Raw genomic sequence first — 53,625 nt, 5'->3', positions numbered from 1 at the left:
CCTTGCATCATCTCGGCTTTTGCTGCGTCAACTCTGCGATAATCAAATTGCTTTCGAGTAGATTAATTCGTGATTGATTGCAGATCTAATAATTAAATTCGCTTGAGCGGCTTCCTATACAGCGTCTAAGCGATCATTCCCGTTTTGAACATGCGTTTATCGAAACTCGTTGTTGTCTTGGTGCTGCTGACCACGGTTGGCTCAGCCGGCGCCGAATCGCCGTTTGTCTTCGGCGCCGAGGAGGTCGTGCCCAAGAGCATCAAGCCAGGCGCCAAGTGGCAGGAAGGCCCCGTGAACCTCCCAACCTGGCCCCAAGAGAGCAACCTGATCCAAATCCCGTTGGATCGTCCCGATGAACACTTCACCTATTTTCTCGATCGAGCCAGTCTGGCGACAGAGAGCGATGGCGTCGTGCGTTACACCCTCATCGCCGAATCGCGCACCGGTGCGCGTAACCTGACCTTCGAGGGCATTCGCTGTACCCCAAACGGCGTCTTTCGGATCTATGCCTTCGGCCAGAACCGGGACTTCAAGGCCGCGCATACCGGCGATGACTGGCAAGGGATCGGCAAAGCAGGAACCCACCCTGTTCGCCATGAACTCTGGCGTCATTATCTATGCGTACCCCGACTCTTCAAGCCGCGTCCAAAAAATGATCAGATTCGGATGTTGCGCAGCGGCCGGGTGCCCGATATTGAGAATAGCGGCTTTCTTTCCAACTGAGCGAGAGTGCGCCAACGCTTGATCTGAGCGTCTTTCTTTCCGGCTTCCTTGACTTGCGCCTAGGGTTCGATGTCCTCGATGAGTTCGAGCGATGACAGCTCAGCAACCCGCTCTGGCGGATAGCCGAGGGCGGCATAGTCGATGATTCCATTCGGCTCGTGGCAGGCCTTGCAACTGTGGCCCTCACGTTGGATACCGTGATTGACCATCAGGGTGCCCATCTGCCGCATCCAGTGCGGTTCCACCTGCGGGCCGAGCTGGCCGTCTTCGGTCAGCGGGTAGAGGGTCTTCCAGCCGCCCTCAACGCCAAAGTAGGCCATGAACTCATCCATCATGTAGAGCTTGAAGGGCTCTTGGTACATGCGTTGGACGATCGGGTCTTGGATCGCTTTAGCAACCGCCGCACGCGAATCGCCGGTCTCGTAGTAGGTGGCGTAGTCGAACGGTAGGATCATCGCCCCGAACGGCCCCTGGTTGTTCATGTCCTCGTACATCATCGCGTTGAAGGGCTTGAAAGGATAGATGCGGCTCTCGCCTTCGTCCATCGCCGCGCGCAGATTCTCGCTGACCATCTGACGGCGCTTCTCGAGCATCTCGGGCGAGAGCTGCGAGAGCGGATCGGTGGCCCGCTCGACGTAGCGTTCGACATCGATGTCTGGGTACTGCGTTTTGAGTTCTTGAGCCTGGGCGCGCACCGCCGCGATCACCTCGGGGTCGTCGATATGGGCGATCTGCTGCATCAGCGGGTTATAGCTGCCATCGCCCTCCGGATTGCTGCCCAAGGCGTTGGCCAGGAAGGTGCCGTTGCCATTGAACCAGAGGTACATCATGCCCTTGCCGGGCTCGCCGGAGCGATAGATGTCGGTCGGCGTCCAGATGCCCTCCTCGGCGTCCCAGGTTGGATGCACCCAGTCGCGCAGCACCACGTTGTTGTCTTGCAGCTGCGTGATGTGGCAAGTCTCGCAGGCAAGCCGCGCGACATGGCCGTTGAGCAGCGCACGGTGGTCGGAGAGGTTATGTGGGGCGCGGGAGTGACAGCTTTCGCAAGTTACATCCTTTTCTGGCAGGTCGGTCGCAACCAGGTCGACGCCCTTACCCCCGCGTGGGATCTTGTGGCCCTCGGGCTCATGGCAATCGGTGCACTTGATGCCCGCGGCCGCGTGGACGTCATCCTGCGGACTGAACGGATTGCCACGCTTGGCGCCGGTGTGCAACAGCCGCTGATGCTGCTTGCCCAAGTGCTTGGCCGCAACGTTATGGATGTAGGCATCACCACCCATGTTGTGCTGATGGCAGTTGAGGCAGTTCTGATTGGTGGCGCGGCCAACGGTCATGGCCGAGCGCATGCTGCGATCCTGGTTCCAACGCAGGCCGGTCTCGTCCAGAATCACATAACGTTGATCCATGTCGTACTCAGCGGCATGACAGATCAGGCAATCGATCCCTTCCTTGGTCTCATCCGGCACGTCCCCGACCGGCATCATTTTCTCGGTGGCCGGATGGTAGTTGCCGCCGATATGACACTGCCCGCAGCCCTCGCTGCGTAGCACGACCTCATCGCTGGTGGGATGACCCTCGCTGCCGCCATCATTCACCGCAAGCGTCGGCCCGGCGCTCGACTCAACACTCGAGGCAGTCTCAGCACCGCCGTCGATCGGCGAGGACTGGGCCTCAGCGGCGAGCTCATGCTCGGGCCGACTCTCGATTAGTGCCGCCCAACCGGTCCAGGAGAAGCTGCCGGGGATACCGCAGGCGCGGTTGATCTTGCCCACCGGGATCTTGCGCGCCCCCTCGGCATTGACCTGACGACCATCATAGCCGTAAGTGGAGAAGGCACCGCCTGCGGCACTCTGAAACTTGAAGTGCACCGTGTTGACGATGTTCTCCAAGGTATCCACTGTCTCAACGGTTCCATCCTCATGGGTGATGTCCATGGTCTCGTGGCAGTCGAGACAGGTCTCGGGACCTTTGTACTCGCGGATGCCCGCCTCGCGGAAATACTCAATGTGCTGATAGTCAGCCTCTTCGAAGAACGAGGGGGTATTCATCAGGATGTCGATCTTGACCTCGCGCGCGAAGCTGTCCTGATCCTGACGCACGGTTGCCGCAGCCCGCTCGCGGCGGGTTTGCTTGGTCAGCTCCAACGCCAACTGCTCAAACTCCGCATCGCTCAGCTTGCGCGTGTCATAGGTGAGCCGCGCATTCTCCACCCCCGTGTAGGCTTCGAAGAACAGCGGATAGACCACCTTGTAGAGCACCGCTGGCACCAGGATGACGGCGAGCACGAGCGCGATGCGGCGGCGCGTCTTGGTTGCGAAGAGGGAGCGGATGTTCATGATCTTGAATCTCGGAGAGTGCAATGCGCTGAGCCCTGGCGGCCAGCGGACCAACGTGGGAGGCGGTACGGCGATAACGTCGGCAACATCAGCCGCTCGAGCGCTCCTTGTGCCAACCGGTGATCATCGCCTTCAGATTAGTCGTTGGTGTCTCGCCGGTGGTGATGATGTAGACATGCACGATCAGGAACAGTGCCAGCATCCAACTGGTGGCCAAATGCACCATTGCGATGATCCAGACGGTACCAACCCCAAACAGCGTCTCAGGCAACGCGGTTGAGAACAGGAACGACCAGCCGCTGAGGATCAGAATTGGCATTAGCCCAAACATCACGCCAATGTAGCTCAGCGACTGCAACGCATTGAGCTTATGCTCGGCGCTGACATGGAACGGATGCGGCGCGGCGACGAAGATGCCGTGGAGGTAATAACGCGTCTGGGCGATCAGCGCCTGGGGCAGCGTGCGGATATTGATCAGGTAATGCTTACCGTTACCGCCCCAGATGTTACCAGCGACGAACGCCAACCAGGAGAAGGTCAGCAGCACACCACAGGTGTTGTGCACCGGCACTGCGGTGTCGAATGATACCAGCCAATGCAGGCTGTAGTGCATGCTCACGCCGGTGACGATCAGGGTCAGGAACAGCAGTGCGTTGACCCAATGCCAGAGCCGCAGCCAGATCGGATACAGATAGAGCGCGGTCATTGCGAGACCTCCCGTTTGCGATAGGCGCGGTAGCGAGCGTAACCATGAGCGGCCACCCCGAGCAGGGTCAAGAAGATCACGATCAGGCTGATCCAATCCAACAGACTGTTGCGCGACATGCCGACGATGTAGGACTCGTTATAGAGCGCCCGCGAGAAAAACCCCTTTTGCTCGCGCTCCTGCTCGGCTCGGTAGTTGTAGAGCTGGCTCAGGAGTTCCGAGCCCTTGGTATGGCATTCCACACAGAGCTGATTGCTCTCGGCGGCGGCCAGCACATTGTGCGAGGGTCGCTCCGGCACCCGCCCTTCCACCGGCGTGTGACAGTCCAGACAGCGCACCGCGTTCCAGTGTGCTTGCGGCCTCGGCAGCCATTCATGTCCCTTTGGCACCGGCGTCAGCAGATCTTCGTGACAGCTCAGGCAGACCCCATTGGTCCGCTCGACCACCTCGGCGATCGGCTCGCGCCCACCGGCCGGTTTGAAGGTATGGGCGTTATGGCAGGAGAAACAGGAGAAATCCTCGACATCTTCGGTCACGTGGACGCTCTTCTCGTACTCGTGCTCGAGTCCGATCAGATTTGGCGCGCCCTCGTCTTGGTGTTGCTCATGGCAGCTCACGCACTGCAAATCCTCATCCGCGCTACTACTGCGATGTGGATAATGCGCATAGCCGCGCGCATGACAGTCGCTGCAGGCCAGCTCGAAATGCACCGAATGGCTGTAAGCCTCGGTGTCGATCGACAGGTTGACGATCTTGCGGGTCTCTCGATCGCGGTAAGCCATGGTCTCCATCCAGTGGCAGCGCATGCAGTCTTGGCTGTCGTCCTTGAACAGGCCCTGCTGGCTAGCAGCCTTCACCGAACCATCACTGGCAACAGCACTGACAGCGCTCGGCAACATCGCCAACACCAAGACACAGAGCAGGCCCACGACAAACACTGTCGTGCCGTTTGTGAGCACGCGCGCAAGTCTCGGGCTAGTATCGGATAATAGAGGGAGAGACATCAGTGTTGCTTCTCGATGAAGAGACCGTCGGCTAGAGACGAAGATCCACGATAAGCGGGCGCGACGTCAACAAGAGAATGAGACGACCAACAAAGCAGCCCCCACCGAGGAGGCCCGCAGCATTGAATCCTGGTGTAGTCTTCAACGCTGACGCCCAAAACGCAACCGCTGACCGCGAACCTGGTCGTAAACACAGCCTCCCGACGGCCCGGCCTCGAAGGCGACCTCACCATTGACCAGCGTGGTGAGGACGCGCGAGCGCAGCCGACGCCCCTCGAAGGGTGACCAGCCGCATTTGGCCAGCACCTGCGCGCGCTCGACCTGATAGGGCGCCTGCAGATCGATGAGGGTCAAGTCGGCCCAGTAGCCCTCGCGCAGGTAGCCGCGCTCCTGGATTCGGTAACACTCGGCCACCGCATGGCTGGTCTTGGCCACCGCCTGCTCCAGGGTCAGCCAACCGTTATGCACATGCTCCAGCAGCGTGGGCAGCGCATCCTGCACCAGCGGCAGCCCGGCTGGCGCCTTGAAATAGCGCTGGCCCTTTTCCTCGAGGGTATGCGGGGCGTGATCGGTCGCGACCACGTCGATGCGATCCTCAGCCAATGCGTTGAGTAGCGCCTCGCGGTCCTTCGGGCGTTTGATGGCCGGGTTGCACTTGATCAAGTTGCCTTTCTCAGCGTAATCACGCTCGTCGAAATAGAGGTGGTGGACGCAGGCCTCGGCGGTGAGGCGCTTACCGGAGACAGGTCCAGGGCTGAACTGCGCAAGTTCCTTGGCGGTGGTCAGATGCAACACATGCAGTCGCGCATCGTGGCGCTGGGCAAGCTCGATCGCCAACGACGACGACTTGAAGCAGGCCGCTTCCGAGCGGATCAGCGGATGCGCGGCGATCGGCACCTCCTCGCCGTAGCGGGCACGATACTCGGCCTCGTTGGCGAGGATCATCGGCGTATCCTCGCAATGGGTCGCGATCAGCAGCGGGCTATCGCGGAAGATAGCGTCGAGCGTGGCCTCGTCGTCGACCAGCATGTTGCCGGTCGAGGCGCCCATGAACACCTTGACGCCGCATCCCTGCCCCACCTGCACCGAGCGAATCACCTCGAGGTTGTCGTTGCTAGCGCCGAGATAGAAGCTGTAATTGGCGCGCGAGACCTCGGCGGCGCGGGTATGCTTGGCCTCCAGCGCCTCAAGGCTCAGCGTCGGCGGCCGCGAGTTCGGCATCTCCATGAAGCTGGTAATGCCGCCGGCCACCGCCGCGCGCGACTCACTGGCGAAGTCGGCCTTGTGCGTCAGCCCAGGCTCGCGAAAATGCACCTGATCGTCGATCATGCCAGGAATCAGCAATTTGCCCTTGGCATCGATCACCCGATCGGCCACGTACGACTGCAGATCGGCGCCAATCGCCTCGATGCGGCCAGCGCGGATCAGCACGTCGGCCTCGAAGCGGCGGCCTTCGTTGACGCAATCGGCATTGGTCATCAGCACACTGGACATTATGAGCTCGTCACCTCTGAAACTGATAGGCTCTCAGCCAAGTCTAAACCGAGTGAGCAACACGGGCATGAGCACTGACCCTATCATCAGCCACAACGAGCGCGCGCCGCTCGGCGCCAGCCTGCCCTGGACGCAGGTGCTGGACAGCTTGAAGCTCAGCGCCGAGGGGCTGATTCCGGCCATCGCTCAGCAGCACGACAGCGGCGAGGTCTTGATGATGGCCTGGATGAACCGCGAGGCGCTCGAGGAAACCCTGCGCACCGGCCGCGTCTGCTATTGGTCGCGCTCGCGCGGAACGCTCTGGCGCAAAGGCGAGTCCTCGGGCCAGGTGCAGCAGCTCAAGGAGGCGCGACTCGATTGTGATGGCGACACCCTATTGTTGTTGGTCGACCAGAGCGGACCAGCTTGTCACACCGGTCGCAAAAGCTGCTTCTACAATGCCATTCGTGGCGACCGAGTTGAAGTGGTCTCGGAAACGCTGGTTCATCCGGTCAAACTTTACGGTCGTTGAGCCAACCGCTTTCAGATTCAGCCCCCAGCAAGTCGAACCCAGCAGACCTCAATAAAGCAACATCTAATCACCGTCAAACGGCATACTCAACCCAAACGGTTGACGCGAGGAGACACACGATGAACAGAGCGCATTCCCCCTTAGCCCTCTTGATGGCAGCGTTGGCGATGGTCACGCTGCTCAGCGGCTGCCCGGCGAGCATGTCTTCCTCCGCCTACACGCGCGATCAGGCGCGCAGTACGCAGAATGTCGAATTCGGCATCGTGCAATCCGTGCGCGAGGTCCGCATCGAAGGCACCAAGAGCGGTATCGGCACCCTCGCCGGTGGGGCCATCGGCGGTGTGCTGGGCAACCAAATCGGCGCTGGCGCGGGGCGCACGCTCGCCACCATCGGTGTCGGTCTCGCCGGGGCCGCCGCCGGCTCGGCGGTCGAGGAAGGCACCACGCGCCAGCGCGGCTTGGAGGTCATCGTCAGACTCGACAATGGCCGCACGGTGGCCATCACCCAAGCCGCCGACGTCTCGCTCGTGCCCGGTGATCGCGTGCGCGTGTTGACCGATCGCTACGGCACGGCACGCATCGTGCGCTGACCCCGGCGCTCACTCTGGTTGACATTGCTCAATGTCAACCAGGGCCACTTTTGCGACAGTTCCACGCTTTCCGTGATCGAATCGATGATGACGAGCCAGCAGCGGGCATGACCTTAGCAGATCGAGTCAACACCTTCGGCGTCGATCTGGTCCGCCGCTATGGTCGCCGGGTACACAAGCTGGCCATTCACGCCGGCTTCACCTGCCCGAACCGCGACGGCACGAAAGGGCGTGGCGGCTGCAGCTTCTGCAACAACGTCTCCTTCAGCCCCAACGCCGACAGCCCGAGCGCCGACAAGAGCGCGGGCGCAAGCCGTTTCGCCCCCGAGCGCAGTGTTGCCGAGCAGATCGCGTGCGGACGTCAAGTGGTGCGACGGCGCACCGGTGCCGAGCGCTATTTTGCCTATTTCCAGGCCTACACCAACACCTACGACGACATCGCGCGCCTCGGTGCCCTCTACGAGCAAGCACTCGACGAGCCCGATGTCATTGGCCTCTCGGTCGGCACCCGTCCCGACTGCGTGCCGGATGCGGTGCTCGACCTGCTCGCCGGCTATCGCGCCGCAGGCCACGAGATCTGGCTCGAGCTTGGGCTGCAATCGGCCTTCGACAGCACCCTGGCGCGGGTGAATCGCGGCCACAGCTTCGCCGACTACCGACGCACGGTGCGTGCGGCGCGGCTGCGCGGCATCCCGGTCTGCACGCATCTGATCATCGGCCTGCCCGGCGAAGGCCGCGATGCCGCGCTGGAAACGCTCGCGCGCGTCATCGCGCTCGGCACCGACGGGCTGAAACTGCATCCGCTGCATGTGGTCCGACAGACCGTGCTGGCGCATCAATGGCGCCGCGGTGGCTATCAGCCGCTGACACTGGAGGATTACATCGAGATCGCGGCCGATCTGATCGAGCGCACCCCCGAAGAGGTGCTCTACCACCGCGTCACCGGCACCGCGCAGCGCGAGATCCTGCTTGCTCCCGAGTGGTGCTCGAAGAAGTGGATCGTGCTCAACGGCATCGAGAACGCGCTGCGGCGTCGTGGCACGCGCCAGGGTTGCCTGGCCTTGGAGCAATCGCTCTACTCATGTTCATCCGCCATCGAGCGAGTCGCCTGAGGCCGCGCCGTTAAAGCTCATCACGCATCGCGGCCCGGAAGACGAGGCACTTGTTTCACGCCAACAACGAGTAACCCAGACGATGGAATTGGTTTGTCCGGCCGGCAATCTGCCGGCATTGAAGGCGGCCGTCGACAACGGCGCGAACGCGGTCTATATCGGCTTTCGCGACGACACCAACGCGCGCCATTTCGCCGGTCTCAACTTCGCTCCGAACAAGATGACCGAGGGCATCCGCTATGCGCGCGGCAAGGGCGTGCGAGTGTTCATCGCGCTCAACACCTATCCGCGCCCGGATGGCTTCCAACGCTTCGAGCAGGCGGTCGATCGCGCCGCCGAGTTGGGTGTCGATGCGCTGATCGCCGCCGACATCGGTGTGCTCGATTACGCCAGCCGCACCCATCCGACGCTCAATCTCCATCTCTCGGTGCAGGGCTCGGCGACCAACTACGAGGCGCTGCGCTTCTATCAGGAGCACTTCGGCATTCGCCGCGCGGTGTTGCCGCGCGTGCTCTCGATCAGCCAGGTCAAGCACGTCATCGACCAGAGCCCGGTCGAGATCGAGGTCTTCGCCTTCGGCAGTCTGTGCGTGATGGTCGAGGGTCGCTGTATCCTCTCCTCCTACGCCACTGGCCGCTCGCCGAACACCTATGGCGCCTGCTCGCCGGCCAGCCATGTCGAGTGGATCGAGACCGACAGCGGGCTCGACACGCGCCTCGGCGGGGTGCTGATCCAGCGCCATCCCAAGGGCGAGAACGTCGGCTATCCGACCCTCTGCAAGGGCACCTTCAACACCGATGGCCGGATCGACCATGCGATCGAGGATGCGGTGAGCCTGAATGCGATGGAACTGCTGCCGGAGATGGTCGCCGCCGGCGTCAAGGCGGTGAAGATCGAGGGCCGCCAGCGCAGCCCGGTCTATGTCGCGCAGGTGACCAAGATCTGGCGCGAGGCGCTCGATAGCTTCGCGCGCAACCCGAGCGGCTTCGCGCCCAAGCCTGAGTGGACCGCCGCCCTTGGCAAGGTCTCCGAGGGCGCCCAGACCACCCTCGGCCCCTATCACCGGCCCTGGCAATAGGGGAACAAAACGATGAGCGAGCCACAGACCCCAACCGCCGCTGCACAGAGCAACCATCGCCCGCGCCTCTCGCTCGGGCCGATCACTTATTATTGGCCGAAGGCGCAGGTCGACGCCTTCTACGCGATGGTGGCCGAAGCGCCGGTCGATATCGTCTATCTCGGCGAAACCATCTGTTCGAAGCGCAATCAGGTCCGCCACGAGGACTGGCTGGCGATCGCCGAGCGCCTCGCCGAGCATGGCAAGGACGTGGTGCTCTCGACCCTGACCTTGCTCGAAGCGGAGTCCGAACTCAAGCGCCTGCGCGCGATTTGCGAGCAGACGCGGTTCATGGTCGAGGCCAATGACATGGGTGCGGTGCATCTGCTCGCCGGGCGCCCGTTCGCGATCGGCCCCAGCGTCAATTGCTACAACGATCGCACCCTCGGCGTACTCGCCAAACAGGGGCTCAAGCGCTGGGCGCTGCCGGTCGAGCTGACCCGCGAGGCCCTTGAGCAGATGCAGCGCGCCAAGCCCGCTGGCGTCGAAACCGAGGTCATGGCCTATGGCCGACTCCCGCTGGCCTACTCGGCGCGCTGTTTCACCGCCCGCCACAAGGATCTGCCCAAGGACGACTGCCGCGACGCTTGCATCGACTATCCAGACGGCCTGGTGGTCAACACCCAGGACGATCAGCCGTTCCTGGTGCTCAATGGCATCCAGACCCAATCCGCGCACACGGTCAATCTGCTCGCCGAGCTGCCGGCAATGCGTGCGCTCGGTGTCGACATCCTGCGCATCAGTCCGCAATCACAGCAGATGGAGCAGGTGATCGCGCTGTTCGATCAGGCCCTGCGCGATGCCCTCGACCCCGCCGAGGCGGCAGCCCAGCTCAATGCGCTCATGCCCGTCGGCCCCTGCGATGGCTACTGGCATGGTGAGGCCGGGATGGCCGAGGCGGCCAAGGTAGCCCGGGCTGCTCGCTGAGCGCGCGCTGATGCTCGCCCGAGGAACATAAAACAGCTGATGATGAATGACCTGAAAGCACTCTACGAGCAAGATTACAGCGCTTGGGCGGGCGCGAACGCCGACCTGCTCAGAGCCGGTCGCTTTGAGGATCTGGATGTCGAGCACCTACTGGAGGAACTGAGCGACATGGGCAAGAGCGAGCAACGCGGTCTCGAAAGCCGTTTGCGCGTATTGCTTGCCCATCTACTCAAATGGCAATTTCAATATGCGCAACTCGCCGAGCGTTGGCGTGAATTCGATGGGCGCAGTTGGCGCAACACCATCGTTCATCAGCGCGCCGAGCTGAGGATCCTATTGCGCAAATATCCCGGCATGCAACGCATGTGGCCCGCGGCCGTTCACGCGGCCTACGTCGATGCGCGCGAACTCGCGGCAGCGGAGACCGGCCTGCCGATCGACACCTTCCCCCGCGAATGTCCCTACGCCGATGCCCTGTTGCTCGACGAGCATTATTTGCCGCCCACTGAATGCGACAACTGACCCGCGTCCGCTACCCGCTACCCGCGACCGAAACGCCCAAGCAGATCGGTGGCGCCGTTCATCACCTTCAGCAGCGGACCGAGGCGCTCTTCCAGCTCGACGCTATCGAGGAAGTTCTTCACATAGAGTCCAAGTTCGGTACTGCCGCCAAGGCGCAGGCGACGATTGAAGAACAGGGTGTCGGGATCCTCGCGACGGGTCGCGAGCAGCAGGAAATCATAGACCTTGCCGTCGATGCTGAGATCGGTCGCGGCACCGGGCGGCGCGGCCTTGATGCGGTTTCCGGCCAAGGTCAGGCGGAATTCGAGCCGGGCATCGTCGACGCCGATGCGCATCACATGGCCGTCCAGGAAATCCAGCTCGCCATCGCGCAGTTCGGACTCAAAAACCCGGTTCAAGATTTGCACCAGCGCGCCGGTGCGCAGCTGATTCGGGACCAGTCCGACCGGCAGCGTCAACAGACGGGGAATCGTGGGGGATTGGATCACGCGACCTTCCTCAACGGGGTGGCTGAGAGGCTGGCGATCAACTCACGATAGTCCGTGCGCAGACGCCGCCATTCCATGACGAACCAGGGCGTGATCCGATCCGGCTCCTCGACGATCAGACGATCGGCCTCGGCACAGGGAATCCAGCGCCAATCGGCGATCTCGCTCGGGTTCACATCGACCGCCACCGGCGTCTCGACCTTACCGACATAGACCGAGCAGAGTTCATGCTCGGCGCCCAGCGCGCCAAACCCGGCCTGATACTCGAACTTGTAGAGGAAATGCAGCTCGGCGTCGATCGCCAGCTCCTCGCGCAGGCGACGGTGCGTGGCCTCTTGCAGCTCCTCGCCGCGCCGCGGATGGCTGCAACAGCTGTTGGACCAAAACAGCGGCCACAGGGGTTTGTCACCGCTGCGCTGCTGCAGCAGCACCTGATCATCGCCGGAGAACAGGAAGATCGAGAAGGCGCGATGCAAGAGCCCATCGCCCTGGTGGGCATTGACCTTGGTCTCGTGGCCGATGACCCGGTCCTCGCGATCGACCAGGATCAATGGCTCGTCATCGAACGAGACGGTTTCATGCTTAAACACTTCACTCTCCAAGTCCACGGGGTTCACACGGCGGCCGTTCAACGCCAGCGGCATGTCCACCCCAGTGGGATCCACTGTACAGGCGCTCACAGGGTAATGCTGGCACAAAGGCCCACGAGTGACAAGACAGGTTGACAGGCCAGGTGTTCCTTGGCCTGGACACTTCGGCGCCACACGGGCGCTACACGATCAGCCCGCCAGATGCACCTCTTTTCGCGCGGATTCACACCCCAGCGCCCAATCGGCTGCGGAAGCCTTATAGTACGCAGAATGAACGCCAAACTCCCAAGACCCAACGATGGACCCTCGCGCCTCGGCAGAGCCATGCTCTTCGGCGCCTGGGTCGCTGGCACCGCACTGATCGCGATGCTCTTCCAGAACTATCTCGACCATCGCGAGAACCCGAACCAAAATATCGCGTTCGAGGTCGGACCCGATGGCATCGCCCAGGTGGTGCTGCAACAAAACCAGGAGGGCCACTATGTCGCGACCGGCACCATCAATGGCGAATCGGTCGTCTTCCTGCTCGACACCGGCGCCACCACCGTCTCCTTACCACAAGGACTCGCGCGCCAGCTCGGCCTGCCACTGCGCCCGGGCGGCATGAGCAAGACCGCAAACGGCATGGTCCAGACCTGGACCACCCGCATCGACAGTGTCAGCCTCGGCGGCCTGACGGCACGCAACCTGCGCGCCACGGTGCTGCCCAACTTTCCCGGCGACCAGGTGCTGCTCGGCATGGACTTCCTGAAACGCTTCGAACTCATCCAACGCGGTGGCAAGCTGACGATTCGCCTGCCCAGTTGATCCCGCCAGTTGATCCCGCCGGCTGATCCCGATCCGCGCACAGACTCATGGCTCCACCCACCTCCACTGTCGACCCGCATCAACCCGACATCCATCCCCAGCAGCGCCGACAACGACCTCCCAAGCCCGACCACGCCGCCCGCATCCTCGGCGTCGGCATCGCCACCCTGGACATCATCCACCAGGTCGAGCGTTACCCGGCTGAGGACGACAAGGTCCGCGCCCTCAGCCAACGCCGCCTGCGCGGCGGCAATTGCGCCAATACGCTCGCCGTGCTCAGCGAACTCGGCCACCCCTGCCGCTGGGTCGGCACCCTCGCCGATGACAACGGCGCCGCGTTCATCCGACAGGATCTCAGCGCCCGGGGCATCGACCTGAGCGCCGCCAAGACCATCCCCGGCAGCGCCACGCCGACCTCCTACATCACGCTCAGCCGCGCCACCGGCAGCCGCGCCACCGGCAGCCGCACCATCGTCCATCATCGCGACCTGCCGGAGCTGACCGCCGCCGACTTCGCGCGCGCCGATCTCAGCACCGTCGACTGGGTGCATTTCGAGGGCCGCAACCCCAGCGAGACCGCGCGCATGATCCGCCGCGTCGCCACCGAACGCCCCGACCTACCGATTTCGGTCGAACTCGAAAAGCCCCGCCCCGGCATCGAGGCGCTGTATCAGCTCCCGGAAACGGCGATCAGCCTCCTCATCGTCGCCCGCGCCTTCGCCGAGCAGCAAGGCGCGCACGACCCCAAAGCCTTCCTGCAACGCTTTGCCGATCGGTCGAACGCGAGCCTGCTGCTCCTGCCCTGGGGCGCCGAAGGCGCCTACGCACTCACCAGCGAGCGCGAGCTGCTCTTCGCCCCCGCCCAGCCGCCGGCCGAGATCATCGACACCATCGCCGCCGGCGACGTCTTCAACGCCGCCGCCATCGCCGCCCTACTCGACCACCAACCGATCAATCAAGTCCTGCAGACCGCCAACGCCCTCGCCGGCCACAGCTGCGGCCAGCTCGGCATCGACGGCGTCGGGGTCGGGTAGCGTCGCGCCGGGGTGTGCGCCGCAGGAAGCGGCGCTCAAGCCTACAAGGACGTATTCACGGCGTCCCCGGCGCGGCGCTACCCGACCCCGGCGCCCGGCACCGCACTCGAAAACCGATCCAACCTCAAGGACTCGGATTCGGCTGGCGCTGATGCACCGCCTCGATCTCGTTCAACACCTCCTGACTCAGCCGCAGCTGGGCGCTGCCCAGGTTGCTCTCCAACTGCGCCAAGGTCGTCGCACCGATGATGTTCGAGGTCACGAACGCACGGCTGGTCACGAACGCCAACGCCATCTGCGCCGGGTCCAACCCATGACGCCGCGCAATCGCGCAATACTCCGCCGTCGCCCACTCGGCCTGCGCGTTCGAATAGCGATCAAAACGCGAGAACAAGGTCAACCGCGCCCCCGCCGGTCGCGCACCATCGAGATATTTCCCGCTCAGCATGCCAAACGCCAACGGTGAATAGGCCAGCAGACCACACTGCTCGCGCATCGCCACCTCGGCCAGACCGACCTCGAAGCTGCGATTCAACAGGCTATAGGGATTCTGGATGCTCACCATGCGCGGCAGGCCATGGGTCTCGGCCAGCGCCAGCATCCGCATCGTGCCCCAGGGCGTCTCATTGGACAGCCCGACATGGCGGATCTTGCCCGCCCGCACCAGATCGCCGAGCACCTGCAGGGTCTCCAGCAACGGCACACTGTCATCCCGCTCGGGATGACGGTAGCCGAGTTTGCCGAAGTAGTTGGTCTCGCGGTCCGGCCAATGCAGTTGATACAAATCGATGTAATCGGTGCGCAACCGCCGCAGGCTGGCATCGAGCGCCGCCTCGATGTTGGCCCGATCCAGCCGCCGCCCCGGCATGCGCAGATAATCGATCCAATCACCCGGCCCGGCGACCTTGCTGGCGAGGATCAACCGCTCGCGCCCGCCACGCTCGGCCAGCCAGTTGCCGATGAACCGCTCGGTCGCGCCTTGGGTCTCGGCGCGCGGCGGGACCGGATAGATTTCGGCGGTATCGATGAAGTTGATCCCGGCAGCGACCGCTCGATCGAGCTGCGCGAAGGCCTCCGCCTCGGTATTCTGCTCGCCGAAGGTCATGGTGCCGAGGCACAGTTCGCTGACCCGCAGGCCGGTGGTTCCCAAGGGGCGTTGATTCATGGAGACTCCTCTGTGTGATGATTCGCCTCTATTCGGTTGAGGTCGAAGCCGCTTAACTCAACCTAGAACAGAGCAACACGTCCTCACCATCGGCGCCAACCATCGATGACGCTCGACCCTGCCCTCTTCACGCCGTTCGCGCTCTGGAGCACCATCCTGCTCTACGGCCTGTGCCTGCTGCTGGCGCTTTGGTACGCGCCCTGGCGCGAACTGCTGCGGGCGCGGCTCACCCATGTCTTCTTCGGTGCGACCGTCGCCCTGATCATGCTCTGGCAGATGGATACCCCGGTGCAACCTGGGCTCTCTTATCATCTGCTCGGCCTCACCGCCGTCACCCTCATGTTCGGCTGGTGCTTCGCGGTGCTCGCCGCCTCGCTCGCGCTGCTCGGGGTCACCCTCAACAGCGCCAGCGCCTGGGACGGTTTTGCGCTCAATGCGCTGGTTTCCGGCGTGCTGCCGATCAGCCTGACGCTGGTGCTGCTGATCCTGATCCGACGCTACCTGCCGAAACAATTCTTCGTCTACGTGCTGGTCAACGGCTTCCTTACCGCCGGTTTGGTCGGCGTCGCCATGGGCTACATGGCGGCCTGGCTGCTGGTCGGCGCCGGCGCCTACAGCATGGCCGAGCTGCGCCAGAGCGTGCTGCCGTTCTTTCCGCTGATGTTCCTGCCGGAAGCCATGCTCAACGGCTGGATCATGGTCATTCTGGTTGCTTTTCGACCGCATTGGGTGTACTCGTTTTCGGATGTTGAGTACATCAAGGGCAAATAGCAGGAGCCGTCTCGATGGGATGGGTCGGTAAGGTCGTCGGCGGATTCCTGGGCCTCGCCGCCGGCGGGCCGTTGGGCGCCGCGCTCGGGGCCACGCTCGGCCACGGGGTCGATCATGGCGTGCGCAAACTGCGGCGGAACGCGCAGTTGCCGCCCGGCAATCGGCAGCGCATCCAAAGCGCATTCTTCACCGCGACCTTTTCGGTCATGGGGCATCTGGCCAAGGCCGATGGGCGCGTCTCCGAGGCCGATATCGCCCTCGCCGAGACCATCATGACGCAGCTGCGCCTCTCGCCAGAGATGCGCAGCGCTGCCGTCACCCTGTTCCGGCAGGGCAAGTCCGCCGATTTCGATCTTCCCGCCGTGGTCGAGACCTTCCGCCAAGAATGCCTGAGCCAGCGCGCGCTGATCCAGATGTTCCTCGAGATCCAACTGCAGGCAGCCTACGTCGACGGCGAGCCGACGCTGCAACAGCGCCGGGTGTTGGGGCGGATACGCAGCGGACTGCAGATCCCCGAGATCCTGTTCAAGCAGCTCGAGACCCTGGTGCGACTGCAGCGCCAGTTCAGCGACAATGCCGGCCCCCGGGGCGCCGGGGCTGGCAGCGGATCCCGGGCGGGCGGCGGGCGCCAGAGACCGGCACGCGCGCCCAGTCTCAGACAGGCCTATGCGCTACTGGGTGTCAGCCCAAAGGATTCCGATGCCAGCATCAAGCGCGCCTATCGCCGCTTGCTCAGCCAGCATCATCCAGACAAACTGGTCTCCAAGGGCCTGCCCGAGGAGATGATGAAGATGGCCGCCCAGAAGACCTACGAGATCCGCCGCGCCTACGAGATGATCCAGCAAGCCCGAGCGACCTGACCTCGCATGACCAGATTCAGCCCCATGACGTGCCGATGACCACCGCAGACGTCCCAAACCCCGTTGCCGTCGAGCAGTATCTGCTCGACCTGCAAGACCGCCTCTGCGCCGCGCTCGCCGAGGCCGACGGCGGCGGCGAGTTCCGCGAGGACGCCTGGCAACGCGCCAACGGTGGCGGAGGCCGCAGCCGGGTGCTCGAGGACGGCGCGCTGTTCGAGAAAGGCGGGGTCAACTTCTCGCATGTGCATGGTGACGCCCTACCGGCAACCGCCAGTGCCAGCCGGCCCGAGCTAGCCGGGCGCGGGTTCCAGGCCATGGGCGTGTCGCTGGTCATGCACCCGCACAATCCCTATGTGCCAACCTCGCACATGAACGTGCGCTTTTTCATCGCCGAGAAAGCCGGCTGTGCGCCGGTGTGGTGGTTTGGCGGCGGCTTCGACCTCACCCCCTATTACGGCTTCGACGAAGACGTGCGCCATTGGCATCGCAACGCGCGCACTGCCTGCGCGGGCTTCGGCACCGAGGACGAGGATGCCGAGGCCTTGCACGCTCGCCTCAAGCACGCCTGCGACCGCTATTTTCACCTCAAGCACCGCGATGAACCGCGCGGGGTCGGCGGGGTCTTCTTCGATGATCTCAATGCCTGGGGCTTTGCGCGCAGCTTCGCCTTCATGCGCAGCGTGGCCGAACATTACCTGCCCGGCTATCTGCCGCTGCTCGCACGCCGCCGGGACACGCCCTATGGTCAGCGCGAGCGCGACTTCCAATGCTACCGGCGCGGGCGCTACGTGGAGTTCAATCTGGTCTACGATCGCGGCACTCTGTTTGGCTTGCAATCCGGGGGCCGCACCGAATCCATCCTCATGTCGTTACCGCCACAGGTCAGTTGGCGCTACGACTGGCAGCCCGAGCCTGGCTCGCCCGAAGCCCGCTTGTACGAGCATTACCTGGTGCCGCGCGACTGGCTGGCCGAATCCGACTGAGCGCAGACACTCGCTGGCAGCGTCTACACGAGCGCGCGCCCCGTCAACCGGCGATAGACCTCGAATCCGGCCTCGCGCTCGCGACAGCGCAGGATCGCAGCCCGCCCCGGCGTGCTTGGATCGGGCTGCACCTTGACCCCAAGCGATTCGGCCGCTTGCAGATGCTTGTCGCTGAGGTCAGCGTCACCGAACACGGAGATCACGTAACCACCTGGAATCGGCGGCGGCGGACTGACATCATCGCCATCGACCAGCGACACCCAGGCTGGCATGAAGTCCGGCCCATAGAGATCGAAGAAGCCGTTGGAGCCGCGCAGATGGGCCTCGATCGGCCGGCCACCGATCAGCTCGATATTGCAGAGGCCGGTATAGCCGGCCAGATTCCGATGCACCCAGTCGCTGATCCAAGCCTCGGCCTCCGGCAGGTCGGCACCGATCTCCCAGTAGATCGGCCGCGAGGCATCCTTCTCGTCCGAACCTCGGGTATGGGCGAACCAACGAGGCTTGCCGTCTTGCACCAGGCAATCACTGCTGGTGTGCATCCCGGTCAGGCGCTCCGACCAGTAGCTGCCCGGCTCCAGCGGCACCGCATCGGCGCGCACCGAGCGGGCGCTCAGCCCCATCCCTGCGAGGTTGGTGATCGGTTTGACGAACACCTCGTCCTCGGGCGCGACCCCCAGATCCATCGGCGCCACCCCGCAGGGCGCGGCGGTCAGCCCGGCATCGAGCGCGAGCCGCAACTTGTCGTAGATGTGGCGATGCGCGGGATTCAGACGCCAGGCAGCGGCATCGCTGACAGGCAGATCGCAGTGCGGCTCGGGCGCAAAGAGGTGTTTGCGTTCGGGTAAGACACCGATAAAGGGCATGAAAAATTCCTCGACCACACGGATGAATGATGATGACCTCGTAGAGCCCCATCAAGCCGCCTTGTGCTCGACACCCTGCATGGGAACCACCTCGCACAAAAGCGACTTGAACGGCGGGAATCCGCTGATCGGATCGAGTGCACCGTCGTCGGTCAGCTCGTTGACGTTGGCATGATTCCAACCGTGGGCGCAGTGGGCAACCCCAGGCTTGATGCGATCCGTGACCCGCGCGGTAAAGCACACCCGGCCACGGCGCGTACAGACCTCGACGAGATCCCCATTCTCGATCCCACGCTTGGCCGCATCATCCGGGTGCAGCTCCACCAGGGCATCCGGCATCGCCTTGCGCATGCGTTCCAGATATTGATGCTGGGAATGGGTCGCGTGCTTGTGGCGCGCGCCACTGGTCAACACCAGCGGGAAGTCGCGCGCGATCTCCGGGGTCGAGCGCGGACTCTCGGCCGGTTCACGCCAGATCGGCAAACCCTCGTGACCGGCCTCGCGCAGCTCTTGGGAATCGAACTCGACCTTGCCGCTGACGGTCTTGAAACCATGCAGCCGATACTGGCGATCGGCATCGAGAAACCCCTGCTCGACCAGCTCGTCGATGGTCGCGGCATAGACGGTCACGCCATCCGGGTTGGAATAGACCTCGTCGCGAATGTCTTCAGGGATACCCTCGGCCGCCTCGGCCCAGGAGGCGGCGAGATCACCGTTCCAGAACTGCTCGGCCATGCCGAGCCGCACGCCGAGTTCGAGAAAGACCTCGGCATCCGGGCGCGCCTCGCCCTTGGGCGCGACCACCCGCTGGCGATAGCGCAACTCGCCCTGATAGGCACAGCCGGGATAGGCGATCAGCGCCTCGCGCTCGAGGTTGGTCGCCGCCGGCAGCACGATATCGGCCATGCGCGTGGCCGGATTGTGGAAGAAGTCCGAGGCGGCGAAGAAATCGAGCGAGCCGAGTGCCTGCTCCATGCGCTTGGAATTGGCCCACATGGCGGTATTGATGCCCATCGCCAGCAGGCTGTGGATGCGCTGCGGCTGGCCCTCGAGGATGCAATCGGGCAGCAGCATGCTTTGCGCCGCTGGCCAATGCCGGGTCCAGACCGGGAACACCTCATCGCCCACGCGCGGCGGCAGGTCGTTGAGGCAATGCTCGAACAACTCGATCGGCTTCGGCGAGACCTTGTCGTTGAAGAAGCGGTTCCCGCCTTCGCGGTCGAGGTTGCCGGTCACCGCCGAGACCAGGATCACCGCGCGATGATTCTGAAAGCCGTTGCTGTGCTGCACCGTCGCCGTCGGCGAGAGCATGATCTGCGCCGGGTGCAGGGTCGCGAACAGCTCGACGGCGCGGCGCAGATCATCGACCTCGATGCCGCAGATCTCGGCGACGCGCTCGGGGGTGAATTCGGCCGCGTAGTCGCGAAACGCCTCGACGCCGATCGCCCATTCATCCAGGAAGGCCTGATCCTGCCAGCCATGGGCGAAGATCAGATGATGAAAGCCGAGCGCCAGCGCGCCATCGGTCCCCGGGCGGATCTGCAGGAACACATCGGCCTGATCGGCGAGCGGCGTGCGCCGTGGATCGACCACGATCATCGGCCGGCCCGGCTTGGCCTGCGCCTGCGGATGCAGATGGAACGGCGGGATCGAACCGCGCGGATTGGTCGACCAGACCAGCAGGCATTTGGTGTTGTGCGAGGCGATGGTCGAGGTGGTCTTGATCTTGGTGCCGAAGGTCACCTCCTCGGCGACCTTGGTCGCCGAGAAGCAGCAGCCGCTCTCGGTCATGTAGTTCGGCGAGCCGAACGCATGCGCCAGGCGCTGCAACTGCGGGCGCGCCTCCTTGGTGTAGCCGGCGAAGAAGGCGACTGCCGGAGCACCATGCTGCTCACGGGTCCGACTCAGCTGCTCGGTGATGGTGGTGAGCGCCTCGTCCCAGGAAATACGCTCGAACTCACCGCTACCGCGCGGGCCGACGCGTTTGAGCGGATACAGCAGGCGATCCGGATGCTGGCGCCGATCCAACTGCACATAACAGCGCGGGCAGTCGGGGCCGTCGATCGCCACCGGCTCGCCCTGGGCGTCCAGGGTGACATCGATCGCGCAGTTCGCATCACACTCGTAGCAGGTACTCTTGACGGTAGACATTGGCGGGTCGATCCCTAAAAGCGGTTGTTCAGACGTTCAATGCGCATGCCAGGCCGGATTTCAACCTCGATCAGGTCGAGCAGCGATAGACGCCGATCATCGGGTAGGCGGGGCTTTCGCGCTAGAATTTCCCTCAATGCAACCTCTGCTCAGCGATTCAGGCGCAACACACATGGACAAACAACCGCTCAGCTACAAGGACGCTGGGGTCGATATCGACGCTGGCGACGCCTTGGTGCGGCGCATCGCGCCCGCCGTCCGCGCCACGCATCGCCCCGGCGTGCTCGCCGGGCTCGGCGGCTTCGGCGGGCTGTTCGAGCTGCCGAGCGGCTATCGCGAGCCGGTGCTGGTCTCCGGCACCGATGGCGTCGGCACCAAGCTCAAGCTCGCCATCGAGCGTGGTCAGCACCACGGCATCGGCATCGATCTGGTCGCCATGTGCGCTAACGACATCGTCGTCTGCGGCGCCGAGCCACTGTACTTCCTCGACTACTACGCCACCAGCGCGCTCGATGTCGAGGTCGCCACCGATGTCGTCAACGGCATCGCCGAGGGCTGCCAGCAGGCCGGCTGCGCGCTGATCGGCGGCGAGACGGCCGAGATGCCGGGGCTCTACGCCGAGGGCGATTACGACTTGGCCGGTTTCTGCGTCGGCATCGTCGAGAAATCCGCCCTCATCAGCCCCGAGCAGGTCCGCCCCGGCGATGCGCTGATCGCCCTGGCCTCCTCCGGCCCGCATGCGAACGGCTATTCGCTGATCCGCGCGGTGCTCGAGCGCTCGGCAACACCGCTCTCGACGACGCTCGACGGCGCGCACCTCGGCGATCTGCTGCTGGCACCGACCCGCATCTACGTCAATTCGGCGCTCGCGCTGATCCGCGCGCATGAGGTGCACGCCCTTGCCCACATCACCGGCGGCGGCATCACCGAGAACCTACCGCGGGTCTTGCCCGCAGGCACCCAAGCGCTGATCGATCTGGACAGTTGGCGGCTACCGCTGATCTTCGACTGGCTGCGCACGCAAGGCCAGATTCGCGACGATGAACTGCTGCGAACCTTCAACTGCGGCGTCGGCATGATCGCCTGCGTGCCCGAGAATCAAGCCGAAGCGGTCTGCGCGCAGCTCGCCGAATTCGGCGAACGCGCCTGGGTGGTGGGCACCATCGCCGCCAGTGGCGAGGGTGCCGCTACCGATGCCACCGCACGCGCGGCTGTGAGCTACCGAGGGCAGTGGCGATGAGCGCCCGCGCACGCCTCGCGGTGCTGATCTCCGGCAGCGGCAGCAACCTGCAAGCGCTGATCGATGACAGCCAGCGCGCCGACGCGCCGTTCGAAATCGGTCTGGTCATCAGCAACCGCGCCGACGCCGCCGGCCTGGAGCGCGCAGGCCGCGCCGGCATCCCGACGCAAACGCTGAGCCATCGCGGCTTCGAGACGCGCGCGGCCTATGACACGGCGCTCGCCGAGCTGCTGGCGGCCCAGGCCCCGGATCTGATCGCCCTCGCTGGTTTCATGCGCATCCTGACCCCTGGCTTCGTCGAACAGTGGCAGGGGCGGATGCTCAATATCCATCCCTCCTTGCTGCCGAATTATCGCGGCCTGCACACCCACGCGCGCGTGCTCGAGGCCGGCGATCCCTGGCATGGCGCCACGGTCCATTTCGTCACCGCCGAACTCGATGGCGGGCCGGCGATCCTGCAGGCGCGGGTGCCGGTCTTGGCGGATGACGATCCGGCCCGGCTCGCGGCGCGCGTGCTCGCCGAGGAGCATCGCATCTATCCGCTGGCGGTGCGCTGGTTCGCCGAGGGCCGGCTGGTGCTCGGCAGCGATCACCGGGCCTGGTTCGACGAGCAGCCACTCAGCGCCCCGGTGATCCTCGACGCCAGCGCCTGAGCGCATCGACGCCAGCCGCCTTAGAGCAAGCGCGTGCAGGCGCGACCAGGTAGCGCTGGAATCGACCGCGGCCCGCACCATCTAGGGTCGGAGACGCTCAAAACATTAAGCCCTATCAGACCCTAACCGCGAGGATCACATCCCATGACCTGGAATCAACCCCTCACAGAAGGCACCAAGCAATGCCCGCGCTGCGGCGCCGACTTCGAGTGCAAGGTCGATGACCTACGCCACTGCGATTGTGTCGCGGTCAAGGTCTCGCTGCCAGTCCTAAAAACCCTGCAGAGCCAATACGAAGACTGCCTCTGCCCCGACTGCTTGCGCGAGATCGCCACATCGGCGGGCAGCAACCTCGCGTCCTGATCTCTCCCTGATCGCGCTGGCTGTTCCGAGTCCAGCGGCCTTTCTCGAATGACGCCAGAGCCACGCAAGCGCCTCGCCATCGTTGCCTCCTTCTCCGGGCAAGGCGGCGTGGAGCGGATGCTGGTGCATCTGATCCAGGGCTTCTGCGACCAGGGCTATGCGGTCGACCTGCTGCTGGTGCGCGCCCGCAGCGCCGTGCTCGACCAGCTCCCGGCCGAGGTGCGCCGCGTGCCACTGGCGCCGGGTCACACTCTGCTGGCCACCGTCGCCCTCGCGCGCTGGCTGCGCCGGGAACGCCCGCCGGTGCTGCTGGCAGTGAAGGATCGCGCGGGGCGCGCGGCGGTCATGGCGCGCGCGCTCGCACGCACCGAGACGCGCTTGGTGCTGCGGCTCGGCACCCATCTCTCGGCCGCGCTGAGCGGGCGCTCCCGCCTCCAGCGCTGGCTGCGACTCCTGCCGATTCGCCTCCTCTACCCGGGCATCGAGCGCATCATCGCCGTCTCCGGGGGGGTGGCCGAGGATAGCGCGCGGATCACCCGGCGCTCGCGCAGCCAGATCCGCGTGATCCGCAATCCGGTGATCACCCCCGCGCTCGCCGATCTGGCCGCCGCCCCCTGCCCGCATCCCTGGCTCGACGAGCGCGCATCCATCCCGACCCTCATCGGCGCGGGCCGTCTGCAGCGTCAGAAAGACTTTCCGACGCTGCTGCGTGCGTTCCGCCTGGTCAGACGCCAACGTGACTGCCGGTTGATCATCCTCGGCGAAGGACGCGGTCGCAGCGCGCTCGAGTCCCTGGCCCAGTCGCTCGACTTGCGGCTCGGTGCCGATGGCGATCTCGAGCTGCCGGGCTTTCAGAGCAATCCCTACTGCTGGCTCGCGCGGGCCGATCTGTTCGTGCTCTCCTCGGCCTGGGAGGGCTCGCCCAATGTCCTCACCGAGGCGCTCGCGCTCGGCATCCCGGCGGTCGCCACCGATTGCCCTAGCGGTCCGCGCGAACTGCTCGCCGATGGCCGCTTCGGTGCGTTGGTCCCGGTCGGCGACAGCGAGGCGCTGGCGGCCGCGATCCTGCAGACCCTGGCCGCCCCCCTCTCCGCCAACCGCCTGCAACAGGCGGTCGCCGACTACACCCAAGCCGCCAGCGCCAGCGCCTATCTGCACGCCATGGGGCTCGAGACAGGGCCACCGCGCTGACAGCGCCTAATCCAGCGACTGCACCAGTACCCAAGGACGCACCACCACCGCCCAGACCAGCGCATCGGCCGCGATCCAGTCTGTCGCCTGCGCATCGCTCACCCGCTCGACCGCGCCAGTGGCCAGCCAACCCTCGACCTGCGGGCGCTCATCACGACTGATGGCCAGGGCCACCTCGATCAGGTCCACCCCGGCGGCGACCTGAATGGCGCGGCCCTGGGCGAAGAAGCGCTGCAGTTCGCGCCAGGGAATCTTGGCCGTCTCGCTCTCGAGCTTGGCCTGCAAGGGGTCGATGGCGTTGGGTTGATCAGTCATGATCCCTGCTCTGCGTCATCAGGATGTGGATGGGTGTGAGCGTCGTCCAAACCCGGCGCATGCAGATGCAAATGGGCGTGTCGATGCGAATGCCGATGCAGCTCGGCATCGAGCAGACGACCCGCTTGCAGCAACACCGCACGGGTGCCGAGGCACTCGAGCACGCGCTGCTCGTGCGACACGATCAGCATCGCCTGCGGTAAAGCACAAAGATGATCGAGCAGCCGCGTCTCGCTGGTGTGATCCAGTCCACTGGTCGGCTCATCGAGCAAGAGCACTTCCGGCTCCATGGCCAACACCGTGGCCAGGGCCACCAGCCGCTTCTCGCCGCCGGAGAGGCGATGGGTGACACGTTCACCATAGCCCGCCAGCCCCAGGGCCGCCAGTGTGCGCTCGGCGATGGCGGTGGCCTCGGACGGCGAGCGCCCCAGGTTCAGCGGCCCGAAGGCGACATCGTCGAGTACGGTCGGGCAGAAGAGCTGGTCATCGCTCTGTTGGAAGACCAAGCCGACCTCGCCCCGGGCGATGCGGAAATCGGCCTCGTCGCGGCACTCCCTGCCCAACACGCGGATGCGGCCCGCGCTCGGTCGCAACAGGCCGACGATCAGATGCAGCAGCGTGCTCTTGCCGGCGCCGTTCGGGCCGATCAAGGCGACCCGCTCACCGCGATCGAGGCGCAGATCGAGCCCGCTCAGCAGCGGTTTGGAACCATAGCCGAAGCCGATGCCCGCGAGGTCGACGAGCACGTCATCATGCGCAGTGCGCGCAGCATCAGGCACAGTGCGCGCGGTGCGTCGACTCATTCTCAGACACCTCCGGCCAAGCGGCTTTCCGCCCAGCCCGTCCACCCGCCCCAACCCCAACGGTCGAGCAGAAGCAAGCCTGCGAGCAGTGGCAACGCGCCCAGCAACAGCAGCGTATCGCGCCGCCGCCAACGGAGGCGCTGCGGCAAACGCAGTTGGCCGTCGAAGCCGCGACACCGCATCGCATCGGCCACCCGCCGCGCGCGCGCCAGGCTGCGCACCAGCAGCATGCCGATCAGCCAACCGAGCGCGCGCCAGCTATGTCGATCGCTACGCGGCACGAAGGCGCGCGCGCGCATCGCCAGGCGCATGCGCGCATACTCGTCGCCGACCAGATCGATCTGCCGCAACGTCAGCAGCAACATCTGGCAAAGCTTGCTCGGCAGCCCAAGGCGCGCCAGTGCATGCACCGCCGCTCCGGCACCGAGGCTCCCGACCAAGCCGAACAGGATCAAGACCACGGCATTGGCCTTGAACAGGATCAGCAGCGCGAGCAGGCCACCCTCGCGGCTCGCCACCAGCGGCCCGAAGGTCAGCAACGGGGTGCCTGGCACCGAGAACGGCAACGTCAACAGCAGGACCAGCATCAACAGCTCGAGCGGTAACAGATAACGCAGGCGCTGCGGCGAGACACCGCCAAGCCTGGCGATGGCGCCGGCAGCGAGCAGGGCGATCGAGCCCGCGCTCGACGTCTGCAGCGAGACCACCGTCAGCGCGAGCAGCGCGGCCAGGATCAGGCGCGCCCGCGGATCGAAGCCCGCGAGTCGATCGCCGTGCTCAGCGAGCATCCGTATCGCCCGCGCCTGAGGTCTTGCGCCGCCGCGTCCACCACAGCCCGAGCCCGGCGAGACCGGCGATATAGCCGAGCCCGCCGAGCAGATCACGCAACGCGACCTGCGCTTGAGCCTCGGCCAAGGCCTCGCGCAGGGGACGCAGCTGGCGCGCGACCGCCTGCTCGACCGAGCGCTCGATCGCCGCGCTCAGGGCCCGGTCCAGCTCGGCGCCTTCGATGCAAACCAGCTCCTGGGCCGATGGACCAACCGCCTGCGCCGACTCAGCCCTTGAATCCGAGCCTGTGCCATCTGCTCCAGATGCAGCTCGCTCATCGAAGGCTCCGGCCAACTCCGCCGCTGAGATCGGCCATTCAGCGCGGTGGCCGTCCCCGGAATGGGCCACGATCCGATAATCCCGAGCCGCGCTCACATCCACCCGAAAACGCCCCTCGGCATCGGACCTCAGCTCGGTGATCGGCTCACCCTCGCCATCGAGCACCTGAATCGCGATATCGCGGGCCGGATGTCCACCGACGAAATAGGCGCGACCCTCGATCGCCGCCCCGTCAGCGGCGGCAAACACCTGCAGGCGATGGGCAACACTCGGGCTGGCCAGCATCAGCAGCACCAGGCCACACAGGAGTCGAGCGCCCAGCCTGCTTGTCCAGCCGCTCACGCGCTCACGGCCACCTGCTTCACGCGCCATGTCGACCTCCGTCCAGTCGCAGCAATGCCGGCTCGACCCGCAGCAAAAAAGCGACCACGATGCCGGTCACCAGTCCTTCGATCAGCGCCAGCGGGATGAAGCTGAGGACGATGACGCGCGCCGCCGGCCAGAATGCCTCGCCACTGAGCACCAGGCTCGCCGCGAGCATGAGCCCCGTGAGCAGCACGGCGAGCACCCCGGCGGTGCCACCGATCATCAAGGCTCGGCGTTGCTGTGGACTGGAGAGCTCCGCCATGCGTTGCAACATGGGCCTCAACAAGCGCGCGACGAGCAGCGCCGGCAGCGCGAGATTGAGGGTATTGACGCCCAGCACCAGCAGGCCGCCAAAGCCGAAGAACACCGCCTGGAGCAGCAGCGCGACGAAGATCGCCGGCACCGCCGCCCAGCCCAGCAGCAACCCCATCAACCCGTTCAGCAACAGGTGGACACTGCTCGGGCCGAGCGGCACGCTGATCAGCGAGGCGACGAAAAAGGCCGCCGCCAGCACCGCCGCCTGTGGCAGCTCCGCCTCGCGCAGGCGGCGCAAAGCCACGCCAAGCAGCCCGGTGGAGACCAAGGCGCCACTGATGAGCACGGGCGCCGAGAGCACGCCATCAGGGATATGAGCCATGTGAAGCGAAGAGTAAGCAAAAATGATGAGATGATCATACCAGCATCACCCCTGCATCCGCGTCACCCGACCAGGCCGCCAGGCAACCATCAGACAAGCAACCGAACCATGCACCGCATCACCATCACACTCGACGACCCGCTCACCGACGCCTTCGAGGGCTACATGGCCAAGCGCGGCTATGGCAACCGCTCCGAGGCCATCCGCGATCTGATCCGCGAGCGCCTGCAGCACGAACAGCTCAGCACGCAGCCCGAGGGCGATTGCATCGCGACCCTGAGCTACGTCTACAATCACCACGAGCGCGAACTCGCCGCGCGCCTGACCAGCGCGCAGCATGACCACCACGACCTCACGGTCTCGACCATGCACGTGCACCTGAGCCACGCTCACTGCCTCGAGACGGTGATCCTGCGCGGCCCGAGCAACCGGGTGCGAGCCTTCGCCGACACCGTCATGGCCCAACCGGGCGTGCATCACGGCAACCTCGCCCTGCTCCCGGTCAGCGCCCGCGAGCAAGCCCATCGCCACGGCACCGATGCCGCCGAGGGCGACAGCGAGCACCGTCACTTGCACCTCGAGCCGCTGACCTAAGCGGCCTTAAGGCACGGGCTTTCCGCCGCAGGCCTTGACGCAGTCGCGCATCGAACGGAAGGGCCAGCTCGGATCGCAGACACCACGCGCGAAGGCTTTGCAGCTGTCCGTTTGATAGTCGTAATAGAAGGCCGCTCGCGGTTTGCTGCAACGACCAGGCTGAGGCACCTGCAAGCAGCTCACATGTATGAGATCGTCAGTGTCGCCACCCGTGCCTGCGCAGCCAACCAGCACCAGCCCCAAGGCTGCCAGCGCTAACAGCACCAGCGGCAAGCGGCCCAGGCGACAGAATGCGCGGCGTGATTGCACAAGCGATGGCACGTTCATGGCAAGCGATAGCGATGGCAAGAGCATAAAACGTTCGGGAGCCTGTTCAAGCCTGGTCAACCAGCCAGGCGACCTGATAGGGCTCGAGTTCGAAGCGGCTCGGCAGCTGATCGCCGCTCTGGCGCCAACCCCCGATCAGCTCGGCCCAGCGCCGCTCGCGCGCACGCCGCGCCAGGCGCCCGAAACCGAGCTGGATCGGCGCGCCGGTCAGATTGGCCACCATCCACAGGGTTTGGCGACCATCGGGCGCGAACCGGCAGACGCCAAACAGCCCCGCCGGCAGCTCCAGCACGCGCTGTGCCCCCTCTGGATGAAACGCGGGCTGCGCCTGGCGAATCCTAAGCCGCCGCAGATATTCCGGCAACAGTTGCCGCGCCTGATGCGTCGATGACGCGCCCAACATCGCCTCGAGTTCAGGCAGCGCCCATTTCTGTCGGTTGATGCTCCGCGCACGGCCACTTTGCTCGGCGCCGCGCAGGTTGTTCGAGGCCCCGAGCAGGCTGTTGAAATAGATCCCCGGAATGCCCTGCAGACTCAGGGCGATGGTCTGGGCGCAGAGAAAACGCAGGATCGAAGTCGCCTGATCCCCTGGCACGCCAACCGCATCGAAGTAGGTGATATTGAGTTCATAGGGCGTGGCCGAGCCATCCGGATGACTGCGCCGCGAGATCAACCCGCCACGTTCCTCCATCGCCGCGACCAACCCGTCGAGCTGGGCTTGCGGCAGCAACCCCTCGAGCGGGCGCACCCCAATCCCATCATGCGAGGCGGTGAAGTTGAGGTAGGTGCAGCCGGCGGGCGGCGGCGCCAGTTGCGCGGCCCACTCGCTCAGATAGCGCCCATTGCCGCTGTGCATCGCATGCAAGAGCAGCGGCGGCAGGCTGAATTGATAGACCAAGTGCGCCTCGTCACCCTGGCCGAAATAGCTGATGTTCTCGGCATGCGGGACATTGGTCTCGGTCATCAGCAGCACGGTTGGCGCCACCAGATTGAGCAGATCCCGCAGCAGCTTGACCACTTCATGGGTCTGCGGCAGGTGGATACAGGGGCTGCCGAGCTGCTTCCAGAGATAGGCGATCGCATCCAGGCGGATGATCTGGGCACCGTGGTGGACATAGAACAGCAGGATATCGAGATACTCGAACAGCACATCCGGATTGCTGAAATCGACATCGATCTGATCCTGACCGAAGGTCGCCCAGACATGGCGCTCGCCGGCGGGCGTCTGCACCGAGCGCAGCAGCTTTGATGTGCGCGGGCGCACCACGCGCGAGAGATCGGCCTTGGGATCGACCTCGAGGAAATAATGGCGCTCCGGCGCCATGCCATTGGTGTAGGCGCGAAACCATCGGCTCTGGCTCGAGACATGGTTGATCACCAGATCCAGCATCAGCCGATAGTCCTCGGCCAAGGCATCGACCTGCGGCCAATCCCCCAGGGCGGGGTCGACCCGCCGATAGTCGATCACCGCAAAGCCATCATCGGAGCTATACGGAAAGCAGGGTAACAGATGCAGCGTCGAGATCGCCGTGCCGACCCGCTGCTCGAGGAATCGGCGCAGCGTTGCCAACGGCGCCTCATGCTGGGCGCAGACCATGTCGCCATAGGTGATCAGCACCGCGTCGGTCTGATCCCAGGGCGCGCAACCGGCCGCCTCCGGTGGACACTCGGCACCGACACCGTAGCGGCCGATGATCAGCTGCAGCCGATCCATCAAGCGCGGTAGCGCTGGCGCGCCATAGAGGCGCCGCAGGCGTTCTTGGATGCGCTCATAGAGGCGCCGATCGACCACGAACATGGCTCACCCCGTCCTATTGCGCAGGTTGTTGATCATGCCGCTCAGGCTGTCGCGCAGCACGCGATAGCTGTAGAAGCGCCTGGCCACCTGATAATTGTGCTCGACCAGCGCACCACGATGCTCGGCATCGGCCAGGATCAGCCGCGTCTGCTCGACGGTGGACTGATCGATGACCCCATCGATGACCGGCAGCCGGAAGCCCTTGGGCTCGATATCGCGCTGATAGACGCTGTAGCGCCCGATCACGATTGGCAGCCGGAAGTAGATCGCCTCCAGCAGCGCATTGCCGAAACCCTCGTAGAGACTCGGGAAGGTCACCAAATCAGCGTGCGGATAGAGATCGCTGAGCACATAGACCTTCTGTCCGTTCTGATCGAGCTGGCGCCGATCGGCCATGCGCTCGCCGAACAGCTTCAGCGAGACGCCTTCATCCTGGGCGAGCTGCTGGATCTGGCGCTCGTACTCAAAGCCTTCGTCACCGCTCTGATGCGAGATCACCAGATGCGCGCGCGCGAGCTTGAGCCGGCGGATCAGATGGATCGCGTTCTCGATGCCCTTGCGCGGCACGATGCGGGTCGGCTGCAGGATCAGGCGATCCTCCGCCAGCAGCCCGAGCGCCTCGCGCACATCGGCCGAATAGGCGTCCGGCGGACCGGGCGGATGCTCGAAGTCGAAGACATTGGGCACCAGGATGCTCGGCAGGCCCTTGCGCCAGGCGATCTCCTCGCGCGCGGCCTGATTGATCACCACATGCTGGAGCTGCGGCACGCGCGGCGGGAAGGCCATCTCCAGATAGTCATCGACCGCCGAGATCTGGAAGCGCTGGCGCTCCCACATGAAATCGTGGTGATGGGCGATCGCCGGCATGCCGGTCTCGAGCAAGAACTCAGTGATCGCGACCCCGAGCGGGATGTGCATCGGGATGGTGAGCGCGTTCTCGATGATCAGCACATCGAGATCGAAGCGCGCGCGGAATTCATAGAGCGTCGATTTCAGATAGGCCGCCAGCGCATGGATGCGGCGGCTGACCTCGGGGCTGCGGCGGGTCCGCCCCCAGAGCTGGGCGGTGATCCATTGGTTTTCGGCATGATCGAAGAAGGCCTCCGGGATGCAGAGGCTCATCGCCGGATCGCGATCCAGCACCCCGGCGTACCAGGCGCTCACATGCCCGCTCTGCCAGAGCACCTCGGCCCATTTCGCCGCTTCCAACGAGACGCCGTCAGTGCCGGCGAAGCGGGTCGAGACAAAGCCGATCTTTTCCGGTTGCTTCATATCATCTGCTTGTGCATAACCTGTGCCCGATGGCCCGATGGCTGAGCATAACGCGATCGGCCCGCGTCGATGATCGCGGTCGTTGAAACGGTCATCGCGCCCTGCTCAACCCGACCGGCGATTCGGGCTATGATCCCACAGCATGCGCATCGCGATCGTCCATTTTCATCTGCGAACCGGCGGCGTCACTCGCGTCATCCAGCACGCCTGCGCGGCCTTGGCGACCGCCGGCCACCAGGTCGCGGTGCTCAGCGGTGAACCGCCGCAACGAGCAGGCGCGCTCCTCGCCGCCCGCATCGAGGTCATCCCCGCGCTTGGCTACGAGGAGCAGCGCGAGCCCATGGGGCCGCGCGCGTTACAGCGCGCCATGGAGCAGGCCGCGCAACGTGCGCTCGGCGGCGCGCCGGACCTCTGGCATGTCCACAATCATTGCCTGGGCAAGCATCTGGCGCTGCCCGACGCGCTTCTCGGGCTCGCCGAGGCCGGTCAGGCGCTGCTACTGCAGCCGCACGATTTCGCCGAGGATGGCCGCCCTGCCCTCTACCGGCGCATGCTCGAGACCCTGGGCGCCCAAGATGGTGCAGCACTCGCGGCCCGGCTCTACCCGCTCGCGCCACAGATCCACTATGCAACGCTGAACGCGCGCGATGATCGTTTCCTGGCCGCCGCCGGCGTGCCCGACGCACAACGTCACCGACTGCCGAACGCGGTCTCGTTCGCCGCCGAAGCAGCCCCCGAAGCCGGCAGCGAGACCAGCGCCAGGCGTGGCCGCGCTATTACCAGGCTCGATCACCGCCGCTGGCTCTATCCAACCCGCGCCATCCGCCGCAAGAATCTCGGCGAGCTGCTGTTCTGGGCCGCGCTGGCCGGCCCCGAGGAGCGCTTCGCGACCACCCAAGCGCCGCACAATCCCCTCGAGCAGCCGCGCTATGCGCGCTGGGTCGCGTTGGCGCAGGAACTGGCGCTGCCCGTCGATTTCGAACTCGGCGCCCGTGGCGACGACTTCGCCGCCCTGCTCGCCTCCAGCCATGCGCTGATCAGCACCAGCGTCGGCGAGGGCTTCGGCCTCGCGTTCCTCGAGCCCTGGCTGATCGGCCGCCCCCTCGCCGGTCGCGATCTGCCGGAGATCACCGCCGATTTCAGCGCCGAAGGCATCGACCTTGGCGGACTCTATCAGCGCCTACCGGTGCCGCTGGCGTGGCTGGACGCTAGCGCGCTGCGCCAGCGCATGGACACCGCGCTCGCCGCCACCGCCCGCGCCTATGGTCGCGTGCGCGATGGCGATGACCTGGCCCGCGCCTGGGCGGCAGCCGTCGACGACCAGGCACGGATCGACGTCGGCCGGCTCGATGAGGTCGCCCAAGCCGAGGTGCTGCGGCATCTGCGCGCTGATCCGACTGCCCGCTCCGCGCTCGACGCGACCACTCCGCCACTCGCGGCGGATGCGGATCGGATCGCGTACAATCGCGCGGTCGTCGAACGTGAGTACCTGCTCGACGGCTATCGGCGCCGACTGGAGGTGATCTACCGCGCCCTGCTCGCCGCGCCAAGCGCGCCCGTGCGCGATCGGGCCGATGGTCAGGCGCTGATCACTCGTTTCCAGGCGCCCGAACGGCTCTATCTGTTGCGCACCTGAAGAGGCTGGGATCATCACCATCACTCCGAGGTATCCGCATGACTGACCCCAAACTGTTGACCCGCATTCGCGCCCTCTGCACACCGCTGCAGCCCATGCCAACGGCGATCAAGCCCCAGTTGGATCCGCTTGCGGGCACGCGCGCCGTGCTGTTCGATATCTATGGCACCTTGCTGATCTCGGCCAGCGGTGACATCGGGCTCGGCGGGGATCGGGCGCGAGCGCTCCGGCTCGGTGAGATCCTCGACGCGGCCAAACTCGATCCGAACGCAGTGACCGAAGCACATTCAGTGACCGGGACGCACGGGGCGCAGCACCAACTCGACTTCGGCATCGACCTCGGCGCATACCTCGATGAGGCGATCCAAGCCCAGCATGCCCGGGCGCGGACGAATGGCGTCCGTTACCCCGAGGTCGACATCCTCGGAATCTGGGAAACACTGCTCGCCGACGTTGGCTTGCAACCGACACCGCAGCAGCTGCAACGGATCGCGGTCGAGTACGAATGCCGGAGCAACCCTGTCTGGACCATGCCCGGGCTTGCCGATCTTCTCGCGACCCTGCGCCAGCGCGGGTTGGTGATGGGCATCGTCTCCAACGCCCAGTTCTATACCCCGCTGATCTTGGAGGCCTTGCTCGGGCAAGCGCCGGCCGACTTAGGGCTCGAGCCCGCCTTGAGCGTCTGGTCCTATGCGCTGGGCGAGGCCAAGCCCTCGACGGCCCCCTATGAGGTCGCCCTCAATGGCCTCGCGCGGGAGCACGGCCTGCGCCCCGATCAGGTGCTCTATGTCGGCAACGACCGGCGCAACGACATCTGGCCGGCCAGCCGGCTCGGCATGCGCACCGCGCTGTTCGCCGGCGATGCGCGCTCACTGCGCTTGCGCGAGCAGGATCGCGCGCTCGACGGCGTCGACCCCGATCGGGTGCTGACCGAGTTGGCACAGATCCCGCTCATCCTGTGATCCATCTCCGTACTCGACCTGATGGATGACCGCCATCGCGATGGATGGCTGCAATCGCGGTCTGTCTCCACGCTCAGCCGAAGACCTGTGCGTGCAACCGGCGCAGCACCCCGAGATCGACATACTCCGCCCCCCCGAGGTCGCCGCGCGCGGCACGCGCCGGATCACCGGGCTCGCCGAGCTGATCCACCACCAGGGTCGCGCCGCTGAAGTCTTGGGTTTCCGTGTAGCAACTGGTGGTGACCAGCAGCGCCTCGAGCCCGGCACCGAGCGCGGAGCGCACGCCGTTCTCGGAATCCTCGATCGCAACACAGGCCGAGGCCGGCAGATTCAACTGCGCCAGCGCCAGCTCGAAGATGTCCGGGGCCGGTTTCTTCTCGCGCACCACATCACCTGCGGCGATGACCTCGAACCAGTCCACCAGCCCTGGCTCCGGCCCGGACTCGAGCAGTGCGGTGACGTTCTCCGGCGTGGTGGTGGTGGCGATCGCCAGCCGCACGCCGGCCGCATGCGCCTCGCGCAGCAGGCGCAACACGCCTGAGCGCAGCGGAATCCCGCCTTTGCCCAGCAGCGCCACATAGTGCTCGGTCTTGCGCCGATGCAAGTGCGCGATCAGTGCATCCACATCCGCATAGGCCTGCCGATCGACCTCGAACTCGGGCCGATACTGGGCCAGATAATGGCGCATGCGCTCCTTGCCACCGGTGACCGCGAGCAGCTCGCCATACAGCTCCACCGACCAGTGCCAGTCGAGACCGGCCTCGGCGAACGCGGCATTGAAGGCGGGGCGATGACCATCGCGCTCGGTATCGGCCAGGGTGCCGTCAACGTCAAAGATCAGGGCTTGAAGACCCGTCTGCATCGGGGTTTCCTTTAGCGGTGGTGAACATGATCGGCGCGCAAGATTAGCACAGCCGACAGGTCTAGCTGGCGCGCTCAGTGCTTGTCGCGGCCGAAGCGATCTGCTAGAAGGAGCGGCTTCAATGTCGGGCGGTCGGTGGCTGCCGCTCGGCGCAGGCTTAACAGGACCGCGCCAAAGTCACCTTAGAGGGGCGGTCTCAACATCGCACCGTCTCCGGGAGCACATCATGGCCGAGACAGACAAGAAAGGCGCGCGGGCGCTCGGTTTTGAGCCCTATGCCGTCGCACAGGATGAGGAGTATATGAATGCGGACCAGGAAGAGCACTTCCGCGGGCTGCTGCTGGAGTGGAAGCGCCAGCTCATGGAAGAGGTCGACCGCACGGTCCATCACATGCAGGACGAGGCCACGAATTTCCCCGATCCCAACGACCGGGCGACGCAGGAGTCCGAGTTCAGCCTGGAGCTGCGCACGCGCGATCGCGAGCGCAAGCTGATTCGCAAGATCGACGAGGCGCTCGAGCGCATCGATGATCACGACTATGGCTACTGCGAGGCCTGCGGGGTCGAGATCGGCGTGCGGCGACTCGAGGCGCGACCCACGGCCACGCTCTGCATCGACTGCAAGACGCTCGACGAGATCCGCGAGAAGCAGCGCGGCTGAGCAATCATGCGCGGGGCATGACGCTCAGGCGTCGCGGCCCAAGTCCGATCCCTGATGGGCGCGGCATCGTCGTCATCTTACCGTGGCCGTTTCGCGCCCTCGCCGACGGGCCCGCTGCACTTCGGTTCGCTGCTCGCGGCCATCGGCAGCTTTGCCGATGCGCGCGCACATCAAGGCCGGTGGCTGGTACGCATCGAGGATCTCGACAGCAACCGCGCCGTCGCGGGCGCCGACCACGCCATCCTCAGCACACTCGAGGCGTTCGGGTTGTACTGGGACGAGACCGTTGTTTACCAGAGCCAGCGCCAGGCGCTTTATCAGCACGCGCTCGAGCAGCTGCGCCAGGCCGGGCTGAGCTATCCCTGCGCCTGCACCCGGCGCGAGATCGCCGCGCGCGGCACCCCCGGGCCGGAAGGACCGATCTACCCCGGCACCTGCCGCGCTGGACTGCCCCCAAACCGCTCGGCGCGCAGCGAACGCTTGCGGATCGATGATGTGGCGCAGGGTGTCTCGGATGCGATCCAGGGCCACATCCTTCAGCATCTGGCACAAGACGTTGGCGATGTGGTGCTGCGCCGGGCCGATGGCTTTTTCGCCTATCAACTGGCGGTGGTCGTCGACGATGCCGAGCAAGGCATCCATCAAGTCGTGCGCGGCGCTGATCTCCTGGCCTCGACGCCGCGTCAGGTCTATCTGCAGCGCTGTCTTGGTCTGCCTCAGCCCGCCTATGCCCATCTGCCGCTGGTGCTCGGCGAGGACGGGCGCAAGCTCTCCAAGAGCCTGGCCGCCGCCCCGGTGGATCCTCGCAACCCGCTGCCCGCGCTCGAACGCGCCTGGTGCTTACTCGGGCAGACCCCGCTCGACGCGACGCCGAGCGATGTCGACGACTTCTGGCGGCAAGCGATCCCAGGCTGGGATCTCGGCCGGGTTCCCAAGGATCCGCATCGGATCGGCGCCGACGAAGCCCTCACCCCTGCGTCTCAATAGCGTGAAGCCTCAATAGCGCGCCGGCACATAGAGTTCGTTCGGCAACACGGCCCGATCGTAGTCGGGACTGAACACCCGATCCGGCAGACTGATCGATTCATGCGGCACCTCGCTGTAGGGAATTTGGTCCAGCAGGTGGTGGATACAGTTCAGTCGCGCGCGCTTCTTGTCGTTGGCCTCGACGATGAACCAGGGCGACTCGGGGATATGGGTGCGGGCGAAGGTCTCCTCCTTGGCCTTGGTGTAGTCCTCCCAGCGCACCCGCGATTGCAGGTCCATCGGGCTCAGCTTCCACTGCTTGAGCGGATCGTGGATACGCATCAGGAAGCGCAGTTGCTGCTCCTCATCGGTGATCGAGAACCAGTATTTGATCAGCCGGATGCCGGAGCGCACCAGCATGCGCTCGAACTCGGGCACGTCCTGGAAGAACTGCTCGACCTGCTCGGGCGTGGCGAAGCCCATCACCCGCTCGACCCCGGAGCGGTTGTACCAGGAGCGGTCGAAGAGCACGATCTCCCCGCCCGAGGGCAGGTGTGGCACATAGCGTTGGAAATACCACTGGGTGCGCTCGCGCTCGCTGGGCTTGGTCAGCGCGACGACGCGGCACACGCGCGGATTCAGGCGCTGGGTGATGCGCTTGATCACGCCGCCCTTGCCCGCCGCATCGCGGCCCTCGAAGAGGACCGCAATCTTCTCGCCGCTATGCTGGACCCAATCTTGCAGCTTGATCAACTCGGCCTGTAGCTTGAGCAGGGCCTTGAAGTACGTGGCCCGATCGAGCGTCTCCGGGTGCCGCTTCTTATAGAGACGCCGCAGTTCGAGCGATAACGCAGGTTCCGAGAGTTCAAGCTCGTAGTCCTCGTCAAGCTCGGCCTCGAGTTCGGCCTTGAGCCAGTCCATGCCCTCGAAATTTGCGCTGGATTCGTTCACTGTTGACTCCTGGATCGGATCATGGTTGATACCACTGGTGGGGTCATCCCAACCGGTGATACGACATTCAACCGCAAAGATTGACAGCAGGCGATGACAACAGGATGACGGCACGGTGTTTGCGGCCCTGCTGGTGTCATCAAGGGTTCACCGAACCCGTCTACCCTCATCGACCGAGCACTTGCGCTTAGGAGAGAGACCCATGACCGCCCATCCCGTGATGATCACCACTGCCGTCGATCAGCCGCTGCTTGAGAAGATAGACGCCTACTGGCGCGCCTGCTGCTATCTGGCAGTCGGCATGATCTACCTGCGCGACAACCCCCTGCTGCGCGAGCCGCTGCAGGAAGCGCATCTGAAGAAACGATTGCTCGGCCACTGGGGCGCGAGTCCCGGCCTGGCCTTCATGTATGTGCACATGAATCGGCTGATCAACGCCCACCGGCAGGAGGCGATCTTCCTCGCCGGCCCCGGCCACGGCGCCCCTGGTGTGCTGGCCCCGGTCTATCTCGAAGGCACCTACTCCGAGATCTACCCGAACAAGAGCGAGGACGAGGCCGGGCTGCGGGCGTTCTTCAAACAGTTCTCGTTCCCCGGCGGCATCGGCAGCCATTGCACCCCCGAGACCCCGGGCTCGATCCACGAGGGCGGCGAGCTGGGCTACTCGATCTCGCACGCCTTCGGCGCCGCCTTCGACAACCCGGACCTGCTGGTGACGGTCGCGGTCGGCGACGGCGAGGCCGAGACCGGCCCGCTGGCGACCTCCTGGCACTCGGCCAAGTACCTGAACCCGATCCGCGATGGCGCGGTGCTGCCGATCCTGCATCTCAACGGCTACAAGATCAACAACCCGACCCTGCTCGCGCGCATCCCGAACGAAGAGCTCGCGAGCCTGATGCGCGGCTACGGCTGGACACCGCACTTCGTCGAGGGCGATGAGCCGATGACCATGCACCGGCTGATGGCCGAGACGCTCGATACCTGCTACGCCGAGATCAAGGCGCTGCAAGAGGAGGCGCGACGCTCGGGCCAGGCGACCCGCGGCCACTGGCCGATGATCGTGCTGCGCACGCCCAAGGGCTGGACCGGCCCTGAAGCGGTCGATGGCCGCAAGGTCGAAGGGTTCTGGCGCGCGCATCAGGTGCCACTCTCGGGCCTGCACGACAATGCCGCGCATCTGCAGCAGCTCGAGGCCTGGATGCGCAGCTACAAGCCCGAGGAGCTGTTCGACGAAAGCGGCCGGTTGATGCCCGAACTCAAGGCACTCGCCCCGACCGGCACCCTGCGCATGAGCGCGAACCCACATGCGAACGGCGGGCTGCTGCGCCGCGCGCTGCGCCGGCCGGATTTTCGCGACTATGCGATCGCGGTCGACCAACCCGGCACCAGCCGACACATGAATACCAAGCCGATCGGCGCGCTGCTGCGCGATGTGATGGCGAAGAACATGGACAACTTCCGCGTCTTCGGCCCGGATGAGAACAGCTCCAACAAGCTCGATGCCATCTACGAGGTCTCGAAGAAGCTCTGGCTCTGCGACTACAAGGACGAAGACGCAGATGGCGGCGAACTCTCACCCGATGGCCGGGTCTTGGAGATGCTCTCCGAGCACACGCTCGAGGGCTGGTACGAGGGCTATCTGCTCACCGGCCGCCACGGCTTCTTCGCCACCTACGAGGCCTTCGTGCATGTGATCGACAGCATGTACAACCAGCATGCCAAGTGGCTCGCAATCTGCGAGGACATCCCCTGGCGCGCGCGCATCTCCTCGCTCAACCTGCTGATCACCTCCACCGTCTGGCGCCAGGACCACAACGGCTTCACCCATCAGGATCCCGGCTTCCTCGACGTGGTCGTCAACAAGAACCCCGAGGTCACGCGCATCTATCTACCGCCGGATGTCAACACCCTGCTCTCGACCGTCGATCACTGCCTGCAGAGCCGCGACGACATCAATGTCATCGTCGCCGACAAGCAGAATCATCTGCAGTACTTGGACATGGATGCGGCCATCACGCATTGCACCAAGGGCCTGGGCATCTGGGACTGGGCCAGCAACGATCAGGGCGAGGAGCCAGACGCGGTGCTGGTCGGCTGCGGCGACATCCCGACCAAGGAGGCGCTCGCCGCCACCGCGCTGCTGCGCGAGCACTTCGCCGAGGTCAAGCTCCGCTTCATCAATGTCGTCGATCTGTTTCGGATCACCACCCCGAACGAGCATCCGCATGGACTCAGCGATGCCGACTTCGATAGCCTGTTCACCAAGGATCGACCGATCATCTTCAACTTCCACGGCTATCCCTGGCTGATCCATCGGCTCGCCTATCGGCGCACCAATCACCACAACCTGCACGTACGCGGCTATAAAGAGCGCGGCAACATCAACACGCCACTGGAGCTGGCGATCGAGAACGAGATCGACCGCTTCACGCTGGCGATGGATGTGATCAAGCGCGTGCCGCGCCTGCAGGTCGCCGGCGCCCATGTGATGGAGCGGCTCAAGGACATGCAGATCGCATGCCGCCACTATGCCCATGAGGTCGGCACCGACCTGCCCGAGGCCGACGATTGGGTCTGGCCGTTTTGACGCTTTCGCTTTTGCACAGGAGTCGCGTATGAATACGCCTGCTAAGCCGTTGGATGATGAACACACTCGCACCAGCCTATCGAAGGATGCGCTCAATCGCGCCTTCCTCGATAACCTGTTCTATCTGCGCGGCCGCTTCCTCGAGGTCGCCACCGACGACGACCTCTATCAGGCGGCGGCCTACACGGTGCGCGACCGCCTGCTCGAGCGCTGGATCCGCTCCTCGCGCCTGTACAAGGAGAGCAGCGCGCGCACCGTCTGCTATCTCTCGGCCGAGTTCCTGCTCGGGCCGCAGTTGATGAATAACATGATCAACCTCGGCATCACCGAGGTGGCGCGTGAAGCCGGCGAAATGCTTGGCATGGATTTCGAGCGCATCCTCGAGACCGAGGAAGAACCGGGCCTGGGCAATGGCGGTCTCGGTCGGCTCGCGGCCTGCTACATGGACTCGCTGGCCACCACCCAGATCCCGGCCATCGGCTATGGGATTCGCTATGAGTTCGGCATCTTCGACCAGGTCATCATCGATGGCTGGCAGGTCGAGAAGGGCGATACCTGGCTGCGCAACGGCAATCCCTGGGAGATCCTGCGCCCCAAGCTGGTGTTCCCGGTCGGCTTCGGCGGCCACAGCGAGCAGTACACCGATGAGCATGGCGTGGTGCGCCAGCGCTGGCGTCCCGAGTTGGTGGTCAATGGCGTGGCCTATGACACCCCGATTATGGGCTATGGCGTCGATAACGTGAATCTGCTGCGGCTGTGGCGCTCGGAGGCGCCGGAATCGTTCAACTTCGGCGCCTTCAACGTCGGCGATTACTACGGCGCCGTGCATGCCAAGATCGAGGCCGAGACCATCTCCAAGGTGCTCTACCCGAACGATGAGCCCGAGGCGGGCAAGGAGCTGCGCCTCAAGCAGCAGTTCTTCTTCGTCTCCTGCTCGCTGCAGGACATGATCCGGCTGGAACTGGCCAACGCCGGCACGCTCGAGCGCTTCCACCACAAATATGCGATCCAGCTCAACGACACCCATCCGTCGCTGGCCATCGCCGAGCTGATGCGGCTGCTCATGGACGAGCATCGGATGCAGTGGGATCAGGCCTGGGCGATCACCCGCGAGAGCTGTCACTTCACCAACCACACCCTGCTTCCCGAAGCCCTTGAAACCTGGCCGGTCGAGCTCTTCGAGCGCCTGCTTCCGCGCCATCTCGAGATCGTCTACGAGATCAACCGCCGCTTCCTCGACGAGGTGCGGGTGCATTTCCTGAATGACGAAGCGCGTGTCGCACGCCTATCACTGATCGACGAGGCCGGTGGCCGCAAGGTCCGCATGGCGCACCTCGCGGCCGTTGGCAGCAAGGCCATCAACGGTGTCGCCGAGCTGCACTCCGAGCTGCTCAAAACCACGGTGATGAAGGACTTCAATGACCTCTGGCCGGAGCGTTTTCACAACGTCACCAACGGTGTGACCCCACGCCGCTTCATCGTTGCCAGCAATCCGGAGCTGGCGGCACTGATCACCGAAACCTGCGCCACTGACCAGTGGGTGCGCGATCTCCACTGTCTAAGCCAGCTCGAGCCTCATGCCGAAGATCACGCCCTGCAACAGCGTTGGCGCGCGATCAAGACCAATGCCAAACGCAAGCTTTCGAACTGGCTCGGCGAGCGCACCGGCTTCGCGCCCGATCCCGAGACCCTGTTCGACGTCCAGGCCAAGCGCATCCATGAGTACAAACGCCAGCACCTGAACCTGTTGCACATCGTCTGGCTCTATGAGCAGATCAAGCAGAATCCAAACATCGACCTGACCCCACGCACCTTCATCTTCGGTGGCAAGGCCGCGCCCGGCTACTTCATGGCCAAGCTGATCATCAAATTGATCAATGCCATCGGCGAGGTCATCAATACCGATCCTCAAGTCAACGGCTATCTGCGCGTGCTATTCATGCCGGATTTCAATGTCAAGAACGGGCAACGACTGTACCCAGCCGCCGATCTCTCCGAGCAGATCTCGCTCGCGGGCAAGGAGGCCTCCGGCACTGGCAACATGAAATTCTCGATGAATGGCGCACTTACCATGGGCACCCTGGACGGCGCCAACATCGAGATACGCGATGAAGTCGGCCACGAAAACTTCTTCCTCTTTGGAATGACTGCGGCCGAGGTCCAACATCGACAGATCACCGGCTATCAGCCTTGGGAGTTCTATCAGCACGACGAGCAGCTGCGCGCGGCGATCGACCTGATCAGCTCGGGGCTCTTCTCGCACGGCGATACCGAGCTATTCCGCCCGCTGACCGAGAATCTGATCCATCACGACCCGTTCATGGTGCTCGCCGATTTCGACGACTATCGCGAGCGCCAGCGGGAGGTCGACCACGCCTACAAAGACCCGCATCACTGGGATCGGATGTCGATCCTCAACACCACCCGCATGGGCAAGTTCTCGTCCGACCGCTCGATCAACGATTACGCTGAGCGCATCTGGCAGGTCAAGCCCATGCCGGTCACGCTCCAAGCATGAGTGATCCCGAGCCGTGCCCGCCTCCATCCGCATCCCAGCAGGCGGCCTTCAGGCCGAACTGCCATGATGCGGTCAGGGTCGGCTCCTGGAGCGAGATCCAAGAACTCCTGTTCGCCGAATCCTGGGTGCCCGAGATCGGTCGTTACCGCTCACGCTACGCCTATCGCGGACTCTCCGATGCCGAGTACCCGCTGGAGACGACTTTGATGCGGCTCGGCGGTAACTACGCGCAGCTCGAGCGCCACCTGCTGCGTAATTTCCGCAAGTATGCCCATCGGCGCGTGGTCGAGCGCGATTCGGTCTGGCACTGGCTCTCGGTCGCCCAGCACTACGGGCTGCCGACGCGCTTGATGGACTGGACCTATTCACCGTTCGCGGCGCTGCACTTCGCGACTGCCCATATCGACAAGATCGACCGCGATGGCGCCATTTGGGGCGTCAACTATATCGACACCCATCGCATGGCCCCGGATTTGTTGCGCACCCAGCTCGATCTCGAAGGCGCCAATGTGTTTACGGTCGAGATGCTCAGCGAGGCCGTCGGCTCGCTAGCGGCGTTCGACCGGCTCTCCGACACGCCCTTCACCCTCTTCTTCGAGCCCCCGTCGATCGACGATCGGATCGTCAATCAGTTTGCCTTCTTCTCGCTGAGTTCAGACCCGACCCTATCGATGGACCGCTGGCTTGCGGACTACCCCAGGATCTGGCGCCGGATCATCATCCCCGCTGAACTCAAGTGGGAGATCAGAGACAAGCTCGACCAATCCAATATTACAGAGCGCGTCTTCTTCCCCGGCCTCGACGGTCTTACCGCCTGGCTCAAGCGTCACTACAGCCCGCGTAGCTGACCGAGCATCTGGCAATTCCCGGCCTTGCATGACGAGGAATGCTACGCGTCATCAGAAGCGTCCTGTCCGCGCTCGGCATCCCGACGCAACCGCCGCTTGGTGTGCCGAAGTCCCAACCAGGCCCCACCAACGACGATCGGCACCGCGATGCCAATGCCCAAGGTCGCGTTCAACGACCACCCGCCGGCCTCGAATCCCTTCAGCAGATAGCCGATCAGCCCCACCCCGTAGTAGCCGATGGCCACCACCGACAGGCCTTCGACCGTCTCTTGCAAGCGCAGCTGAATCTTCGCGCGTCGATCCATCGAATCCAACAGACCGCGATTCTGCTCTTGCAGCTCGACCTCAACGCGCGCGCGCAGGAGCGCGGTTAAGCGCGCCGCGCGCTCGGCCAGGTGCTGCTGACGCTGGGCGGTCGCGGTACAGGTGGCTATAGCAGGCGCCAAGCGCGCATCAAGGAACTCGCTGAGGGTCTGCACACCCTCGATGCGCTCCTCGCGCATTTGCTCGAGCCGTTGCCGAACCACCTGATAATAGGCTTGGGAGGCATCGAATCGAGTGGCGGTCTCGGCCGCGATCGATTCGATCTCGGCGGCGAGCGCGGTGAGTTCGGAGAGCAGTTGACGTTCCGGCGGAAGTCCCTGGATCGTCCTCGGCTCGACGTCGGCAACACTCGCGTCATTGGTCTGACCATCCACCATGCGCGCAGCCACCCCGGCCAGGCGTTGCTCGGCCTCGCTGAGCAGCGATGTCGCCTCGCGCGCCGCTGGCAGCCCGAGCAGCGCCATGGCGCGATAGGCATTGATCTCGAGCACACGCTTGATCAAACGCCCCGCCTGACCATCCGAGAGACCGACATCGCGCAGCAGGATATGGCCAAAGCCATCGGCATGGATGCGCAGGTCCGACCAGATGAACCCGCCGCCGCCGGAGACCTTGGCCCCGATTACCGGGTGACCGCCGAACAGCGCGACCAGTTCATCGATGCTGCGCTCCGGCATCTCGCTCGACTCCAGCGCCAGTTGCACCGCGGTGACCACCTGCCCCGGGAGGTTGCGCAGCCAGACCTGCGGCAACGCGCCGAGCAGATCCGCGCCGAAGGGGTCCTTGAAAGCCCCATAGCGGCTCAGGGTATAGGTGACGAACTCGGTATGGCGCTCCCAGCGCAGCCAAAGACCGCTGCCGAGATCGGTCGCGAACTGCAAACCCACATCGGGCGGTAGTTGCACGCCGAAGTGCGAAAGCAATCGCGCCAGATACTGCTTCTGACGACCGCTGCCGCGCTCGCCGCAGAGATAGGCCAGATGCGCCACGCGAATCGGTGCCTGCATCGGGTCGAAGGCGCGCGCGTGCAGCTCGGCGGTCACCTCCTCGCGCAGCGGGTGCACCGGGAAGGGTAAGACGGAGCCCCGCGAGGAGGGCTCGGGAAGCACGCTCATGATCGGGCTGTGAGTGCCGCGCTGGTCGCTGTCATCAATTCGAGGGGCCATCGAGATGGATCGTCTCCGCGTCGTCCTTGAGTAGTTCGGCAAAACGGCTCACCAGTTTAGGCCGTTCCAGCAACATCCGCAGCGTCTGTTTGCGCGCACTCTTGATCACGGCCGACGGATCGAAATAGGCCTTGGCATGCTCGACCGAGAGCACGAAAGGCGGCTTTCCCGCCCGCGCCAGGATCCAGCTCATCACCAGCGAGCCGGTGCGATGGTTGCCCTCGATGAAGAGCTGCGGCTGGCTCAGCAGATGGATGTAGGCGCTCGCCGCCCGCCGCCACGCCGAGACCCCATTGAGCGCCTGCACCCGCTCGACCAAGGACTCGATACCGCCCTCGCCCTTGGCATAGAAGCGTTGTTTGGTGGCCTCGATCTGCGAGGCGCATTCGGCGCGCACGGCCGCATCGAGGCCACAGAGCACCCGCGCGTTCAACTCGAGCAGCAGCGGCGAGTTGCCCAGCGCGAAGAGATCGACGCCATCGGCCAGATAGTGATCGACCTGCTGGTAGCCAAGCAGCATGCGCTGCAGGACGTCATCGCCGAGCGGGTCGCGCGGGCTGTCCAGGGTCGCGTTGATGCGCGCGAAATCTGCCTGTACCGCACGCAGCGAGGTCTCGATAGCGGCCAGATTGAGTCGTCTCGCCTGCGGCATCAAGTCAGCTGAACTCGCCGGAGACGTATTCCTTGGTCAGATCGGCCTGCGGGTCTTCGAATACCTGGCGCGTCTCGCCCATCTCGACCAGATAGCCGGTGCGACTGCCCTGTGAGATATCCACCGAGAAGAAGGCCGTGGTATCGGCCACGCGGGTGGCCTGCTGCATGTTATGGGTGACCAGCGCCACCGAGTAGTGTTCTTTCAGCTCCAGCATCAGTTCCTCGACCTGGCGCGTCGCGATCGGGTCCAGCGCCGAGCAGGGCTCATCCATCAGCAAGACATCGGGCTCGGTCGCCACCGCGCGGGCGATGCACAGGCGCTGTTGCTGACCGCCGGAGAGCGACAGACCGCTGTTCTTGAGCTTGTCCTTGACCTCGGTCCAGAGCGCGGCGCTGCGCAGGGCCTTCTCGACGCGCTCGTCGAGATCTCCCTTGTAGCGATTCAGGCGCAGGCCGAAGGCGACGTTGTCGTAGATGCTCATCGAGAACGGGTTTGGCTGCTGGAACACCATGCCGATGTAGCGGCGCACCAGCACCGGGTCGATGGACTTATCGTAGATGTCCTGGCCGTGATAGGTCACGCTGCCCTCGAAGCGGAACACCGGGATCAGATCGTTCATCCGGTTGAGGCTGCGCAGCACGGTGCTCTTGCCGCAGCCCGACGGGCCGATGAAGCCGGTGATCTTGTTCTTCTCGATCGGCACGATGCTGTTGCGCACCGCGAGGAAATCACCATAGAAGATCTTCTCCAAGCGACAGTCCATCACGGTGTCTTGCGGATCGATCGACCAGGTCGCGGCCGGACTGGTCACTGCGTCTGCAGTCGCGTTCATCTCTGAATGACCTCGTGTGAGCGGAATCAGTACTTCTGGCGACCGAGCACGCGGGCCAGGATGTTGAATACCAGAATTATCAGGACGAGCACCAGCGAGGCGGTCCACGCCAGCTCGATCTGGTTGTCGTAGGGCATGCCCGAGAAGTTGTAGATCAGGATCGAGAGCGACGAGGTCGGCTCGCCCAGGCCTTCCCAGCCGTTGATGTAGTAGGTGCTGAACAGGGCCGTGAACAGCAGCGGCGCCGACTCGCCCGCCGCCCCAGCGACGGCGAGCAGCACCCCGGTCATCACGCCGGGGATGCCGGTCGGCAGCGTGACCTTGCCGATCACCTGGGCGCGGGTACAGCCCATGCCGTAGGCGGCATCCTTCATCTTCTGCGGCACCTGCTTGAGGGCCTCCTCGGCGGTGAGGATCACCGTGGGCAGCATCAGCACCGCCAGCGCGATACCGCCGGCCCAGGCCGAGTAGCTCTTCATCGCCACCACCAAGGCGGCATAGACGAAGACACCGGCGAGGATCGACGGGAAGCCGGTCAGCACCTTGGCCAGGAAGCGGGCCGTCTGCGCCAGCTTCGTGTGCGGATCGATCTCGGCCAGATAGATCGCGGCGAGGATGCCGATCGGGATGCTGATCGCCGCGCCGATGCCGACCATCACCGCCGTGCCGACGATGGCCGGGCCGATGCCGCCGCCAAACTCGAAGGCCGACGGCGGCAGCGCGGTGAGCGTCTCCCAGTTGATGCGCGCGCCGCCCTTGGCGATCAGCATGTAGAGCACCGAGAACAAGGGCAAGGAGGCCAGGATCGCGAGCAGCCAGGTGATGCCGGTGTAGAGCCGACTCCTCAGACCGCGCCCCTCGAACATCGAGCCCTGGAGCTGTGGCATGGATGCCAGATCCTGCTCCAGGACCGCTTCACTGATGGTCCCCGTCATGGCTTATCTCCCCTCGAACTTGCGCGTGGCGGCCTTCATGATCCAGAGGCCGAAGACATTCACCAGCAGGGTGATGGCGAGCAGCGCCAGCGCCGCGTACATCAACGCCTGCACCTCGATCGGCCCGGCCTCCGGGAAACTCGAGGCCAGCAGCGAGGCCAAGGTATTGGCCGGCGCGAACAGCGAGAGGCTGATCTGATTGGAGTTACCGATCAGCATCGCCAGCGCCATGGTCTCGCCGAGCGCGCGCCCGAAACCGAGCACCAGCGCGGCAAGGATGCCGCTCGAGGCGCTCGGCAACATCACCTTCAGGATCGCCTCCCAGCGCGTGGTGCCCATGCCGTAGGCCGCTTCCTTGACCTTGTAGGGCACGCGTTTGAAAGCATCGACCGAGATCGCCGCCACCGTTGGCAGGATCATCACCGCCAACACCAAGGCCGCCGGCGCCATGCCGGGGCCGCTCAGCGAGGTGCCGAAGAACGGAAACCAGCCGAGCGAATCATGCAGCCAGTTGGCCCCCGGGCGGATCAGCGGAATCAGCACATAGATGCCCCAGAGGCCATAGACCACCGAGGGAATCGCCGCCAGCATCTCGACGATGGTGCGAAAGACGTTCGAGACCCGGTGATCGAGAAAGTCCTGCGTCAGAAAGATGGCGATGGCCACGCCGAGGACACCGCCCAACAATAAGGCCAGGAGTGAGCTATAGAGCGTGCCCCAGATCTCGGGCAGGATGCCGAATTGCTTGGCTTGAACATCCCAGGTGGTGCTATAGAGGAACTCGGGGCCAAAGGAAAGCATCGCCGGAAAGGCCTGGCGACCGAGTTCAAACACGATATAGGTCACCAATAAGAGAATGACCGCAGCAGCACCCCAGACCACCGCTCGGAGCAGTTTGTCAGCGCCATAATCTGCCGCGGAAGGGGGTCCGCACACCTTGGTGACCACATGAGCAAAAGGATTGGAAGCCATAGCCTATGCGCCGTTAGCGAAGGGGAACCGTCGCGACTATTGCTCGCCGCCGACCAGCTTCAGGGCCCGCTCGACCTTGGCCTTGACGTTGTCAGGCAGCGGGATATAGCCCATTTTCGGCGCATCCTTTTGGCCTTGGTTCAAGCCATACTCGACGAAGTCACGCAGCAGCTTGGCCTTCTCCTCATCTTGATGCTGATAGAACAGCATCCAGGTGAAGGTCGCGATCGGGTAGGCCTCCTTGCCCGCCGGATCGTTGACCCACACGCGCAGATCCGGCGTGCCGGCATAACCTGGCAGATCGGTGCTCGGGAACTCGGCGCTCGCCAGCGCTGCGGTGCCGGACTTTTCGCCTGGCTTGACGAACTCGCCCGCCTTGTTCTGCAGGGTCGCCATCGGCTGACGCGTCGCCTCGGCATAGCCGTACTCGATGTAGCCGATCGCCCCCGGGGTCTGCTTGATCATCGCCGCGACGCCATCGTTCTTCGGCGCGCCGACGAAGGACTTCGGCCAGTTCACGCTCTTGCCGTGGCCGACCTCCTGCTTGAACGTCTCGCTCGCGGCGGCCAAGTGGCCGGTGAAGACGTAGGTCGTGCCCGAGGAGTCGGAGCGGCGCACCACGGTGATCTCATCGTCTGGCAGATCGATTTCCGGGTTGGCCTTGGCGATGCGCTCGTCCTGCCAGGAATCGAGCTTGCCGCTGAAGATGTCGATCAACACGTCGCGCGGCAGCTTCAGCTCGGGATTGCCGGGCAGGTTGTACGACAGGACCACCTCGCCCGCGGTCATCGGCAGCAACACCACGCCCTTCTCGGTCGGCACCTTGCTGATCTCGTCATCATTCATGGCCGCATCGCTGGCCGCGAAATCGACCGTCTCGGCGATGAACGCGCGGATGCCGGCACCGCTGCCCACGGCCTGATACTGCACGCGCACATCCTTGTTCTGTCGGCTGAAGTCCTTCGCCCACTTGGCGTAGAGCGGGAACGGGAAGCTCGCGCCAGAACCATTGACGGTGGTATCGGCGCTCAGTGCCGATGAGAAGGCAACGATCGAAAGACAACCGGCGAGCGCGGTCGTTTTGAGAGCATGCTGAAACGTCATGAATTGCTCCTAAGGCAGGTAATGAACTGTGGCTCGTATCATGCCTGATGAAGATGAATGTCTTGTTACGGTCACCGAATCGTCAATCAATCATGATTTGGTCACAGGTTCGTCATCCACCGACACCTTTCGATCGATAGACTATGACGCGTACCGAGATCCTTTTGCACTCTGGAGACCACGATGCGTCTATTCGCCCCGTTCGCGAAGATTAGGTTAGTGTCCGTTCTTTGCCTCTCCATCCTTGGCGGATGCCAAGCCGAACAAGCCGACAGGGTCGGCGAACCCAAACAACCCGCGCGCGATGACGCCATCACGGCCGCCGGCTCTTCATTCGCGGCCCCGCTGTTCAACAAATGGCTCGAGGTCTATGGCGCTGAACATGCAGACCTGCGCTTGCACTACGACTCGGTCGGGAGCGGCGCCGGCATCGAGCGCTTCCTTGCCGGCAGCGTCGATATCGGCGCCACCGATGCCCCGTTACGCCCGCACGAGCGAGACCAGGTCGAGGGTGCATTCGCGCAGTTGCCGATCACCGGCGGCATGATCGCCATCGCCTACAACCTGCCCGACTTTGCCGGCCCGCTGAATCTGCCGCGCGACGTCTACACCGAGATCTTCCTCGGCAACGCCTTCCGCTGGGATGACCCGCGCATCGCCGCCGCCAATCCGGGCCTCAAGCTCCCACCTCAGCTGATCCAGGTGGTCGGCCGTCGCGACTCCAGCGGCACCACCTTCGCCTTCACCAATCACCTCGCCGCGATCAGCGACGACTGGGCGCAAGGCCCTGGCGTGGGCAAACGCATCGACTGGCCCGGTGGGGCGATGGAAGCCAAGGGCAACGAGGGCGTCGCGCAACGTATCAAGATCACCGAGGGCTCCATCGGCTATGTCGAGGCCGGCTTCGCCGAGCGCCTCGGGCTCTCGATCGCCTGGCTCGAAAACGAAGCCGGTGGTTTCGTGCTGCCCAATGTCGAAACCGGCCGTCGCGGCCTCGCCAATGGTTCCGATCGCCCACCGAGCGACCTGACCCAGACCATCCCCGATCCGCAAGGGGCGCGTTCCTACCCCATCGTCACCTACACCTGGGCACTGGTGCGCGCGGCAGACAGCCACCCGGCCAAGACCTCACGGGTGCATGATCTGGTGCGCTGGATGTTGACCGACGGTCAGCAGTACGCCGAGGCGCTGCGCTACGTGCCACTGCCCAAGAACCTGACCCAAGCCGCGCTCGCTGAGTTGGATCGACTGTAGGGCATCGAGACGGGATCGAGGCTGTTTCGCCGCAGCGCACGGTTCTTCGCGCTGCGGGCGGACAGGCACTGTGCGAAAATCCTCTCCCTCATCCCGTCCTCACGCCAACCAAGCTGCCACCCCTGCCGTGCCCCAAGAATCAACCGCCCGTCGCAACGACGCGTCCGCCCGCCCCCTGGACTCGGCCGCCGTCAGCGCGCCTGACGGCGAACGCCATTCCGTACTGACGCCACCGCTCCCCAAGCGCGCCGGCGAGCGTTTGCTCTGGGGGCGGCTCTACGGTGCGGCACCCGCGCTCGCCATCGCCGAGGCGGCGCGCCGCGCGCAGGCGCCGCTGCTCTGCGTCGTGCCCGATCTCGCCTCGGCGGTGCGCCTGAGCGAAGCACTGCGCTTCTTCCTCGACCAAACCCAAACAGAGCCCATCCCAGTGCTCGGCTTTCCGGACTGGGAAACCCTGCCCTACGACGTGTTCTCGCCGTTACCGGAGCTGGTCTCCGAGCGGTTGCTGACGCTGCACCGGCTGCCACAGCTCAAGCGCGGTGTGCTGGTGGTGCCGGTCGGCACCCTGATGCAACGGCTGCCGCCGCCGGATTATGTCGATGGTCAATCGCTGGTGCTCGCCGCTGGCGATCGGCTGGATCTGGAGCGCACGCGCGAGCGTCTGACCCGCGCCGGCTATCAGTACGTCTCGCAGGTCATCACCCATGGCGAGTTCGCGGTGCGCGGCGCACTGCTCGATATCTTCCCGATGGGCAGCCGCGAGCCCCTGCGCATCGATCTGTTCGACGACGAGGTCGAGTCGATCCGCACCTTCGACCCGGACAGCCAACGCTCGATCGCCAAGCTCGAGCAGGTGCGCCTGCTGCCGGCGCGCGAGTATCCGTTCACCGAGGAGGCGATCGCTGGCTTTCGCCAGCGTTGGCGCGCGAGCATCGATGCCGACCCCAAGGCCAGTCTGATCTACCGCGAGGTCTCCGAGGGCCGGGCACCCGGCGGCCTCGAATACTACCTGCCGCTGTTCTTCGACCAGACCGCGACCCTGTTCGACTACCTGCCGATTGGCGCGCTGCTGTTCGAGCCGGAAGGCGCACGCGAGGCCGCCGAGGCGCGCTTCGAGGACATCGGCACACGCTACGAGCAGCGCCGACACGACATCGAGCGGCCACTGCTGCCCCCGCAGCGGCTCTATCTCACCCCGGATGAACTCGCCGGCCAGCTCAACGCGCTGCCCGGCGTGCGCTGGCAGAGCGCCGAATGGCCCGAGCGACGCAAGGGCTTTGCCCAGGTCTGCAACTTCGCCACCGGGCGACCGCCGGCGCTGGCCATCCAGGCTCGCGCCGCCGATCCGGCCGAAGCGCTGAAGGCCTTTCTCGACGCGACGACCGGCGACCTAGAGACGACCACGGAACGCGCTCTGAATCAGGATCACAGCCAAGAACTGTCCCAACCGCGCCGGATACTCTTCGTCGCCGAAAGCACCGGCCGGCGCGAGATGCTGCTCGACAACCTGCATGGCTTTGGCATCCAGCCGAAGCCGGTGGACGGCTGGCTCGATTTCCTCACCGGTACGGACCCGCTCGCGATCACCGTCGCTCCCCTCGAGGAGCCGCTGCTGCTGCCGGCCATGACCGAGCAAGCCGGCGATCGACGTCCCGAGCAGCCGGCACTGGCGCTGCTGACCGAGACCCAGCTCTACGGCGAGCGCGTGCGCCAGGAGCGCCGGCGCAAGATCCGCGAGCGCGACGGCGAGGCGGTGGTGCGCAACCTCACCGAGCTGGTCGAAGGCGCGCCGGTCGTGCACGAGGAGCATGGCGTCGGTCGCTTCCTCGGGCTTCAAACCATCGACATCGGCGGCACCACAGCCGAATTCCTCGCCCTCGAATACGCCAAGGGCGATAAGCTCTATGTGCCGGTCAGCTCGCTGCACCTGATCTCGCGCTACACCGGCGCCGAGCCGGAACATGCGCCATTACACCGCCTCGGCAGCGATCAATGGGAGAAGGCCAAGCGCAAGGCCGCCGAGAAGGTCCACGACGTCGCCGCCGAGCTGCTCGACATCTACGCCCGCCGCGCCGCGCGCCAAGGCGTCTCCTTCCCGACCCCAGGGCCGGAGTACGACGCCTTTGCCACCGCCTTCGCCTTCGAGGAGACGCCGGACCAGCAGCGCGCGATCGAGGCCATCCTTACCGACATGGCCGACCCTAAGCCGATGGACCGGGTGGTCTGCGGTGATGTCGGCTTCGGCAAGACCGAGGTGGCGATGCGCGCGGCCTTCAACGCTGTCAATGCCGGCAAGCAGGTCGCGCTGCTGGTACCGACCACCCTGCTCGCTCAGCAGCACTTCCAGAACCTCTCCGACCGCTTCGCCGACTGGCCGATCAAGGTCGAGAGTCTGTCGCGCTTCAAGAGTGCCAAGGAGGTCAAGGGCGTGATCGACGGGCTCGCCGCCGGCACCGTCGATATCGTCGTCGGCACCCACAAGCTGCTGCAGGCCTCGGTCAAGTTCAAGAATCTTGGCCTGGCGATCATCGACGAGGAGCATCGGTTCGGCGTCCGCCACAAGGAGCAGCTGAAGAACCTGCGCGCCGAGGTCGATGTGCTCACCCTCACCGCCACGCCGATCCCGCGCACGCTCAACATGGCCATGGCCGGGATGCGCGATCTGAGCATCATCGCCACCCCGCCGGTCGAGCGCCATCCGATCAAGACCTTCGTCTCGACCTGGAACGATGCGCTGATCCGCGAGGCCTGCCAGCGTGAGATCAACCGTGGCGGCCAGGTCTACTTCCTGCACAATGAGGTCGAGACCATCGAGAACATGGCGCAGAAGCTCGAGGCACTAGTGCCCGAGGCGCGGGTCGAGGTCGCCCACGGACAGATGCGCGAGAAGGAGCTGGAGCGGGTCATGCGCGACTTCTACCATCGCCGCTTCAATCTACTGGTCTGCACCACCATCGTCGAGTCTGGCA

At 64.7% G+C, this 53,625-nt stretch carries 51 protein-coding genes; 26 read left to right on the top strand and 25 right to left on the bottom strand.

Annotated features, from left to right (window positions below; translation table 11 throughout):
• Positions 1-150: 150 nt before the first annotated feature.
• On the top strand, positions 151-723 hold the full coding sequence (locus CCR82_RS16745; RefSeq protein ID WP_201246953.1) for a CNP1-like family protein: 573 nt from the start codon (positions 151-153) through the stop codon (positions 721-723).
• A gap of 59 nt (positions 724-782) precedes the next feature.
• Here the strand turns inward: CCR82_RS16745 and CCR82_RS16740 are convergent, their stop codons facing one another.
• The 4 genes from CCR82_RS16740 to CCR82_RS16725 all read right to left on the bottom strand — a co-directional run bounded on the left by CCR82_RS16740 (position 783) and on the right by CCR82_RS16725 (position 6,263).
• Positions 783-3,059: a cytochrome c3 family protein gene (locus CCR82_RS16740; RefSeq protein WP_242513560.1), complete on the bottom strand. Its 2,277-nt coding sequence runs from the start codon at positions 3,057-3,059 to the stop codon at positions 783-785.
• Between the two features lie 88 nt (positions 3,060-3,147).
• Entirely contained in the window at positions 3,148-3,765 is a 618-nt protein-coding gene (locus tag CCR82_RS16735; RefSeq protein WP_201246952.1) for a cytochrome b/b6 domain-containing protein, read from the bottom strand.
• Complete coding sequence (locus tag CCR82_RS16730) at positions 3,762-4,694, bottom strand: cytochrome c3 family protein (RefSeq protein ID WP_201246951.1); 933 nt, start codon at positions 4,692-4,694, stop codon at positions 3,762-3,764. Before CCR82_RS16730 ends, CCR82_RS16735 begins: the two co-directional genes overlap by 4 nt.
• 216 nt (positions 4,695-4,910) lie before the next feature.
• The gene (locus CCR82_RS16725; protein WP_201246950.1) at positions 4,911-6,263 is read right to left on the bottom strand and encodes a dihydroorotase; all 1,353 of its coding nucleotides are present in this window, start codon (positions 6,261-6,263) and stop codon (positions 4,911-4,913) included.
• An 82-nt stretch (positions 6,264-6,345) separates the two neighbouring features.
• Between CCR82_RS16725 and hisI the strand changes: the two genes are divergently transcribed.
• The 6 genes from hisI to CCR82_RS16695 all read left to right on the top strand — a co-directional run bounded on the left by hisI (position 6,346) and on the right by CCR82_RS16695 (position 11,042).
• Positions 6,346-6,774 carry a phosphoribosyl-AMP cyclohydrolase gene (hisI, locus tag CCR82_RS16720; protein WP_420827344.1) on the top strand — a complete coding sequence of 143 codons (429 nt, stop codon included), beginning with the start codon at positions 6,346-6,348 and terminating at the stop codon, positions 6,772-6,774.
• A 119-nt stretch (positions 6,775-6,893) separates the two neighbouring features.
• A complete protein-coding gene (locus CCR82_RS16715; protein WP_201246948.1) occupies positions 6,894-7,364 on the top strand; it encodes an outer membrane lipoprotein in 471 nt (156 codons plus the stop codon).
• A gap of 107 nt (positions 7,365-7,471) precedes the next feature.
• Positions 7,472-8,476 (top strand): tRNA modification radical SAM protein MnmL/YtqA, encoded by a 1,005-nt coding sequence (gene mnmL, locus CCR82_RS16710; protein WP_201246947.1) that lies wholly within the window; start codon positions 7,472-7,474, stop codon positions 8,474-8,476.
• A gap of 82 nt (positions 8,477-8,558) precedes the next feature.
• A complete protein-coding gene (gene ubiU / locus CCR82_RS16705) occupies positions 8,559-9,554 on the top strand; it encodes a ubiquinone anaerobic biosynthesis protein UbiU (protein ID WP_201246946.1) in 996 nt (331 codons plus the stop codon).
• A 12-nt stretch (positions 9,555-9,566) separates the two neighbouring features.
• Positions 9,567-10,520 (top strand): ubiquinone anaerobic biosynthesis protein UbiV, encoded by a 954-nt coding sequence (ubiV, locus tag CCR82_RS16700; RefSeq protein WP_201246945.1) that lies wholly within the window; start codon positions 9,567-9,569, stop codon positions 10,518-10,520.
• Positions 10,521-10,559: 39 nt separating this feature from the next.
• On the top strand, positions 10,560-11,042 hold the full coding sequence (locus CCR82_RS16695) for a DUF29 domain-containing protein (RefSeq protein ID WP_338073199.1): 483 nt from the start codon (positions 10,560-10,562) through the stop codon (positions 11,040-11,042).
• A gap of 17 nt (positions 11,043-11,059) precedes the next feature.
• Here the strand turns inward: CCR82_RS16695 and ubiT are convergent, their stop codons facing one another.
• Together ubiT and idi are read right to left on the bottom strand one after the other, a co-directional pair.
• Positions 11,060-11,530 carry a ubiquinone anaerobic biosynthesis accessory factor UbiT gene (gene ubiT, locus CCR82_RS16690; RefSeq protein WP_201246944.1) on the bottom strand — a complete coding sequence of 157 codons (471 nt, stop codon included), beginning with the start codon at positions 11,528-11,530 and terminating at the stop codon, positions 11,060-11,062.
• A complete protein-coding gene (gene idi, locus CCR82_RS16685; protein ID WP_201246943.1) occupies positions 11,527-12,120 on the bottom strand; it encodes an isopentenyl-diphosphate Delta-isomerase in 594 nt (197 codons plus the stop codon). The genes ubiT and idi overlap by 4 nt, the downstream gene beginning before the upstream one ends.
• A 324-nt stretch (positions 12,121-12,444) precedes the next feature.
• Between idi and CCR82_RS16680 the strand changes: the two genes are divergently transcribed.
• Both CCR82_RS16680 and CCR82_RS16675 read left to right on the top strand, forming a co-directional pair.
• Positions 12,445-12,927 (top strand): retropepsin-like aspartic protease family protein, encoded by a 483-nt coding sequence (locus CCR82_RS16680; RefSeq protein WP_242513559.1) that lies wholly within the window; start codon positions 12,445-12,447, stop codon positions 12,925-12,927.
• Positions 12,928-12,974: 47 nt separating this feature from the next.
• Positions 12,975-13,961, top strand: a complete 987-nt coding sequence (locus CCR82_RS16675; protein ID WP_201246941.1) for a PfkB family carbohydrate kinase — start codon at positions 12,975-12,977, stop codon at positions 13,959-13,961.
• 124 nt (positions 13,962-14,085) lie between these two features.
• Here CCR82_RS16675 and CCR82_RS16670 read toward each other — a convergent pair whose 3' ends face one another.
• On the bottom strand, positions 14,086-15,126 hold the full coding sequence (locus tag CCR82_RS16670) for an NADP(H)-dependent aldo-keto reductase (RefSeq protein WP_201246940.1): 1,041 nt from the start codon (positions 15,124-15,126) through the stop codon (positions 14,086-14,088).
• Positions 15,127-15,231: 105 nt separating this feature from the next.
• On the opposite strand from CCR82_RS16670, the gene CCR82_RS16665 reads away from it, so the two are divergent.
• From CCR82_RS16665 to hemF, 3 genes are read left to right on the top strand one after another with little or no spacing between them, the layout of a single operon-like run.
• Complete coding sequence (locus CCR82_RS16665) at positions 15,232-15,897, top strand: energy-coupling factor ABC transporter permease (RefSeq protein ID WP_201246939.1); 666 nt, start codon at positions 15,232-15,234, stop codon at positions 15,895-15,897.
• A 14-nt stretch (positions 15,898-15,911) separates the two neighbouring features.
• Complete coding sequence (gene djlA, locus CCR82_RS16660; RefSeq protein ID WP_201246938.1) at positions 15,912-16,757, top strand: co-chaperone DjlA; 846 nt, start codon at positions 15,912-15,914, stop codon at positions 16,755-16,757.
• A 35-nt stretch (positions 16,758-16,792) separates the two neighbouring features.
• Complete coding sequence (gene hemF, locus CCR82_RS16655; RefSeq protein ID WP_201246937.1) at positions 16,793-17,740, top strand: oxygen-dependent coproporphyrinogen oxidase; 948 nt, start codon at positions 16,793-16,795, stop codon at positions 17,738-17,740.
• Between the two features lie 23 nt (positions 17,741-17,763).
• Here hemF and CCR82_RS16650 read toward each other — a convergent pair whose 3' ends face one another.
• Entirely contained in the window at positions 17,764-18,606 is an 843-nt protein-coding gene (locus CCR82_RS16650) for a hypothetical protein (protein WP_201246936.1), read from the bottom strand.
• 51 nt (positions 18,607-18,657) lie between these two features.
• A complete protein-coding gene (locus tag CCR82_RS16645; protein WP_201246935.1) occupies positions 18,658-20,757 on the bottom strand; it encodes a molybdopterin-containing oxidoreductase family protein in 2,100 nt (699 codons plus the stop codon).
• Positions 20,758-20,929: 172 nt separating this feature from the next.
• Here CCR82_RS16645 and purM point away from each other — a divergent pair, with 172 nt between their 5' ends.
• The 4 genes from purM to CCR82_RS16625 all read left to right on the top strand — a co-directional run bounded on the left by purM (position 20,930) and on the right by CCR82_RS16625 (position 24,204).
• A complete protein-coding gene (gene purM, locus CCR82_RS16640) occupies positions 20,930-21,997 on the top strand; it encodes a phosphoribosylformylglycinamidine cyclo-ligase (RefSeq protein ID WP_201246934.1) in 1,068 nt (355 codons plus the stop codon).
• Entirely contained in the window at positions 21,994-22,650 is a 657-nt protein-coding gene (gene purN / locus CCR82_RS16635) for a phosphoribosylglycinamide formyltransferase (protein ID WP_201246933.1), read from the top strand. Before purM ends, purN begins: the two co-directional genes overlap by 4 nt.
• 144 nt (positions 22,651-22,794) lie before the next feature.
• Positions 22,795-23,013, top strand: a complete 219-nt coding sequence (locus tag CCR82_RS16630) for a cysteine-rich CWC family protein (RefSeq protein ID WP_201246932.1) — start codon at positions 22,795-22,797, stop codon at positions 23,011-23,013.
• 48 nt (positions 23,014-23,061) lie between these two features.
• Positions 23,062-24,204, top strand: a complete 1,143-nt coding sequence (locus CCR82_RS16625) for a glycosyltransferase (protein WP_242513558.1) — start codon at positions 23,062-23,064, stop codon at positions 24,202-24,204.
• Between the two features lie 6 nt (positions 24,205-24,210).
• Here CCR82_RS16625 and CCR82_RS16620 read toward each other — a convergent pair whose 3' ends face one another.
• The 5 genes from CCR82_RS16620 to cbiM are packed head-to-tail and all read right to left on the bottom strand — an operon-like array spanning position 24,211 to position 27,432.
• Positions 24,211-24,519, bottom strand: coding sequence for a DUF2288 domain-containing protein (locus CCR82_RS16620; RefSeq protein WP_201246931.1), 309 nt, complete (start codon positions 24,517-24,519; stop codon positions 24,211-24,213).
• Complete coding sequence (locus tag CCR82_RS16615) at positions 24,516-25,322, bottom strand: energy-coupling factor ABC transporter ATP-binding protein (RefSeq protein WP_201246930.1); 807 nt, start codon at positions 25,320-25,322, stop codon at positions 24,516-24,518. The genes CCR82_RS16620 and CCR82_RS16615 overlap by 4 nt, the downstream gene beginning before the upstream one ends.
• A gap of 2 nt (positions 25,323-25,324) precedes the next feature.
• Entirely contained in the window at positions 25,325-26,110 is a 786-nt protein-coding gene (gene cbiQ, locus CCR82_RS16610) for a cobalt ECF transporter T component CbiQ (RefSeq protein ID WP_201246929.1), read from the bottom strand.
• The gene (locus CCR82_RS16605; RefSeq protein ID WP_242513557.1) at positions 26,100-26,801 is read right to left on the bottom strand and encodes a NikL family nickel/cobalt ECF transporter subunit; all 702 of its coding nucleotides are present in this window, start codon (positions 26,799-26,801) and stop codon (positions 26,100-26,102) included. Before CCR82_RS16605 ends, cbiQ begins: the two co-directional genes overlap by 11 nt.
• The gene (cbiM, locus tag CCR82_RS16600) at positions 26,791-27,432 is read right to left on the bottom strand and encodes a cobalt transporter CbiM (protein ID WP_201246928.1); all 642 of its coding nucleotides are present in this window, start codon (positions 27,430-27,432) and stop codon (positions 26,791-26,793) included. Before cbiM ends, CCR82_RS16605 begins: the two co-directional genes overlap by 11 nt.
• 108 nt (positions 27,433-27,540) lie before the next feature.
• Here cbiM and nikR point away from each other — a divergent pair, with 108 nt between their 5' ends.
• Positions 27,541-28,026, top strand: a complete 486-nt coding sequence (gene nikR, locus CCR82_RS16595; RefSeq protein ID WP_201246927.1) for a nickel-responsive transcriptional regulator NikR — start codon at positions 27,541-27,543, stop codon at positions 28,024-28,026.
• 6 nt (positions 28,027-28,032) lie between these two features.
• Here nikR and CCR82_RS19435 read toward each other — a convergent pair whose 3' ends face one another.
• The 3 genes from CCR82_RS19435 to CCR82_RS16580 are packed head-to-tail and all read right to left on the bottom strand — an operon-like array spanning position 28,033 to position 31,423.
• Positions 28,033-28,353, bottom strand: coding sequence for a BPTI/Kunitz-type proteinase inhibitor domain-containing protein (locus CCR82_RS19435; protein ID WP_420827343.1), 321 nt, complete (start codon positions 28,351-28,353; stop codon positions 28,033-28,035).
• Positions 28,354-28,399: 46 nt separating this feature from the next.
• Positions 28,400-30,151 (bottom strand): sugar phosphorylase, encoded by a 1,752-nt coding sequence (locus CCR82_RS16585; protein WP_201246925.1) that lies wholly within the window; start codon positions 30,149-30,151, stop codon positions 28,400-28,402.
• A 3-nt stretch (positions 30,152-30,154) separates the two neighbouring features.
• Positions 30,155-31,423: a glycosyltransferase family 4 protein gene (locus tag CCR82_RS16580; RefSeq protein ID WP_201246924.1), complete on the bottom strand. Its 1,269-nt coding sequence runs from the start codon at positions 31,421-31,423 to the stop codon at positions 30,155-30,157.
• Positions 31,424-31,565: 142 nt separating this feature from the next.
• Here CCR82_RS16580 and CCR82_RS16575 point away from each other — a divergent pair, with 142 nt between their 5' ends.
• Both CCR82_RS16575 and CCR82_RS16570 read left to right on the top strand, forming a co-directional pair.
• Positions 31,566-33,059 carry a glycosyltransferase gene (locus CCR82_RS16575; protein WP_201246923.1) on the top strand — a complete coding sequence of 498 codons (1,494 nt, stop codon included), beginning with the start codon at positions 31,566-31,568 and terminating at the stop codon, positions 33,057-33,059.
• Positions 33,060-33,097: 38 nt separating this feature from the next.
• The gene (locus CCR82_RS16570; protein ID WP_201246922.1) at positions 33,098-34,021 is read left to right on the top strand and encodes an HAD family hydrolase; all 924 of its coding nucleotides are present in this window, start codon (positions 33,098-33,100) and stop codon (positions 34,019-34,021) included.
• 73 nt (positions 34,022-34,094) lie between these two features.
• On the opposite strand, the gene CCR82_RS16565 is transcribed toward CCR82_RS16570, so the two are convergent.
• On the bottom strand, positions 34,095-34,883 hold the full coding sequence (locus CCR82_RS16565) for an HAD family hydrolase (protein WP_201246921.1): 789 nt from the start codon (positions 34,881-34,883) through the stop codon (positions 34,095-34,097).
• A gap of 226 nt (positions 34,884-35,109) precedes the next feature.
• On the opposite strand from CCR82_RS16565, the gene dksA reads away from it, so the two are divergent.
• Both dksA and gluQRS read left to right on the top strand, forming a co-directional pair.
• A complete protein-coding gene (gene dksA / locus CCR82_RS16560) occupies positions 35,110-35,544 on the top strand; it encodes an RNA polymerase-binding protein DksA (protein WP_201246920.1) in 435 nt (144 codons plus the stop codon).
• Positions 35,545-35,598: 54 nt separating this feature from the next.
• Positions 35,599-36,531: a tRNA glutamyl-Q(34) synthetase GluQRS gene (gene gluQRS, locus CCR82_RS16555; RefSeq protein WP_201246919.1), complete on the top strand. Its 933-nt coding sequence runs from the start codon at positions 35,599-35,601 to the stop codon at positions 36,529-36,531.
• A 9-nt stretch (positions 36,532-36,540) separates the two neighbouring features.
• Here the strand turns inward: gluQRS and ppk2 are convergent, their stop codons facing one another.
• The gene (gene ppk2, locus CCR82_RS16550) at positions 36,541-37,431 is read right to left on the bottom strand and encodes a polyphosphate kinase 2 (protein WP_201246956.1); all 891 of its coding nucleotides are present in this window, start codon (positions 37,429-37,431) and stop codon (positions 36,541-36,543) included.
• A gap of 232 nt (positions 37,432-37,663) precedes the next feature.
• On the opposite strand from ppk2, the gene CCR82_RS16545 reads away from it, so the two are divergent.
• The 3 genes from CCR82_RS16545 to CCR82_RS16535 are packed head-to-tail and all read left to right on the top strand — an operon-like array spanning position 37,664 to position 43,414.
• Positions 37,664-40,048 carry a phosphoketolase family protein gene (locus CCR82_RS16545; RefSeq protein WP_201246918.1) on the top strand — a complete coding sequence of 795 codons (2,385 nt, stop codon included), beginning with the start codon at positions 37,664-37,666 and terminating at the stop codon, positions 40,046-40,048.
• A gap of 28 nt (positions 40,049-40,076) precedes the next feature.
• The gene (locus CCR82_RS16540) at positions 40,077-42,566 is read left to right on the top strand and encodes a glycogen/starch/alpha-glucan phosphorylase (RefSeq protein WP_201246917.1); all 2,490 of its coding nucleotides are present in this window, start codon (positions 40,077-40,079) and stop codon (positions 42,564-42,566) included.
• Complete coding sequence (locus CCR82_RS16535) at positions 42,563-43,414, top strand: FRG domain-containing protein (protein ID WP_201246916.1); 852 nt, start codon at positions 42,563-42,565, stop codon at positions 43,412-43,414. Before CCR82_RS16540 ends, CCR82_RS16535 begins: the two co-directional genes overlap by 4 nt.
• Before the next feature lie 41 nt (positions 43,415-43,455).
• Here the strand turns inward: CCR82_RS16535 and CCR82_RS16530 are convergent, their stop codons facing one another.
• From CCR82_RS16530 to pstS (CCR82_RS16505), 6 genes are read right to left on the bottom strand one after another with little or no spacing between them, the layout of a single operon-like run.
• Positions 43,456-44,853: a DUF3422 family protein gene (locus CCR82_RS16530; protein ID WP_201246955.1), complete on the bottom strand. Its 1,398-nt coding sequence runs from the start codon at positions 44,851-44,853 to the stop codon at positions 43,456-43,458.
• A 34-nt stretch (positions 44,854-44,887) separates the two neighbouring features.
• Positions 44,888-45,556: a hypothetical protein gene (locus tag CCR82_RS16525; protein ID WP_201246915.1), complete on the bottom strand. Its 669-nt coding sequence runs from the start codon at positions 45,554-45,556 to the stop codon at positions 44,888-44,890.
• Between the two features lie 4 nt (positions 45,557-45,560).
• On the bottom strand, positions 45,561-46,391 hold the full coding sequence (pstB, locus tag CCR82_RS16520) for a phosphate ABC transporter ATP-binding protein PstB (RefSeq protein ID WP_201246914.1): 831 nt from the start codon (positions 46,389-46,391) through the stop codon (positions 45,561-45,563).
• Positions 46,392-46,417: 26 nt separating this feature from the next.
• Positions 46,418-47,326, bottom strand: a complete 909-nt coding sequence (gene pstA / locus CCR82_RS16515) for a phosphate ABC transporter permease PstA (RefSeq protein WP_201246913.1) — start codon at positions 47,324-47,326, stop codon at positions 46,418-46,420.
• Between the two features lie 3 nt (positions 47,327-47,329).
• Positions 47,330-48,298 (bottom strand): phosphate ABC transporter permease subunit PstC, encoded by a 969-nt coding sequence (gene pstC, locus CCR82_RS16510; protein WP_201246912.1) that lies wholly within the window; start codon positions 48,296-48,298, stop codon positions 47,330-47,332.
• Positions 48,299-48,334: 36 nt separating this feature from the next.
• On the bottom strand, positions 48,335-49,402 hold the full coding sequence (gene pstS / locus CCR82_RS16505) for a phosphate ABC transporter substrate-binding protein PstS (protein WP_201246911.1): 1,068 nt from the start codon (positions 49,400-49,402) through the stop codon (positions 48,335-48,337).
• A 183-nt stretch (positions 49,403-49,585) separates the two neighbouring features.
• Between pstS (CCR82_RS16505) and pstS (CCR82_RS16500) the strand changes: the two genes are divergently transcribed.
• Together pstS (CCR82_RS16500) and CCR82_RS16495 are read left to right on the top strand one after the other, a co-directional pair.
• Entirely contained in the window at positions 49,586-50,656 is a 1,071-nt protein-coding gene (pstS, locus tag CCR82_RS16500) for a phosphate ABC transporter substrate-binding protein PstS (RefSeq protein ID WP_201246910.1), read from the top strand.
• Between the two features lie 175 nt (positions 50,657-50,831).
• A partial coding sequence (locus CCR82_RS16495; protein WP_201246954.1) for a transcription-repair coupling factor occupies positions 50,832-53,625 on the top strand: 2,794 nt, incomplete at its 3' end.

It is taken from the genome of Halochromatium salexigens, assembly GCF_016653295.1.
Lineage (GTDB): Bacteria > Pseudomonadota > Gammaproteobacteria > Chromatiales > Chromatiaceae > Lamprobacter > Lamprobacter salexigens.
The sequence above is the reverse complement of the archived record's forward strand: the minus strand, read 5'-3'. Positions and strand labels throughout refer to the sequence as shown.

Excerpts from the sequence above, each read along its gene's own strand:
- CCR82_RS16530 (WP_201246955.1), bottom strand. The coding sequence starts at position 44,853 with ATGAGCGTGCTTCCCGAGCCCTCCTCGCGGGGCTCCGTCTTACCCTTC.
- CCR82_RS16715 (WP_201246948.1), top strand. The coding sequence starts at position 6,894 with ATGAACAGAGCGCATTCCCCCTTAGCCCTCTTGATGGCAGCGTTGGCG.
- pstS (WP_201246910.1), top strand. The coding sequence starts at position 49,586 with ATGCGTCTATTCGCCCCGTTCGCGAAGATTAGGTTAGTGTCCGTTCTT.
- CCR82_RS16535 (WP_201246916.1), top strand. The coding sequence starts at position 42,563 with ATGAGTGATCCCGAGCCGTGCCCGCCTCCATCCGCATCCCAGCAGGCG.
- CCR82_RS16625 (WP_242513558.1), top strand. The coding sequence starts at position 23,062 with ATGACGCCAGAGCCACGCAAGCGCCTCGCCATCGTTGCCTCCTTCTCC.
- CCR82_RS16580 (WP_201246924.1), bottom strand. The coding sequence starts at position 31,423 with ATGAAGCAACCGGAAAAGATCGGCTTTGTCTCGACCCGCTTCGCCGGC.
- CCR82_RS16575 (WP_201246923.1), top strand. The coding sequence starts at position 31,566 with ATGCGCATCGCGATCGTCCATTTTCATCTGCGAACCGGCGGCGTCACT.
- CCR82_RS16615 (WP_201246930.1), bottom strand. The coding sequence starts at position 25,322 with ATGAGTCGACGCACCGCGCGCACTGTGCCTGATGCTGCGCGCACTGCG.
- CCR82_RS16620 (WP_201246931.1), bottom strand. The coding sequence starts at position 24,519 with ATGACTGATCAACCCAACGCCATCGACCCCTTGCAGGCCAAGCTCGAG.
- CCR82_RS16695 (WP_338073199.1), top strand. The coding sequence starts at position 10,560 with ATGATGAATGACCTGAAAGCACTCTACGAGCAAGATTACAGCGCTTGG.
- CCR82_RS16630 (WP_201246932.1), top strand. The coding sequence starts at position 22,795 with ATGACCTGGAATCAACCCCTCACAGAAGGCACCAAGCAATGCCCGCGC.
- nikR (WP_201246927.1), top strand. The coding sequence starts at position 27,541 with ATGCACCGCATCACCATCACACTCGACGACCCGCTCACCGACGCCTTC.
- ppk2 (WP_201246956.1), bottom strand. The coding sequence starts at position 37,431 with ATGGACTGGCTCAAGGCCGAACTCGAGGCCGAGCTTGACGAGGACTAC.
- pstB (WP_201246914.1), bottom strand. The coding sequence starts at position 46,391 with ATGAACGCGACTGCAGACGCAGTGACCAGTCCGGCCGCGACCTGGTCG.
- CCR82_RS16680 (WP_242513559.1), top strand. The coding sequence starts at position 12,445 with ATGCTCTTCGGCGCCTGGGTCGCTGGCACCGCACTGATCGCGATGCTC.
- CCR82_RS16540 (WP_201246917.1), top strand. The coding sequence starts at position 40,077 with ATGAATACGCCTGCTAAGCCGTTGGATGATGAACACACTCGCACCAGC.
- purM (WP_201246934.1), top strand. The coding sequence starts at position 20,930 with ATGGACAAACAACCGCTCAGCTACAAGGACGCTGGGGTCGATATCGAC.
- ubiU (WP_201246946.1), top strand. The coding sequence starts at position 8,559 with ATGGAATTGGTTTGTCCGGCCGGCAATCTGCCGGCATTGAAGGCGGCC.
- cbiQ (WP_201246929.1), bottom strand. The coding sequence starts at position 26,110 with ATGCTCGCTGAGCACGGCGATCGACTCGCGGGCTTCGATCCGCGGGCG.
- dksA (WP_201246920.1), top strand. The coding sequence starts at position 35,110 with ATGGCCGAGACAGACAAGAAAGGCGCGCGGGCGCTCGGTTTTGAGCCC.
- CCR82_RS19435 (WP_420827343.1), bottom strand. The coding sequence starts at position 28,353 with ATGAACGTGCCATCGCTTGTGCAATCACGCCGCGCATTCTGTCGCCTG.
- CCR82_RS16605 (WP_242513557.1), bottom strand. The coding sequence starts at position 26,801 with ATGGCGCGTGAAGCAGGTGGCCGTGAGCGCGTGAGCGGCTGGACAAGC.
- CCR82_RS16585 (WP_201246925.1), bottom strand. The coding sequence starts at position 30,151 with ATGTTCGTGGTCGATCGGCGCCTCTATGAGCGCATCCAAGAACGCCTG.
- CCR82_RS16570 (WP_201246922.1), top strand. The coding sequence starts at position 33,098 with ATGACTGACCCCAAACTGTTGACCCGCATTCGCGCCCTCTGCACACCG.
- djlA (WP_201246938.1), top strand. The coding sequence starts at position 15,912 with ATGGGATGGGTCGGTAAGGTCGTCGGCGGATTCCTGGGCCTCGCCGCC.
- CCR82_RS16665 (WP_201246939.1), top strand. The coding sequence starts at position 15,232 with ATGACGCTCGACCCTGCCCTCTTCACGCCGTTCGCGCTCTGGAGCACC.
- hemF (WP_201246937.1), top strand. The coding sequence starts at position 16,793 with ATGACCACCGCAGACGTCCCAAACCCCGTTGCCGTCGAGCAGTATCTG.
- CCR82_RS16735 (WP_201246952.1), bottom strand. The coding sequence starts at position 3,765 with ATGACCGCGCTCTATCTGTATCCGATCTGGCTGCGGCTCTGGCATTGG.
- CCR82_RS16675 (WP_201246941.1), top strand. The coding sequence starts at position 12,975 with ATGGCTCCACCCACCTCCACTGTCGACCCGCATCAACCCGACATCCAT.
- pstA (WP_201246913.1), bottom strand. The coding sequence starts at position 47,326 with ATGACGGGGACCATCAGTGAAGCGGTCCTGGAGCAGGATCTGGCATCC.
- CCR82_RS16525 (WP_201246915.1), bottom strand. The coding sequence starts at position 45,556 with ATGCCGCAGGCGAGACGACTCAATCTGGCCGCTATCGAGACCTCGCTG.
- CCR82_RS16645 (WP_201246935.1), bottom strand. The coding sequence starts at position 20,757 with ATGTCTACCGTCAAGAGTACCTGCTACGAGTGTGATGCGAACTGCGCG.
- cbiM (WP_201246928.1), bottom strand. The coding sequence starts at position 27,432 with ATGGCTCATATCCCTGATGGCGTGCTCTCGGCGCCCGTGCTCATCAGT.
- CCR82_RS16565 (WP_201246921.1), bottom strand. The coding sequence starts at position 34,883 with ATGCAGACGGGTCTTCAAGCCCTGATCTTTGACGTTGACGGCACCCTG.
- CCR82_RS16740 (WP_242513560.1), bottom strand. The coding sequence starts at position 3,059 with ATGAACATCCGCTCCCTCTTCGCAACCAAGACGCGCCGCCGCATCGCG.
- pstS (WP_201246911.1), bottom strand. The coding sequence starts at position 49,402 with ATGACGTTTCAGCATGCTCTCAAAACGACCGCGCTCGCCGGTTGTCTT.
- mnmL (WP_201246947.1), top strand. The coding sequence starts at position 7,472 with ATGACCTTAGCAGATCGAGTCAACACCTTCGGCGTCGATCTGGTCCGC.
- CCR82_RS16670 (WP_201246940.1), bottom strand. The coding sequence starts at position 15,126 with ATGAATCAACGCCCCTTGGGAACCACCGGCCTGCGGGTCAGCGAACTG.
- CCR82_RS16545 (WP_201246918.1), top strand. The coding sequence starts at position 37,664 with ATGACCGCCCATCCCGTGATGATCACCACTGCCGTCGATCAGCCGCTG.
- CCR82_RS16725 (WP_201246950.1), bottom strand. The coding sequence starts at position 6,263 with ATGTCCAGTGTGCTGATGACCAATGCCGATTGCGTCAACGAAGGCCGC.
- gluQRS (WP_201246919.1), top strand. The coding sequence starts at position 35,599 with ATGGGCGCGGCATCGTCGTCATCTTACCGTGGCCGTTTCGCGCCCTCG.
- pstC (WP_201246912.1), bottom strand. The coding sequence starts at position 48,298 with ATGGCTTCCAATCCTTTTGCTCATGTGGTCACCAAGGTGTGCGGACCC.
- ubiV (WP_201246945.1), top strand. The coding sequence starts at position 9,567 with ATGAGCGAGCCACAGACCCCAACCGCCGCTGCACAGAGCAACCATCGC.
- purN (WP_201246933.1), top strand. The coding sequence starts at position 21,994 with ATGAGCGCCCGCGCACGCCTCGCGGTGCTGATCTCCGGCAGCGGCAGC.
- CCR82_RS16650 (WP_201246936.1), bottom strand. The coding sequence starts at position 18,606 with ATGCCCTTTATCGGTGTCTTACCCGAACGCAAACACCTCTTTGCGCCC.
- CCR82_RS16745 (WP_201246953.1), top strand. The coding sequence starts at position 151 with ATGCGTTTATCGAAACTCGTTGTTGTCTTGGTGCTGCTGACCACGGTT.